The organism is Jannaschia sp. M317 (assembly GCF_025141175.1).
Classification (GTDB): domain Bacteria; phylum Pseudomonadota; class Alphaproteobacteria; order Rhodobacterales; family Rhodobacteraceae; genus Jannaschia.
In genome coordinates, this window is record NZ_CP081155.1 from 3,070,164 (window position 1) to 3,123,975 (window position 53,812).

The 53,812-nt window shown below is 64.1% G+C and carries 66 protein-coding genes (2 of these 66 only partly in view); 16 read left to right on the forward strand and 50 right to left on the reverse strand.

The window, feature by feature from the left end; all coding sequences use genetic code 11:
- A protein-coding gene (locus tag K3551_RS15620; RefSeq protein ID WP_259915393.1) for a sodium:alanine symporter family protein crosses the window boundary here: on the reverse strand, window positions 1-1,170 show its 5' portion. Its footprint begins 381 nt before the window's first position; only the first 1,170 of its 1,551 coding nucleotides appear in the window; it begins with the start codon at window positions 1,168-1,170; its stop codon lies beyond the left edge, outside the window.
- A gap of 11 nt (window positions 1,171-1,181) precedes the next feature.
- Window positions 1,182-1,619: a universal stress protein gene (locus K3551_RS15625; RefSeq protein ID WP_259915395.1), complete on the reverse strand. Its 438-nt coding sequence runs from the start codon at window positions 1,617-1,619 to the stop codon at window positions 1,182-1,184.
- Between the two features lie 182 nt (window positions 1,620-1,801).
- Here K3551_RS15625 and K3551_RS15630 point away from each other — a divergent pair, with 182 nt between their 5' ends.
- Window positions 1,802-2,272: an Lrp/AsnC family transcriptional regulator gene (locus tag K3551_RS15630; protein ID WP_259915396.1), complete on the forward strand. Its 471-nt coding sequence runs from the start codon at window positions 1,802-1,804 to the stop codon at window positions 2,270-2,272.
- Window positions 2,273-2,373: 101 nt separating this feature from the next.
- Here the strand turns inward: K3551_RS15630 and K3551_RS15635 are convergent, their stop codons facing one another.
- The 18 genes from K3551_RS15635 to rplO all read right to left on the reverse strand — a co-directional run bounded on the left by K3551_RS15635 (window position 2,374) and on the right by rplO (window position 17,993).
- Window positions 2,374-3,123 (reverse strand): amino acid ABC transporter ATP-binding protein, encoded by a 750-nt coding sequence (locus K3551_RS15635; RefSeq protein ID WP_409197433.1) that lies wholly within the window; start codon window positions 3,121-3,123, stop codon window positions 2,374-2,376.
- A gap of 41 nt (window positions 3,124-3,164) precedes the next feature.
- Window positions 3,165-4,466, reverse strand: a complete 1,302-nt coding sequence (locus K3551_RS15640) for an amino acid ABC transporter permease (protein WP_259915398.1) — start codon at window positions 4,464-4,466, stop codon at window positions 3,165-3,167.
- A 3-nt stretch (window positions 4,467-4,469) separates the two neighbouring features.
- On the reverse strand, window positions 4,470-5,699 hold the full coding sequence (locus K3551_RS15645; protein ID WP_259915399.1) for an amino acid ABC transporter permease: 1,230 nt from the start codon (window positions 5,697-5,699) through the stop codon (window positions 4,470-4,472).
- Window positions 5,700-5,850: 151 nt separating this feature from the next.
- Entirely contained in the window at window positions 5,851-6,870 is a 1,020-nt protein-coding gene (locus K3551_RS15650; protein WP_259915405.1) for an amino acid ABC transporter substrate-binding protein, read from the reverse strand.
- 223 nt (window positions 6,871-7,093) lie between these two features.
- Window positions 7,094-7,807, reverse strand: coding sequence for an ATP12 family chaperone protein (locus K3551_RS15655; protein ID WP_259915407.1), 714 nt, complete (start codon window positions 7,805-7,807; stop codon window positions 7,094-7,096).
- Window positions 7,804-8,466: an HAD-IA family hydrolase gene (locus K3551_RS15660; RefSeq protein ID WP_259915408.1), complete on the reverse strand. Its 663-nt coding sequence runs from the start codon at window positions 8,464-8,466 to the stop codon at window positions 7,804-7,806. The genes K3551_RS15655 and K3551_RS15660 overlap by 4 nt, the downstream gene beginning before the upstream one ends.
- Window positions 8,459-9,493: an RluA family pseudouridine synthase gene (locus K3551_RS15665; RefSeq protein ID WP_259915410.1), complete on the reverse strand. Its 1,035-nt coding sequence runs from the start codon at window positions 9,491-9,493 to the stop codon at window positions 8,459-8,461. Before K3551_RS15665 ends, K3551_RS15660 begins: the two co-directional genes overlap by 8 nt.
- Complete coding sequence (gene crcB / locus K3551_RS15670; RefSeq protein WP_259915411.1) at window positions 9,490-9,855, reverse strand: fluoride efflux transporter CrcB; 366 nt, start codon at window positions 9,853-9,855, stop codon at window positions 9,490-9,492. Before crcB ends, K3551_RS15665 begins: the two co-directional genes overlap by 4 nt.
- Window positions 9,856-9,886: 31 nt before the next feature.
- Window positions 9,887-11,206, reverse strand: a complete 1,320-nt coding sequence (locus tag K3551_RS15675; protein ID WP_259915412.1) for a replication-associated recombination protein A — start codon at window positions 11,204-11,206, stop codon at window positions 9,887-9,889.
- Window positions 11,207-11,277: 71 nt separating this feature from the next.
- On the reverse strand, window positions 11,278-11,865 hold the full coding sequence (locus tag K3551_RS15680) for an acyl-homoserine-lactone synthase (RefSeq protein ID WP_259915414.1): 588 nt from the start codon (window positions 11,863-11,865) through the stop codon (window positions 11,278-11,280).
- Window positions 11,866-11,936: 71 nt separating this feature from the next.
- Window positions 11,937-12,530 (reverse strand): autoinducer binding domain-containing protein, encoded by a 594-nt coding sequence (locus K3551_RS15685; RefSeq protein ID WP_259915415.1) that lies wholly within the window; start codon window positions 12,528-12,530, stop codon window positions 11,937-11,939.
- Between the two features lie 221 nt (window positions 12,531-12,751).
- Entirely contained in the window at window positions 12,752-13,171 is a 420-nt protein-coding gene (gene rplQ / locus K3551_RS15690; protein ID WP_259915416.1) for a 50S ribosomal protein L17, read from the reverse strand.
- A 114-nt stretch (window positions 13,172-13,285) separates the two neighbouring features.
- Entirely contained in the window at window positions 13,286-14,302 is a 1,017-nt protein-coding gene (locus K3551_RS15695) for a DNA-directed RNA polymerase subunit alpha (protein WP_259915417.1), read from the reverse strand.
- A 119-nt stretch (window positions 14,303-14,421) separates the two neighbouring features.
- On the reverse strand, window positions 14,422-14,814 hold the full coding sequence (gene rpsK / locus K3551_RS15700) for a 30S ribosomal protein S11 (RefSeq protein ID WP_246947965.1): 393 nt from the start codon (window positions 14,812-14,814) through the stop codon (window positions 14,422-14,424).
- Window positions 14,815-14,829: 15 nt separating this feature from the next.
- Window positions 14,830-15,198 (reverse strand): 30S ribosomal protein S13, encoded by a 369-nt coding sequence (gene rpsM / locus K3551_RS15705; RefSeq protein ID WP_259915418.1) that lies wholly within the window; start codon window positions 15,196-15,198, stop codon window positions 14,830-14,832.
- A gap of 211 nt (window positions 15,199-15,409) precedes the next feature.
- A complete protein-coding gene (locus K3551_RS15710) occupies window positions 15,410-16,051 on the reverse strand; it encodes an adenylate kinase (RefSeq protein WP_259915419.1) in 642 nt (213 codons plus the stop codon).
- On the reverse strand, window positions 16,048-17,406 hold the full coding sequence (gene secY, locus K3551_RS15715; protein WP_259915422.1) for a preprotein translocase subunit SecY: 1,359 nt from the start codon (window positions 17,404-17,406) through the stop codon (window positions 16,048-16,050). The genes K3551_RS15710 and secY overlap by 4 nt, the downstream gene beginning before the upstream one ends.
- Window positions 17,407-17,525: 119 nt before the next feature.
- Entirely contained in the window at window positions 17,526-17,993 is a 468-nt protein-coding gene (gene rplO / locus K3551_RS15720) for a 50S ribosomal protein L15 (protein ID WP_259915423.1), read from the reverse strand.
- Between the two features lie 212 nt (window positions 17,994-18,205).
- On the opposite strand from rplO, the gene K3551_RS15725 reads away from it, so the two are divergent.
- A complete protein-coding gene (locus tag K3551_RS15725; RefSeq protein ID WP_259915425.1) occupies window positions 18,206-18,814 on the forward strand; it encodes a sulfotransferase family protein in 609 nt (202 codons plus the stop codon).
- A gap of 27 nt (window positions 18,815-18,841) precedes the next feature.
- Here K3551_RS15725 and K3551_RS15730 read toward each other — a convergent pair whose 3' ends face one another.
- Window positions 18,842-19,492 carry a 2-hydroxychromene-2-carboxylate isomerase gene (locus tag K3551_RS15730; protein WP_259915426.1) on the reverse strand — a complete coding sequence of 217 codons (651 nt, stop codon included), beginning with the start codon at window positions 19,490-19,492 and terminating at the stop codon, window positions 18,842-18,844.
- A gap of 44 nt (window positions 19,493-19,536) precedes the next feature.
- On the opposite strand from K3551_RS15730, the gene K3551_RS15735 reads away from it, so the two are divergent.
- From K3551_RS15735 to K3551_RS15750, 4 genes are read left to right on the forward strand one after another with little or no spacing between them, the layout of a single operon-like run.
- The gene (locus tag K3551_RS15735; RefSeq protein ID WP_259915428.1) at window positions 19,537-20,220 is read left to right on the forward strand and encodes a VWA domain-containing protein; all 684 of its coding nucleotides are present in this window, start codon (window positions 19,537-19,539) and stop codon (window positions 20,218-20,220) included.
- Window positions 20,221-20,223: 3 nt separating this feature from the next.
- On the forward strand, window positions 20,224-20,928 hold the full coding sequence (locus tag K3551_RS15740; RefSeq protein WP_259915430.1) for a VWA domain-containing protein: 705 nt from the start codon (window positions 20,224-20,226) through the stop codon (window positions 20,926-20,928).
- A complete protein-coding gene (locus K3551_RS15745; RefSeq protein WP_259915431.1) occupies window positions 20,925-21,632 on the forward strand; it encodes a VWA domain-containing protein in 708 nt (235 codons plus the stop codon). Before K3551_RS15740 ends, K3551_RS15745 begins: the two co-directional genes overlap by 4 nt.
- Window positions 21,625-22,350 (forward strand): VWA domain-containing protein, encoded by a 726-nt coding sequence (locus tag K3551_RS15750; protein WP_259915434.1) that lies wholly within the window; start codon window positions 21,625-21,627, stop codon window positions 22,348-22,350. Before K3551_RS15745 ends, K3551_RS15750 begins: the two co-directional genes overlap by 8 nt.
- Window positions 22,351-22,429: 79 nt before the next feature.
- On the opposite strand, the gene rpmD is transcribed toward K3551_RS15750, so the two are convergent.
- The 11 genes from rpmD to rpmC form a co-directional block, all read right to left on the reverse strand.
- Window positions 22,430-22,618: a 50S ribosomal protein L30 gene (gene rpmD, locus K3551_RS15755; RefSeq protein WP_259915435.1), complete on the reverse strand. Its 189-nt coding sequence runs from the start codon at window positions 22,616-22,618 to the stop codon at window positions 22,430-22,432.
- A 3-nt stretch (window positions 22,619-22,621) separates the two neighbouring features.
- On the reverse strand, window positions 22,622-23,212 hold the full coding sequence (rpsE, locus tag K3551_RS15760) for a 30S ribosomal protein S5 (protein WP_259915437.1): 591 nt from the start codon (window positions 23,210-23,212) through the stop codon (window positions 22,622-22,624).
- Between the two features lie 129 nt (window positions 23,213-23,341).
- Window positions 23,342-23,701 carry a 50S ribosomal protein L18 gene (gene rplR, locus K3551_RS15765; protein ID WP_259915438.1) on the reverse strand — a complete coding sequence of 120 codons (360 nt, stop codon included), beginning with the start codon at window positions 23,699-23,701 and terminating at the stop codon, window positions 23,342-23,344.
- 11 nt (window positions 23,702-23,712) lie between these two features.
- Entirely contained in the window at window positions 23,713-24,246 is a 534-nt protein-coding gene (gene rplF, locus K3551_RS15770) for a 50S ribosomal protein L6 (RefSeq protein ID WP_259915441.1), read from the reverse strand.
- Window positions 24,247-24,256: 10 nt separating this feature from the next.
- On the reverse strand, window positions 24,257-24,649 hold the full coding sequence (rpsH, locus tag K3551_RS15775; RefSeq protein ID WP_259915443.1) for a 30S ribosomal protein S8: 393 nt from the start codon (window positions 24,647-24,649) through the stop codon (window positions 24,257-24,259).
- A gap of 12 nt (window positions 24,650-24,661) precedes the next feature.
- Window positions 24,662-24,967, reverse strand: coding sequence for a 30S ribosomal protein S14 (rpsN, locus tag K3551_RS15780; protein ID WP_259915445.1), 306 nt, complete (start codon window positions 24,965-24,967; stop codon window positions 24,662-24,664).
- Between the two features lie 10 nt (window positions 24,968-24,977).
- Window positions 24,978-25,541: a 50S ribosomal protein L5 gene (rplE, locus tag K3551_RS15785; protein ID WP_259915446.1), complete on the reverse strand. Its 564-nt coding sequence runs from the start codon at window positions 25,539-25,541 to the stop codon at window positions 24,978-24,980.
- Window positions 25,541-25,846 carry a 50S ribosomal protein L24 gene (gene rplX / locus K3551_RS15790; RefSeq protein WP_259915448.1) on the reverse strand — a complete coding sequence of 102 codons (306 nt, stop codon included), beginning with the start codon at window positions 25,844-25,846 and terminating at the stop codon, window positions 25,541-25,543. Before rplX ends, rplE begins: the two co-directional genes overlap by 1 nt.
- Window positions 25,846-26,214: a 50S ribosomal protein L14 gene (gene rplN, locus K3551_RS15795; protein ID WP_007118848.1), complete on the reverse strand. Its 369-nt coding sequence runs from the start codon at window positions 26,212-26,214 to the stop codon at window positions 25,846-25,848. The genes rplX and rplN overlap by 1 nt, the downstream gene beginning before the upstream one ends.
- Window positions 26,215-26,317: 103 nt before the next feature.
- Entirely contained in the window at window positions 26,318-26,548 is a 231-nt protein-coding gene (gene rpsQ, locus K3551_RS15800; protein WP_259915457.1) for a 30S ribosomal protein S17, read from the reverse strand.
- Between the two features lies 1 nt (window position 26,549).
- Entirely contained in the window at window positions 26,550-26,756 is a 207-nt protein-coding gene (rpmC, locus tag K3551_RS15805; protein ID WP_259915459.1) for a 50S ribosomal protein L29, read from the reverse strand.
- A 185-nt stretch (window positions 26,757-26,941) separates the two neighbouring features.
- Between rpmC and K3551_RS15810 the strand changes: the two genes are divergently transcribed.
- Window positions 26,942-27,358, forward strand: a complete 417-nt coding sequence (locus K3551_RS15810) for a hypothetical protein (RefSeq protein WP_259915461.1) — start codon at window positions 26,942-26,944, stop codon at window positions 27,356-27,358.
- 10 nt (window positions 27,359-27,368) lie between these two features.
- Here K3551_RS15810 and K3551_RS15815 read toward each other — a convergent pair whose 3' ends face one another.
- Window positions 27,369-27,989, reverse strand: a complete 621-nt coding sequence (locus K3551_RS15815; protein ID WP_259915463.1) for a TIGR02466 family protein — start codon at window positions 27,987-27,989, stop codon at window positions 27,369-27,371.
- A gap of 61 nt (window positions 27,990-28,050) precedes the next feature.
- On the opposite strand from K3551_RS15815, the gene K3551_RS15820 reads away from it, so the two are divergent.
- A complete protein-coding gene (locus K3551_RS15820) occupies window positions 28,051-29,247 on the forward strand; it encodes a bifunctional 2-polyprenyl-6-hydroxyphenol methylase/3-demethylubiquinol 3-O-methyltransferase UbiG (RefSeq protein ID WP_259915464.1) in 1,197 nt (398 codons plus the stop codon).
- Window positions 29,248-29,392: 145 nt separating this feature from the next.
- Here the strand turns inward: K3551_RS15820 and rplP are convergent, their stop codons facing one another.
- The 15 genes from rplP to rpsL all read right to left on the reverse strand — a co-directional run bounded on the left by rplP (window position 29,393) and on the right by rpsL (window position 42,415).
- A complete protein-coding gene (gene rplP / locus K3551_RS15825; RefSeq protein WP_259915465.1) occupies window positions 29,393-29,806 on the reverse strand; it encodes a 50S ribosomal protein L16 in 414 nt (137 codons plus the stop codon).
- 12 nt (window positions 29,807-29,818) lie between these two features.
- On the reverse strand, window positions 29,819-30,556 hold the full coding sequence (rpsC, locus tag K3551_RS15830; RefSeq protein WP_259915467.1) for a 30S ribosomal protein S3: 738 nt from the start codon (window positions 30,554-30,556) through the stop codon (window positions 29,819-29,821).
- On the reverse strand, window positions 30,556-30,948 hold the full coding sequence (gene rplV, locus K3551_RS15835; RefSeq protein ID WP_259915469.1) for a 50S ribosomal protein L22: 393 nt from the start codon (window positions 30,946-30,948) through the stop codon (window positions 30,556-30,558). The genes rpsC and rplV overlap by 1 nt, the downstream gene beginning before the upstream one ends.
- A gap of 3 nt (window positions 30,949-30,951) precedes the next feature.
- A complete protein-coding gene (rpsS, locus tag K3551_RS15840) occupies window positions 30,952-31,230 on the reverse strand; it encodes a 30S ribosomal protein S19 (protein ID WP_058260876.1) in 279 nt (92 codons plus the stop codon).
- 3 nt (window positions 31,231-31,233) lie between these two features.
- A complete protein-coding gene (gene rplB / locus K3551_RS15845) occupies window positions 31,234-32,076 on the reverse strand; it encodes a 50S ribosomal protein L2 (protein ID WP_259915473.1) in 843 nt (280 codons plus the stop codon).
- Between the two features lie 553 nt (window positions 32,077-32,629).
- Entirely contained in the window at window positions 32,630-33,175 is a 546-nt protein-coding gene (locus K3551_RS15850) for a hypothetical protein (RefSeq protein WP_259915475.1), read from the reverse strand.
- 141 nt (window positions 33,176-33,316) lie between these two features.
- The gene (locus K3551_RS15855) at window positions 33,317-33,601 is read right to left on the reverse strand and encodes a 50S ribosomal protein L23 (RefSeq protein WP_259915476.1); all 285 of its coding nucleotides are present in this window, start codon (window positions 33,599-33,601) and stop codon (window positions 33,317-33,319) included.
- Window positions 33,598-34,218 (reverse strand): 50S ribosomal protein L4, encoded by a 621-nt coding sequence (gene rplD, locus K3551_RS15860; protein WP_259915478.1) that lies wholly within the window; start codon window positions 34,216-34,218, stop codon window positions 33,598-33,600. Before rplD ends, K3551_RS15855 begins: the two co-directional genes overlap by 4 nt.
- Window positions 34,215-35,087, reverse strand: coding sequence for a 50S ribosomal protein L3 (gene rplC, locus K3551_RS15865; RefSeq protein ID WP_259915487.1), 873 nt, complete (start codon window positions 35,085-35,087; stop codon window positions 34,215-34,217). Before rplC ends, rplD begins: the two co-directional genes overlap by 4 nt.
- A 14-nt stretch (window positions 35,088-35,101) precedes the next feature.
- On the reverse strand, window positions 35,102-35,410 hold the full coding sequence (gene rpsJ, locus K3551_RS15870; RefSeq protein WP_259915489.1) for a 30S ribosomal protein S10: 309 nt from the start codon (window positions 35,408-35,410) through the stop codon (window positions 35,102-35,104).
- A gap of 333 nt (window positions 35,411-35,743) precedes the next feature.
- Entirely contained in the window at window positions 35,744-37,771 is a 2,028-nt protein-coding gene (locus tag K3551_RS15875; protein WP_259915490.1) for a methyl-accepting chemotaxis protein, read from the reverse strand.
- Between the two features lie 251 nt (window positions 37,772-38,022).
- Window positions 38,023-39,198: an elongation factor Tu gene (gene tuf, locus K3551_RS15880; RefSeq protein ID WP_259915491.1), complete on the reverse strand. Its 1,176-nt coding sequence runs from the start codon at window positions 39,196-39,198 to the stop codon at window positions 38,023-38,025.
- Between the two features lie 104 nt (window positions 39,199-39,302).
- On the reverse strand, window positions 39,303-41,423 hold the full coding sequence (fusA, locus tag K3551_RS15885; protein WP_259915497.1) for an elongation factor G: 2,121 nt from the start codon (window positions 41,421-41,423) through the stop codon (window positions 39,303-39,305).
- An 83-nt stretch (window positions 41,424-41,506) separates the two neighbouring features.
- A complete protein-coding gene (rpsG, locus tag K3551_RS15890; protein ID WP_259915498.1) occupies window positions 41,507-41,977 on the reverse strand; it encodes a 30S ribosomal protein S7 in 471 nt (156 codons plus the stop codon).
- 66 nt (window positions 41,978-42,043) lie between these two features.
- A complete protein-coding gene (rpsL, locus tag K3551_RS15895; RefSeq protein WP_085835153.1) occupies window positions 42,044-42,415 on the reverse strand; it encodes a 30S ribosomal protein S12 in 372 nt (123 codons plus the stop codon).
- Window positions 42,416-42,692: 277 nt separating this feature from the next.
- Between rpsL and K3551_RS15900 the strand changes: the two genes are divergently transcribed.
- A complete protein-coding gene (locus tag K3551_RS15900) occupies window positions 42,693-43,496 on the forward strand; it encodes a putative rhamnosyl transferase (protein ID WP_259915501.1) in 804 nt (267 codons plus the stop codon).
- Between the two features lie 92 nt (window positions 43,497-43,588).
- Here the strand turns inward: K3551_RS15900 and K3551_RS15905 are convergent, their stop codons facing one another.
- Together K3551_RS15905 and K3551_RS15910 are read right to left on the reverse strand one after the other, a co-directional pair.
- Window positions 43,589-44,452 carry a DMT family transporter gene (locus K3551_RS15905; protein ID WP_259915502.1) on the reverse strand — a complete coding sequence of 288 codons (864 nt, stop codon included), beginning with the start codon at window positions 44,450-44,452 and terminating at the stop codon, window positions 43,589-43,591.
- Window positions 44,449-45,327: a putative rhamnosyl transferase gene (locus tag K3551_RS15910; RefSeq protein WP_259915503.1), complete on the reverse strand. Its 879-nt coding sequence runs from the start codon at window positions 45,325-45,327 to the stop codon at window positions 44,449-44,451. Before K3551_RS15910 ends, K3551_RS15905 begins: the two co-directional genes overlap by 4 nt.
- A 524-nt stretch (window positions 45,328-45,851) precedes the next feature.
- On the opposite strand from K3551_RS15910, the gene acs reads away from it, so the two are divergent.
- From acs to K3551_RS15945, 7 genes are all read left to right on the forward strand, one after another.
- Window positions 45,852-47,795, forward strand: a complete 1,944-nt coding sequence (acs, locus tag K3551_RS15915; protein ID WP_259915505.1) for an acetate--CoA ligase — start codon at window positions 45,852-45,854, stop codon at window positions 47,793-47,795.
- Complete coding sequence (locus tag K3551_RS15920; RefSeq protein ID WP_259915507.1) at window positions 47,795-48,481, forward strand: adenylate kinase; 687 nt, start codon at window positions 47,795-47,797, stop codon at window positions 48,479-48,481. The genes acs and K3551_RS15920 overlap by 1 nt, the downstream gene beginning before the upstream one ends.
- A gap of 51 nt (window positions 48,482-48,532) precedes the next feature.
- A complete protein-coding gene (locus K3551_RS15925) occupies window positions 48,533-48,823 on the forward strand; it encodes a DUF4212 domain-containing protein (protein ID WP_259915513.1) in 291 nt (96 codons plus the stop codon).
- 2 nt (window positions 48,824-48,825) lie between these two features.
- The gene (locus K3551_RS15930) at window positions 48,826-50,625 is read left to right on the forward strand and encodes a sodium:solute symporter family protein (protein ID WP_259915515.1); all 1,800 of its coding nucleotides are present in this window, start codon (window positions 48,826-48,828) and stop codon (window positions 50,623-50,625) included.
- 103 nt (window positions 50,626-50,728) lie between these two features.
- On the forward strand, window positions 50,729-52,546 hold the full coding sequence (locus tag K3551_RS15935) for a DUF294 nucleotidyltransferase-like domain-containing protein (protein WP_259915516.1): 1,818 nt from the start codon (window positions 50,729-50,731) through the stop codon (window positions 52,544-52,546).
- A gap of 31 nt (window positions 52,547-52,577) precedes the next feature.
- On the forward strand, window positions 52,578-53,099 hold the full coding sequence (locus K3551_RS15940; protein ID WP_259915517.1) for a hypothetical protein: 522 nt from the start codon (window positions 52,578-52,580) through the stop codon (window positions 53,097-53,099).
- A gap of 1 nt (window position 53,100) precedes the next feature.
- Window positions 53,101-53,812, forward strand: the 5' portion of a protein-coding gene (locus tag K3551_RS15945) for a 3'-5' exonuclease (protein ID WP_259915526.1). It continues 659 nt past the right edge of the window; the window shows 712 of its 1,371 coding nt (coding positions 1-712); the start codon lies at window positions 53,101-53,103; its stop codon lies off the right edge, out of view.

The following is a 53,812-nucleotide window of genomic DNA, read 5'->3' on the forward strand; positions in this document are numbered from 1 at the left end:
GCCCACCGTACGGATCGCCGTGCCTGCATCGTTCAGCAGGTAGTTGCCCGTTTCCGCGTCGATGACCAACTGGCCAGAGATGACGATCACCAGCGCCGTCATCGTACAGATGACCACGGTGTCGATCAGCGGCTCCAACAGGGACACGAAGCCTTCGGTGATCGGCTCGTTCGTCTTGACCGCCGAGTGGGCGATGGCCGCGGACCCGACGCCCGCCTCGTTCGAGAACGCCGCCCGCTTGAAGCCCTGGATCAGCGCACCGACCATGCCGCCGGCCACGCCCAGCCCGGTAAAGGCCCCTTCAAAGATCTGACCAAAGGCCCAGCCGATCTTGTCGTAGTTCACGATCAGGATGATCAACGCCGCGCCGACATAAAGGATGCCCATGAACGGCACGACCTTTTCCGTCACCCGCGCGATCGACTTGATGCCGCCCACGATGACCGCAAAGACCACGACGGCAAAGATGATGCCCGTGATCCAGCCCGGATAGTCGCCGACAAGGCCAGAGATCTGCGCATGCGCCTGGTTGGCCTGGAACATGTTGCCGCCACCAAACGCCCCCAGGATACAGAACACCGCAAACAGGGCTGCCAGGAACTTGCCGCCTGGCAGGCCACGCTGCTCGAACCCCTTGGAGATGTAGTACATCGGACCGCCCGAGACGGAGCCGTCGGGATATTCGTTGCGGTATTTCACACCCAGCGTGCATTCGGTGAACTTGGACGCCATGCCCAGCAGACCCGCCAGGATCATCCAGAACGTGGCCCCCGGTCCGCCGATGCCGACGGCCACCGCGACGCCCGCGATATTGCCCAGGCCAACGGTCCCGGACAACGCCGTGGCCAGCGCCTGGAAATGGCTGACCTCACCGGCATTGTTCGGGTCCGAATACTCGCCCTTCACCAGTGAAATGGCGTGGCCGAAGAACCGGAACTGCACAAAGGCAAAGTAGACGGTAAAGACGGTCGCCGCGACGACCAGCCACATGACGATCCAGGGAAAACTGGTCCCTGGAAACGGCGAAAAGATAAAGCTGACAAAGGGGCCCGTGACGCTGGCGAAGATGGCGTTCACCTGCGCGTCAAGGCCCACGGCCTCCTGCGCGCGGGCCGCGCCCGCCAGGGCAAGCGATCCGGCGAAGGCCGGTAATGCAATGCGGAAATTCATGGTTTTTCCCTTCAGGCCACGACGGTCACGGGCACGCTGGCACCCATCACGAGGTTGGAGGTGGAGCTGCCGAAAAAGCGCTTGGCAAAGCCCCCTTCGGAGGAACGGGCGACGACGATTTGTTCGGCCCCGACTTCCTTGGAAATGGCGTTGAGCGTGTCGGCGACGTCGCCATGGCGCACGATGCCGCTGGCCGACAGGCCCGCAGCCTCAAGGGCCGCGACGGCCGGGGTGATCATCCGCTCGGTGGCGGTGCTGATCTCTTCCTCGCGACGCTTGTGACGCTGTTCGTTTTCTTCAGCGGTCTGAAACGAAAACGGCGACCATTCAACGACATAGGCCACCACAATTTCGCAATCCCCGATCAACTGAGCCAGACGCTGCGCATGAGCCAGGGCGCGTTCGCCCGACCCATGACCATCGAGGCCCACAACAAGTTTCGTAGTCATTTTTTTCTCCTGTTGTTTTCAGACAGGGCTGTCTGGGTCCGCAGGCCAGGCCGCCCCGTCGACGCGCATCCCTGACGCGCCGTATCGACACAATAGGCATATCGTCTGGACTTTGGGCCCGATCTCCGCGAAAATTCGGGTCATTGGACGGTTGTTCAGGAAAAAACAGGAAAAAAGACTGGATGAGCAGGACTTTTGACAGCATCGATCGAAAGATTCTCGACGAACTGCAGGCTGACGGACGCCTTTCAATCGTCGAGCTGGCGCAACGGGTGAACCTGACGAAAACGCCCTGTTCAGAGCGGGTGAGGCGTCTGGAACGGGCTGGCGTCATTCGCGGCTACGCGGCACAGGTCGATCCCGCCGCGGTCGGGCTCAACCACGTGACGATCGTTCAGGTCGAGATGGCGCAGACCACCCAGGATGCGATCCTGCGCTTCAACGACGCGGTGCGGCGTATCCCTGAAATCCAGACCTGCATGATGGTGGCGGGGTCCTTCGACTACGTCCTCAAGGTCCGCACCCGCGATATCGTTCATTTCCGCGAACTGATGGGCGACCAGATCGGGCGTTTGCCGAACGTCAGCAAGACGCATTCATTCGCGGTGATGGAAACGGTCTACGAATCCCTGCGGATTTCGATGACCGGGTAAAGGTGCCCCAAAACGGGAAACCCGCGGCCGCCCTATGCCCCAAAACGTGAAACGGCCCCCCACCCGTTCGGATGGAGGGCCGTCATTGACAGAGGCTTTGTTCAGTGACCCAGGATCTGGCTCAGGAACAGCTTCGTGCGCTCATTCTGTGGGTTCAGGAAGAAGCTCTCGGGCTCGTTCTGTTCCACGATCTGACCGGCATCCATGAAGATGACCCGGTTGGCAACCTGACGGGCAAAGCCCATCTCGTGCGTTACGCACAGCATGGTCATCCCCTCTTCGGCGAGCTGGATCATCGTATCCAGCACCTCCTTGATCATTTCGGGGTCAAGCGCCGAAGTCGGCTCATCGAACAGCATGATCCGGGGCCGCATGCACAGCGACCGCGCGATGGCGACACGCTGTTGCTGACCACCCGAAAGCTGGCCGGGATACTTGTTGGCCTGATCGGGGATCTTCACCTTTTCAAGGAAGTACATCGCCGTTTCTTCGGCTTCCTTCTTGGGCGTCTTGCGCACCCAGATCGGGGCCAGGGTGCAGTTCTCCAGAATCGTCAGATGCGGGAAAAGGTTGAAGTGCTGAAAGCACATGCCGACCTCGGACCGGATCTTGTCGATGTTCTTGAGGTCCGACGACAACGGCGTGCCGTCAACGTTGATGGACCCCTGCTGGTGTTCCTCCAGCGCGTTGATGCACCGGATCAGCGTCGATTTACCGGACCCGGAAGGCCCGCAGATCACGATGCGTTCGCCGCGTTGAACGGTCAGGTCGATGTCGCGCAGAACGTGGAACTGTCCGTACCACTTGTTCATACCTTCGATCTTGATGGCCACCTCGTCGGAGACGGTCATGCCCTGCGGATTGGTGTCAGCCATAGCCATGTCTGATCTCCTTAACGATGGTCGGTCCGCAGCTGGCGTTCGAGCCACTGCGAATATTGCGAGATGCCGTAGCAAACGACGAAGAACAGAACGCAGGCCGCGGCCCACAGCTCCCAATAGACGCCCGCCCAGTCGGTGGACGACAGGATCGGGCCCCGGATCATGCCGACCAGGTCGAACATGGAGATGACCGAGACCAGCGTGGTGTCCTTGAACAGACCCACGGCCACGTTCACGATCCCGGGGATCGAGATCTTGAGCGCCTGCGGCAGGATGATCAGGCGCATGGATTGCGCGTAATCCAGACCGAGCGAGTCACCCGCCTCGTATTGACCCTTGGGCAGGGCGGCCAGGCCACCCCGGATCACCTCGGCGATATAGGCCGCCGAGAACATCGTGATCATGATGATCACCCGGATGATCAGGTCAAAGTTGGCATTCGGCGGCAGGAAGTAGGCCAGAACCACGTTCGCCACGAACAGCAGCGTGATCAGCGGCACGCCGCGCACGAACTCGATGAAGACCACGCAGAAGCCCTTGACGATGGGCAGACGCGATTGACGGCCCAGGGCCAGCAAGATGCCCATCGGGATCGACAGCGACACGCAGACGACGCCCAGGATCATGTTGAGCATGAAGCCGCCCATGGACCGGCTTTCTACCGTCTCAAGGGCCAGGAAACCTGGCATCGCAGCGGTGATGAAACCGCCGATCCACCAGATGACGAAGGCCGTGACGATGCCCGCCCCCATGCCGGGAACGAAGCCGCGCAGCTTTTCGATCTTCTGGAAGACCAGGTAGCCTGCAGCCACACCCACGGCCACGAAGATCGGAGCCAGGATCGTCCCGCCCCAGATCAGCCAATAGGCGATGAACGGATAGACCGCCGTCGCGATCAGGGTCCAGCGCGGCAGGAACATCACGAACAGTGCCGGGGGAACCGCCAGGAACAACAGCACGAAGGCCATCGTCGGGCGCCACCGCAGATAGTCGGGATACTGGAACCCGAACAGCAGCTGCGGCCAGCGCTCGGCGATGACGGCGAAGCAGCCGCCGCCGTTGCCCTGCAATTGTTCGCGGCAATCGCGGATGTCCGCGCCTTCCCAGGTGCCGTTCAGGATCCAGGGGATCAGGCCCGACAGCAGGTAGTAGATCACCAGGATCCCGAGCAGGGTCATGATGGTGTTGAACGGCCCCGAAAACAGGTTCGCGCGAACCCACCGGACGGCCCCCGCCTCGGCCACCGGGGGCGGCGCGGGCGGGATTTCGCTTTCGCGGACGAAGGCGACGGAGTGTGCGTGTGCGTCAGACATGGCTCACCGCTCCTTCAGTTTTACGGAATTGTTGTAGACGTTCATGATGGCCGAAATCGCCAGCGAGAAGGTCAGATAGAACAGCATCAGCAACAGGATACATTCCAGCGCCCGCCCGGTCTGGTTCAGCGTGATGCCGCCCAGGGTGCCGGTCAGGTCCATGTACCCCACGGCGATGGCCAGCGACGTGTTCTTGGTGATGTTCAGATACTGCGAGATCAGCGGCGGAATGATGACCCGCAGCGCCTGTGGCAGAACCACCAGCGACATGATCCGACCCGGGCGCATGCCCAGCGCGGCGGCCGCCTCGGTCTGACCCTTGGAGATGGCCAGGATGCCGGCGCGCACGTTCTCGGCGATGAAGGCACCGGTATAGATGGACAACGCGAACCACAGCGCGATCAGCGACGGACGCAGCAGGAACCCACCTTCGAACCGGAAGCGGCCCATCTCCGGGTTTTCGACCGAAACCGGCATGCCCAGGATGAAATAGGCCACGATCGTCGGCAGCAGCAGGATCGCGATCGACGGCAACAGGACGGGGACGACCTTGCCTTCGTCGAACAGTTTCTTGCGGGCATGCGCGCGCCAGCCAAAGACCCCGGCAATGGACGCCAGGAACACCAGCGCAACCAGCCAGCCGAGGCCGGTGAACACCAGACGCGGAATGAAGACGCCCTGGTTGGTGGCCGCGAACATACCGAACAGCAACGTGCGGTCCGGGTCCGATCCGTCGCGCGGCAATCGGAATTCAGAGATCGGCGGGAAGATATTCGCCGCCACGGTAAAGATGATGATGATCCAGATCAGGACGGGGATGTTTCGGAACATCTCCACGTAGACGGCCATCAGCTTGGAAATGATCCAGTTGTTCGACAGGCGCAGAACACCCGCGATGACGCCGAACACCGTCGCAGTGATACAGGCAAGGACGGCAACGATGATCGTATTGATCGCCCCGATGACCGTGGCGCGCAGATGCGTGTCCTGAGAGGTATAGGGGATCGGCTGCTGGTTGATGTCATAGCCCGCAGGGGCGGACAGGAACTCGTAGCTGAAGCCGTTCGACTGAAGCTGTTCATTTTGGGAGGCATTGTAAGCCAACCAGCTGAAACCCAGGATCAGCAGGACCAGCGCTATGAACTGAAAAGTATAGGACCGATATCGGGTGTCGTGAATCAGCTGCCCGATACGGAAGCCTTCCGCCTGCGGCGGATCGGTCATCGTTGTCATATTAAATCCCCGTGTCCCTCAGGGTGTCCGGACCGCACGGTCTGATGCCGCAACTGTCGCCCCCGAGGCGGAAATCGCCCCGTCATCCCTGGGAAAGTTATGTCGCAATGGAAAAAGGGCGCGGAGTGATCCGCGCCCTTTTCCGTCGATCTTACCGGAACGGCGGCGAGTAGATCAGGCCACCGTCGGTGTATTGAGCGTTCAGGCCACGGGCCAGACCGATCGCGGTCGACTCGCCGATGTTCTTGTCGAACACTTCGCCGAAGTTGCCCGAGGCAGCGATGGCGTTCTTGGCCCAGGCAGCGTCGAGACCGATCATCGCGCCCAGTTCACCTTCGGTGCCCAGAAGACGGTTGATCTCCGGGTTGTCACCGGGAGCGGAGGCCATCTCTTCGATGTTCTCGGAGGTAACGCCCAGCTCTTCGGCCGAGATCAGCGCGTTCAGGGTCCAGCGAACGATGTCACCCCACTCGCTGTCGCCGTGACGAACCAGCGGGCCCAGCGGCTCCTTGGAGACGACTTCGGGCAGCAGCATGTAGCTGTCGGGGCTTTCGAAGCCTGCACGCTGTGCGGCAAGGGCCGAACGGTCGGTGGTGTAGACGTCGCAGGCACCAGCCAGGAACTGCTGGACGGCCTCGGCACCGGTTTCGATCGGCACCGGCTCATAGGACATGCCGTTGACGCGGAAGTAGTCGGCCAGGTTCAGCTCGGTCGTGGTGCCGGTCTGAATGCAGACGGTCGCGCCGTCGAGTTCGGTCGCGGACGCAACGCCCAGATCGGTCGGAACCATGAAGCCCTGACCGTCGTAGTAGTTCACACCGACGAAGTCGAACTTCAGGTCGGTGTCGCGCGAGAAGGTCCAGGTCGTGTTCCGGGCCAGCATGTCGATCTCACCCGAGGCGAGCGCGGTGAAACGCGTCTTGCCGGTGGTGGGAACGAACGTGACGGCCTCGGGGTCGCCCAGGACAGCAGCAGCAACGGCACGGCAGACGGCAACGTCAAAGCCCTGCCAGACACCATCGGCGTCAGGCTCGGCAAAGCCCGGAACGCCGGTGGTCACGCCGCAGTTCAGCGAGCCACGGGCCTTGACGTCGTCCAGCGTCGCGGCGGATGCGCCAGCGGCGGCCAGACCGGCGAAGGCCAGCGTGCCGAGAAGTACGGATTTATTCATGAGTTAACCTCTTCCTGATGATCCGAACGGCTTGAGCCGTTCGGTATCGCCCCGTGTTGACGGTGACGATTGGTTTTGCGTGAGGATGTTCATCCCCCTCACTGCTTGCAAAAAAGGCCAGACAGGACCGGGAAGGTCAAGGGGAGATGCCGGGATTTCGGGCAAACGCCCAGATGCACATCAATTCGGCCCTGCCCTGCCCGTTCGCGCGGCAGGGTCAGCGTCACGGTTGCCGTACCAGCGCCAGATAGGTCACCGCCTGCAAGAAGGATGCGCGCTTGGACGCGGCCAATTCCGCCGCTTCCTCGTCCGCGCCCCACTGCTCGATCTGCCAGGATTCGTCGATCCGCGACAGGTCCCAGGCAGCGGGGGCGGGCAGATGCCCATCCATTACGGCCAGCGCCAGAACCAGGCTGCCCGACAGGGTGACCAACTCCGACAGGGCGGTCAGGTCCCAGGCGGACATGTCCGCGACATGGGTTCGCAGGACCTGGCTCGCGTTGGCGGGCTGGGCCACGGGGATCACGCCCTGGGTGACGGCCAGCCGCGCGCCATAGGTCTGGTCAAGCCAGTCCAGCAAGGGGTCCCATCCAGCCAGTTGCCGTTCGACAAGTTCGCCGGGACCGGCCGCGCGATAGCACAGCAGGTCCGAACTCCCGTACTCTGCCAGGTGGCCCGCAACCTCGGCGTGCTGCGGAATCACCTTGTCCAGCGCGGCATTGACGGCACGGGTCAACGGCATCGACAGGGGATCGATCGTGCCCTCTTGGGCTTGCCATTCATCGGCGACGCCCTGGGCCAGGGCAAAGGTCGGCATGACCACATGGGTCCGCAGCGGGCTGCGCACCGGGCGCCCGTCAAGTTCGACCGCATAGCCGTCCTGGGCCTCGACCACCTGCGCCTCGGTCCAGAACCGCTTGGCCTTCCATTCGCTCATCTTGCCCTCGTCACTATGTCTTCGGTCAGGGTGGAGAAGTCGTCCACGATTCGTGTGGCCCCAGCCGCCAGCAGATCCGCCCCGCTGGTATAGCCCCAACTGACCCCGATTGCGGCCACGCCTGCGGCGCGGGCCATTTCCATATCGTAGACCGAATCGCCAATCATGACGGCGCGGTCCTCCTCTAACGCGCATTCCAGCAGGGCACGTCGGATCATCGAGGGGTGCGGTTTGGACGGGTGGTGATCGGCGCATTGCAGGGTCTTGAACAACCCGTCCCAACGCTCCGCCTTGATCAAACGGTTCAGACCCCTTTGCGACTTGCCAGTCGCCACGCCCAGCGTCACCCCTCGTTCCGCCAAACCGGCCAGCGCGGCCTCGGCGCCGGGATAAAGCTGTGTCGGCGTCCCCGACTCCATCGCGGCGGCGAAACCCAGGCGGTAGTCGGCCACGATCCGGTCGACAACCTTTGTGGGGACCCCGTCAGCCAGGCGCGCGATCATGCCCGGCAGCGACAGACCGATCAGCGGGCGGACCGCGTCGGCAGGCGGAGCCGGCAGGTCGGACCGCGCAAATGCACGGCTCATGGTGTCCACGATCACGCCTGCGCTGTCGACAAGGGTGCCGTCCACGTCGAAGAGAGCGAGAAAGTCAGTCATCGTCTTCCGCAAAGGGATCGACCGGAACATCGGCCGGGTTCCAGCCCATCATATCCCAGGTGTTTTGCATATGCTCCGGCAAGGGGGCCGTCAGATGCAGGCGGGCACCGGTCATCGGATGCTCCATCATCAGGGACCGGGCGTGCAGATGCAGCTTGCGGCTGATCTCTCCGCCTAGTTGCGCGCCCCAACCATCGCCCATGTTTTCCTGACTGGAACCGCCGTATTTGCCATCGCCCACAACGGGGTGCCCGATCTCTGCCATATGGGCGCGCAGCTGATGCGTGCGCCCCGTGATCGGGACCAGCGCGGCCCAGGCGGCGCGCACGCCCAGCACCTCCAAAACGGCATAATCGGAGGTGGCGTTCTTTGCCCCCTTCGCCTCGCCCACTTCGCGTGGGTGGACGCAGATCATCTTTTCGTTGCCGGCCCCGCCCGCCTTGACCAAACCGTAACGGATCGTCCCCTTGCGCGGGTGCGGCACGCCGGCGATGGCCGCCCAATAGATCTTGCGCGTCTCGCGGGCGTTGAAGGCCTCGGACATCCTGGTCGCAGTCAGGCGGTTGCGGGCCATGATCATGATGCCCGACGTGTCTTTATCCAACCGGTGCACCAGGCGCGGCTGCTCCTCCGCGTCGAAGCGCAGGGCGTCGCCCATCCCGTCGACATGCCGCGTCTGACCCGACCCGCCTTGCGACGCCAGGCCCGGCGGCTTGTTGAGCGCGATCAGATGCTCATCGCGATAGATCACGCAGGATCGGATCATCTCCGCATCGGCCTTGGACGTCTTTTCGGACCGGGGGGCCGCGGGCGCGCGGTCAGTGGGCAGCGGCGGGACGCGGACGACCTGCCCCGCCTCTACGCGGGAATTCGCCTTGACCCGCCCGCCATCGACGCGGATCTCACCCTTGCGGCACATCTTTTCGACGTTGCCCTGGTTGAGCTGCGGAAAGCGGCGCTTCATCCAGCGGTCAAGCCGCTGGTCGGTTTCATCCGCCGTGACGGTGATGGTCTGAACGCCGGTCATGCCAGGCTCCTCGCGATGAATAGCCCCAGCATCAGCGCCAGGAGAGACAGCCCAACGGATAGGGCCACATAGATGAACGCCTGTCCCCAGGCCCCCCGTTCCACGAGCGTCAGCGTTTCCAGCGAAAAGGCCGAAAACGTCGTGAACCCGCCCAGAACGCCGGTCAGCAGGAACGGCTGCCATTGCGGCAGACCGTGACGGCCCAGCAGGACGGCGGCGATCCCCATGGCGAAGCTGCCCAGCACGTTGCAGGTCAGGATCGCCACCGGAAAGCCGTCGCGCATCAGCGCACTGCCCAGCAGGAACCGCAGCGCCGCGCCGATCGCCCCGCCCAGAGCCACATGGAATACGGTGAAAGTCATCCGCGCCATGTCCCCCCGCCCCGGGCCGGAGTCAAGCTTTGCCGCGTTTGGCCCGCTGTTCCACGAACCAATCCAGGCGGCGCCCCAGTTCCCGCTCGAACCCGCGTTCGACGGGGACGTAGTAGACCGGGCGCTTCATCCCGTCCGGGAAATAGTTTTGCCCCGAAAACCCATCCTGTGCATCGTGATCGTAGGCATAGCCGGTGCCATAGCCCTGATCCTTCATCAACTTGGTCGGCGCGTTCAGGATGTGCTTGGGCGGCGGCTCCGACCCGGTTTCCCCCGCCTGCTTCATCGCCGCCTTGAAGGCGACGTAGCCCGCGTTCGATTTCGGGGCCAGCGCCAGGTAGACGACGGCATTGCCCAGGCTCTGCTCGCCCTCGGGGCTGCCCAGACGCTCATAGGTTTCCCAGGCCTGCAGGCAGAAGGCCTGCGCCTGCGGGTCGGCCAGGCCGATATCCTCGACCGCCATGCGGGTGATCCGCCGCATCAGGTAACGGGGATCTTCGCCGCCCTTCAGCATTCGACCCAGCCAGTACAGCGCCGCATCCGGGTCGGACCCACGCACCGATTTGTGCAGAGCAGAGATCAGGTTGTAATGGCTGTCGCCCGATTTGTCGTATTGCGCCGCACGTCGTTGCAGCCGTTTGACCAGCGTATCGGTGTCGACCTTTTGCGTCGCGCCCCAACCCGCCACCTGTTCGATCAGGTTGAGAAGCGCGCGGCCATCGCCGTCGGCCATTTCCTGCAACGCCTCGCGCGCGGGACCATCCAGTGGCAGTTTGGCCCCCAGATCCTTTTCGGCGCGTTGGGTCAACAGTTCCATGTCCCGCAGGGTCAGCCGTTGCAGCACCAGAACCTGCGCGCGCGACATGACCGCCGCGTTCAGCTCGAACGAGGGGTTCTCGGTCGTGGCCCCGACCAGGGTGATCGTCCCGTCCTCCATATGCGGCAGAAAGCTGTCCTGCTGCGCCTTGTTGAAACGGTGGATTTCATCGACGAAGAGCAGCGTGCCGGTGCCATTGGCGCGGCGGTTACGGGCCGTGTCGAACACCTTGCGCAGGTCCGCAACCCCGGTGAAAATCGCGCTGATCTGGACGAAGTGCAGGCCCACGTGATCGGCCAGCAGCCGCGCGATGGTGGTCTTGCCCACGCCCGGCGGCCCCCACAGGATCAGCGAGGGCAGCGCCCCCCGAAGCATCACGGTCAGCGCGCCGTCCGGGCCCAGAAGATGCCCCTGCCCCACCACCTCCTGCAGGGATGCCGGGCGCAGCCGGTCGGCCAGGGGGGCCGGACGGGCGGGCGGTTGGTCGGCGGGCGCGGCGGCACCGGTGTCAAAGAGATCGGCCATGGGACCTATCTAGAACGCTGCGCGTCCGGGCGGAAGGGAGGCGCGGCAGCAGGCCGCCGCGCCCGACCCCGTCAGTGCATCTTCGTCGCCATCGAAATGTTGACGCAGACCGATTCAGAGCCGCCGAAATCCATGACCGGCCCCGCTGCCACGCAGTCCAGGCCAACGCGCCGGGCCAGGCGCGGCGAATTGGCCGGGATCAGACCCAGAACCGAGGTCGCCCCCAGCTCTCGTGCGGTCGTGACCATCTGGCCGATCAACTGCATCTGCACCCGCATGCGCATGTTGGCGGGCACGTCATCACAGACGAAAACGCGGCTCGATTCCCAGATGTGTTCGGCAATCGGTGCCTCTTCGAACAAGAGGTCCGAAGGAATCGTGTCGAGCAGCCCAAGCTGCGCATCGCGGATCATGTAGCTGTAGATGCCGCAGCGATGGGTCGTGGGCGTCAGGCGCACGCCGGCCATGATCCGACCATGGTCATGCACGGCGACCCAACGGCTGGCCGGGGTGTCGTATTGATCGAATTCCATTCCATCGGCCTGCGGCAGGTCCCAATGGGCCTGTTCGATAAAGGTCCGGTGGCGCGCACGCAAAAGGTCGGTGAACAGCGGGCCGTGGTCGTGAAGGTTGGTGAAGGAAAGGGTGGTAACTTCCATGGGACAAATCTCTCTCTGCCGGGTTGTCGTTGACACCAGGGGACCGGGAATGCTCGCAATGTGGGGGTGGCTTATAAGAGCCTGTATTCTCTCGCCATTCTTAGTGCCTCGGCCGTGGTCTTTGCACCCAGGCGTTCCCGGGCGGACGAAAGGCGCGCTTTCAGCGCACTTTCCGAAATGCCAAGTTCCGCAGCAGCAGCCGTATGGCGGAATCCGTCCCCGACCAGGCGCAGCGCCTCGATCATTGCGGGGGTCAGATCCTCGGGGGGCTCAGCAACCTCGTGCAGACCGCGCGCGATCTCCTCGATGTCGTCGAGTTCGGTATCCGTGAATTCCCGGTCCGAACGAGCCGCGCCGACAATGGTGCGGGACGTGATCTTCCCGCAGGAAACGACGACACCATAGATCAGACCGTGTTGGGCGGCCTTGTCCATGACGCCGAAGGGATCGGGCAGCGAGATATCGCTCCAACGGGTCTTACCAGCCTTGCTGATTCCCCAGAAAACAAGGGGATCGCGCAGCGAGTAGTTGTTGGCGGCGTAGACGTCCTGCCAGTCCTGCGGATACGTGCTTTTGAGATACAGCGGCGAGGCGAACCGGATGTGGACGCCAACGGTATATCCCGCTGGGGCCAGTTCATCCAATCTCTGCAAGTAGCGGACCATGAGGCGTCGTCTCTCGGACATGTCTTTTTAGACAGGGCGGGCAGTTTCTCGTCAACTGTATCGTCCCTTAGTTACGCCACTGAATTGGTTAATAGACCGTGAACAAACCTCGTTATCCACGGGAACTTTCCATCTTGGCGAAACAACGCCCTGATCCGGCTTCACAAATGCAAAAGGCCCCGCCGTTCCCGGCGGGGCCTTGCTGATCGGATGTGCTCCGATCAATCTTCGAGGGCGTCCTCGGCTTCCAGACGCGCGCGGTCTGCGGCACCCTTGGCATCGACGTCGCGCTCGACGAACTCGATGATGGCCATGGGGGCCATGTCGCCATAGCGGAAGCCGGCCTTCATGATGCGCACGTAGCCACCCGAACGGTCCGCGTAACGCGGGGCCAGGATCTCGAACAGCTTGGCGACGGCAGCGTCGTCATGCAGGCGGGATGCCAGCAGCCGGCGCGAATGCAGGTCGCCACGCTTGGCCATGGTGACCATCTTTTCGACGATCGGGCGCAGTTCCTTGGCCTTGGGCAACGTCGTCTTGATCTGCTCGTGCTCGATCAGCGAAGCGGCCATGTTCTTGAACAGCGACTTGCGGTGTTCGTGGGTCCGGTTGAGGCGGCGGTATCCGCGGGCGTGACGCATGGGTCTATCTCCAGATTTATACTTTGTCCGGGGCCGGTGCGTGCCGGTCCCTCCTTATTGGGGCAGAAGCGCCCAGTCTGTCTGTGGGCCGGGGAAATCCCCGACCCGCAAGGATCAGAAGTTGTCTTCGAACTTCTTGGCCAGATCTTCGATGTTCTCAGGCGGCCAATCGACGATGTCCATACCCAGGTGCAGGCCCATGCCCGACAACACTTCCTTGATCTCGTTCAAGGACTTGCGGCCAAAGTTCGGCGTGCGCAGCATCTCGGCTTCGGTTTTCTGGATCAGATCACCGATGTAGACGATGTTGTCGTTCTTCAGGCAGTTGGCGGACCGGACCGAAAGCTCCAGCTCGTCGACCTTCTTCAGCAGAAGCGGGTTGAACTCCAGATCGTCGTCGGCACTGTCGGAGCGGGCCGCTTCCGGCTCGTCGAAGTTCACGAAGATCTGCAACTGGTCCTGCAGGATGCGGGCGGCGTAGGCCACGGCATCGTCGGGGGCCAGCGAGCCGTCGGTTTCCAGCTTCAGCGTCAGCTTGTCGTAGTCCAGAACCTGGCCTTCACGGGTCGGCTGCACCTCGTAGGAGACGCGCTTGACCGGCGAATAGATGGCGTCGATCGGGATCAGACCGATTGGGGCATCTTCGGGCTTGTTCTTGTCAGCCGAGACATAGCCCTTACCGGTGTTCACCGTCAGTTCCATATAGAGGTCGGCACCGTCGTCCAGGTGACAGATCACGTGGTCGCGGTTGAGGACCTCGATGCCGTTGGATTCCGAAATGTCGCCGGCGGTGACAACCATCGGGCCCTTGGCGGAAATCGAGACGCGCTTCGGCCCCTCGACATCCATCTTCAGCGAGACACCCTTGAGGTTCAGCACGATGTCGGTGACGTCTTCGCGGACGCCGGACACCGAAGAGAACTCGTGCAGGACATTGTCGATCTGGACGGAAGTGATGGCCGCGCCCTGCAGGGACGACATCAGCACACGGCGCAACGCGTTGCCGAGCGTCAGGCCAAAGCCCCGCTCCAGCGGTTCTGCCACGACGGTGGCCTGGCGGGCGGGGTTGTTCCCCGGGCGGACATCAAGCTGCGACGGCTTGATCAGCTCTTGCCAATTCTTGTGGATCATGTGGCCCATCCCTCCATTCATGTCTCCTGCCGGGGCGGATGGCGGAGACTCCCGAGGTGTCTAAAAACGGCGCGGAGGGGCCGCAGAAAACGGCCCCTTCCGGTAGTACTGGTTGCGGGTCAGACCCGGCGGCGCTTCGGCGGGCGGACGCCGTTGTGCGCGATGGGGGTCACGTCGCGGATTGCGGTGATCTGCAGGCCGACGGCGGCCAGGGCGCGCAGCGCGCTTTCGCGACCGCCACCGGGGCCCTGCACTTCGACCTCAAGGGTCTTCATGCCGTGCTCCTGCGCCTTTTTCCCGGCGTCTTCAGCGGCCATCTGGGCGGCATAGGGCGTCGACTTGCGCGAGCCCTTGAAGCCCATCGTACCGGCCGAGGACCAGCTGATGGCGTTGCCCTGGACGTCGGAGATCAGGATCTTGGTGTTGTTGAACGAAGAGTTCACATGAGCAACGCCTGCGGCGATGTTCTTGCGTTCCTTGCGCTTCGGAGCGCGGCGGGTATCACGTGCCATAACTGCAGCCCTCCCTTATTTCTTCTTGCCGGCAATGGCCTTTGCGGGGCCTTTGCGGGTGCGAGCGTTGGTGTGGGTGCGCTGACCGCGAACCGGCAGGTTCCGGCGGTGACGCAGACCGCGGTAGCAGCCCAGGTCCATCAGACGCTTGATGTTCATCTGGGTGTCGCGGCGCAGGTCGCCCTCGACGGTGACGTTCGCGTCGATGAACTCACGGATCGACAAAACCTCGGCGTCCGACAGCTCATTGACGCGACGCGTGGCGTCGATGCCAACAGCGTCGATGATCTCTTTCGCCTTCGAGGGGCCGATGCCCGTGATGTAGGTGAGCGCGATGGGTACGCGCTTCCCCGTGGGGATGTTGACGCCAGCAATACGAGCCAATGGAGCTTCCTTCTGCGTTGCGGTTCCGTAGTGCCAGAACCTTTTTTCACAACGGCCCAAGGCAGGATGCCAGGGGCCAGAAATAGATGACCGGGAATCGAACGATTCCCGGCGGAGATTGCGATTTAGGGGGTTGACCCGATGGGGTCAAGTGCGCGCGGGCCGTCTGTCAAGAAGTTTCTTTTCAGACAGCCCGCAGGCCGCAACCTTATCAGCCGAGCGCGGCCTTGATGTCACCCGCGACAGCCTCGATCTCGCCCAGGCCATCGACCGTCACCAAATCGCCCTTGGCGTAGTAATAGCCGATCAGTGGCGAGGTCTGTTTATAGTAGGCCAGAAGACGCGTCTTGAGGCTTTCCTCATTGTCGTCGGCGCGGCGCTTGAACTCCGTGCCACCACAATTGACGCATTTGCCATCGGCAGGCTGCGGTTTGGTGACGTCGTTATAAACCTCACCACAGCATCCACAGGTCGATCGGGCGATGATCCGGGCAACCAGCGCGCCGTCGTCCACCTGCATCTCGATCACGCGGTCCAGCGTGGCGCCATGCTTGGCCAGCAACGCGCCCAGGGCATCCGCCTGCGGCAGGGTCCGGGGGAAGCCGTCAAAGATGAAGCCGCCGCCGTTGTCGCCTTCCAGCTGTTCTTCGATCAGGCCGATGACGATCTCGTCGGTGACAAGTTCGCCCGCGTCCATGACGGCCGCGACCCGCTTGCCCATCGCCGTGCCGGACGACCGCGCCGCCCGGAGCATGTCGCCGGTGGACAGCTGGATCATGCCCCGCTCCTCCACCAGACGTCGTGCCTGCGTTCCTTTGCCCGCGCCCGGCGGTCCAAGCAGAATGATGTTCATCGTCTTGCCGCTCCCTTCTTGGACCCACGCTTCTTGCCGCGCAGCTGGCTCTTCTCGATCAGACCCTCGTACTGGTGCGCCAGCAGATGGCTTTGCACCTGTTGGATCGTATCCATCCCCACCGACACGATGATCAGGATCGAGGTGCCGCCGAAGTAGGCCGTGATAGCCAGCTGGCTGCGCACCATCTCAGGCACCAGACAGACCAGCGCCAGGTAAGCCGCACCCAGAACGAGGATCCGGTTGGTGACGTATTCCAGGTATTCAGCGGTGCGCTTGCCCGGCCGGATGCCCGGAATGAAGCCGTTCTGGTTCTTCAGATTGTCCGCCACGTCATCGACCTTGAAGGCGACGTTGTGGGTGTAGAAATAGGTGAAGAACACGATCATGGCCGCAAAGAACAGCAGATACAGCGGCTGTCCGGGTCCGAAATAAGCCAGGATCGTCGACATGATCGGGCCGGAATTCTGACCCGAGAAGGTGCTGATCGTCGTCGGCAGCAACAGCAGCGACGAAGCAAAGATCGCCGGGATCACGCCCGCCGGGTTAACCTTGATCGGCAGGTGGCTGGACCCGCCATCATAGACCTTCATCCCCACCTGACGACGCGGGTACTGGATGTGGATCTTGCGCAGGCTGCGTTCCATGAACACGACCAGAACAAGGGTGCCCAGCAACATCGCCACGACCCCCAGGATCGCAGGCGTCGACAACGCGCCTGTCCGGCCGCTCTCAAAGAACTGGGCCAGGGCGGCAGGCAGTTCGGCCACGATACCGACGAAGATGATCAGAGAGATGCCATTGCCGATGCCGCGCGCGGTGATCTGCTCACCCAGCCACATCAGGAACATGGTGCCGCCCACCAGCGTCACGACGCAGGCCGCGCGGAAGAACAGCCCCGGATCGGCCACCAGACCGCCCGCCTCCAGCGATACGGCAAGGCCATAGGCCTGCAACGTCGCCAGGGCCACGGTGCCGTAACGCGTGTACTGGTTGATCTTCTTGCGGCCTGGCTCGCCCTCTTTCTTCAGCTGCTCCAACTGGGGGACCATGGCGGTCATCAGTTGCACGATGATCGACGCCGAGATGTAGGGCATGATGCCGAGCGCAAAGACGCCCATGCGCCCGATCGCGCCACCCGTAAACATGTTGAGCACACCGCCCAACCCTGCTGCCGCCTGATCGACGAATTCGCGCAGCGCGCCTGCGTCGATGCCCGGCACGGGGATATAGGTTCCGATGCGGTAGATGATCAGCAGGCCGATCGTGAACAGGATGCGTTGGCGAAGCTCTTTGGCTTTACCGAATGCACCCCAGCTCATGTTGGCGGCCATCTGCTCTGCGGCTGAAGCCATGAGAGCCCCTCTTGCTAAACTGAAACGCCGCCCGAAGGGCTTCCCCGCGGGCGGCGTTCAAGGAAAATCCTCAGATCATGTAAGCGGACCCGCGCCCGCCTACAACCGATCCGAATGCGTCACTCGGCGGCGGGGGCCGCAACAGTGACGGAGCCGCCCGCCTTTTCGACCGCCTCGACCGCGCCCTTGGACGCGCCGGTGACGGTGATCGTGGCCTTGGCGGTGATCTCACCCTTGCCCAGCAGGCGGATGCCGTCGAGCTTGCGGCGCACCACACCCGCGGCAACCAGGTTGTCCTCGGTGATGGCAGCGGCGTCGAGGCGACCGTTGTCGATGAACTCCTGCACCTTGGACAGGTTGATCACCGCGAACGACTTGCGGTTCGGCTTGTTGAAGCCACGCTTGGGCAGACGCTGGTAGATCGGCATCTGGCCGCCCTCGTAGCCCTTGATGGCCACGCCCGAGCGGGATTTCTGACCCTTGATACCACGGCCACCCATCTTACCGGTGCCGGAGCCGGGACCACGGCCGACGCGCTTGGCGCGGTGGGTTGCGCCGGGATTGTCGCGCAGATCATTGAGTTTCATATCGCTTCTCCTCTTGCCGGAAGCGTCCCCGAAGCGATGTGGGACGAACGCGGCGTTTCGATTCCTTCGCACCCAATCGGGCACCGAGCGCGCATACACCGCGCCCCCGGCCACATCAAGCCCCGCGCAGCCCAATGAATCGGACCGATGGCGGCAAGCGTGCTATAAGCAAGGCACCTGCTCGCGCCCATAGTCACGAAAAGGATGCCCTGATGCCCCTCGAAATAATCGGTGCCGGTTTCGGCCGGACGGGGACCGACTCCCTGCGACAAGCCCTGAACATGCTGGGCTTCGGCCCCTGCCACCACATGTACGAGGTCCGCGACGACCCGGAAAAGGTCGATCTGTGGCACGACTACTTCTGCGGCGGCGCGCCGCTCGATCTTGATCGGCTGTTTTCGGGATACCGCTCACAGGTCGACTGGCCGGGGGCTCACCTCTGGCGGGAATCCGCTGCGCATTATCCGGATGCCAAGGTGATCCTTTCGGTGCGTGACCCCGAAAGCTGGTACGCGTCCTACGCCAAGACGATCAAGGCGTTCCGCGAGGCAGAGATGCCGCCAGACGTCCCGCATCTCCACAAGTTACAGGACTTCGTCGATGCGTTCCTCGCTGACCGCTTTGCCACAAAGGAAAAGGCCATCGCCGACTATCTGGACCACGTGGCAGAGGTGAAGGCCACGATTCCCGCCGACCGCCTGCTTGTCCTGGAACTGGGCGCGGGCTGGGAACCGCTTTGTGATTTCCTTGGCGTGGCAGTACCGGATACGCCCTATCTGCACACCAACGCGACAGAGGCCTTTCAGGAAAAGAACCTGTAGACCGGCGCCGCATGCCCGCCCGACTGCCTAGATGCCGTCGCCGTCCACCGGTGGATTGCGCCAGCGCGGGGCGGCAAAGGGCCGGGTAAGGGCGCGCTCGACCATCTCTAACCGGTCCTGACCGTAAAACATGTCGCCATCGACCACATAAGTCGGAGAGCCCATGACACCAAGGGCCAGGGCCTCCGCTCCGTTGGCGTCGAACTGCGCCTGCGCCTCCGGCCCGGCAGCCCGCGCCAACAGGGCGTCCGGGTCATGGCCCAACCCGACCGCCAGGGCCGCCAGGGTTGCGCGGTCCGACAGATCGGCATCGTCGCGCCAATGGGCCTGCAACAGGGCATGGGCCATGGCGTCCACCTGGGCCCCACGGTCCCCCAGGGCCAGGATCATGCCGCTTGCCAAGGAATAATCCGCGTCATGAAACGTCGGACGAAACGACACCACCGGCACGCCCCGCCACTCCGCCCAGCGTTCGATCTCGCGCCCGAAGAAATAGTCGACATGCGCCTGCGTCCGCGCCCGGAACGCCAGACTGCCCTGGGCCTCTACCACCGGCGACAACGGAACCGGGCGATGCAGCAGCACCGCGCCCTCGGCAGCGCAGATCTGGGCCAATCGGGCGGACCCGAGATAGGCAAAGGCGGAATGCGCCGAGTAATAATAGGTGATCACCTTCATGTGGGCACCCTTGATCGGTTCGCCGGGTCTTGCAAGGGTGGGGAATGCGCCCGCTGATCGCCGCCCTGCTTGCAACGATCCTGACCGCCCAGACGGCCCTGGCCGAATGTCGCGATGATGCGATGGTGGTTTTCGACGGCTCCGGGTCCATGGCGGGCCTGGGGTTCCGCCCCGTCGGCCCACCGCGCATAGACGAAGCACGCGGCGCCATGGCCCGCGTCCTGCCGGAGGTGGAGCATCTGCGCCGTATCGGTCTGGTAACCTACGGACCCGGTGACGCCTGCGACGCGATCAACACGCATTTCGGCCCGATCCCCGCCTCTGCCACCCCGATCCTCGACGCGCTGGCTCTGTTGCAGCCACAGGGGCTGACCCCGCTGGCCGCCGCCGTCGACCGCGCCGCCGAAGCCCTGGTCTACCGCACCCGGCCCGCGACCATCGTGCTGGTGACCGATGGAAACGACACCTGCGCCGGACGCCCCTGCGCGCTGGCCCCGCGCCTGGTCGCGGCGGGGGCGGATCTGACGATCCACGTCCTTGGCTACAAGGTCGTCGGCGACTACGCCCCCGGTACGCCCTTCGCGTCGGGCGAACTCCCACGCGGCGAGGTCACGGCGCGCTGCATGGCCGAGGCCACGGGCGGCCGCTACATCCTGACCGAAACCATCGACGAATTGACCCAGGCCCTGCGAGAGACGTTGGGCTGCTACGTCTTCGGGCGGCTCTGAGCGGTGCGCCCTGCGCTGACTGCCCTGCTCTGCCTCGGGATGGCGCAACCGGCACTGGCCGATTGCAGCGCCGATGCCATGCTGGTCTTCGACGGCTCCGCCTCCATGGCGGCACCGGGCCTCGTCCTCTCCGATCCGCCCCGCATCGACGAGGCGCGCCGCGCCATGGCCCGCGCCCTGCCCCTGGTGGAGCACACTCGCCGCATCGGCCTGATCACCTATGGTCCGGGGCCGGAAGGCAGCTGCGACGGCGTCACCTTTCGTCTCGCGCCGATCCCGCAGGCCGCGCAATCGATCCTCGATGTGTTGCAGACGGTCGATCCCAACGGGCAGACCCCCCTGACCAAAGCCGTCGCGCGCGCCGCCGAAACGCTGGATCATCGCAACCGACCCGCCGTCATCGTTCTGGTCACCGATGGGGACGACACCTGCGACGGCGCACCGTGCGCCCTGGCCGACCGGCTGGCGGGCGAGGCTGCGGATCTGACCATCCACGTGCTGGGCTTCAAGATCGCGGACGCCTTCGCCATCGGCGACTTGCAACGGCGCCCCATCCCGCGTGCGGCCATCGAAGCAGGCTGTCTGGCCGACCGGACCGGGGGCACCTATGTGCTGACGGACACGGTCGAGGATCTCGTGGCCGCCCTGGACCGGACGCTCGGCTGTCTGGTCATCGGGGCCCTGCCCCCGACCCGGCGTCCCGCATGACCCTGCGCGCCGGGTTTCTGTCGTTAGCCCTGTCCCTGCCCGCCGCCGCGGGGTCGCCCTGCGCCACCGATGCCATGCTGGTCTTCGATGGCTCCGCCTCCATGTCGGAGATCGGCTTTGACATTCAGGATGCCACCCGGATCGAGGACGCCCGCGTGGCCCTGGCCCGGTCCCTGCCGGACGTCGAGGTATTCCGCCGCATCGGGCTGATCACCTATGGCCCCGGTGGTGCGGACGCCTGTTCCGGCATCACCCTGCGGTTCCCACCCGAACCCCTGGCCGCGACGCGTATCATCGCCGAAGTCGAGGCGCTGCGGCCCAACGGCCTGACGCCGCTGTCAAAGGCGGTCGAACGCGCCGCCGAGGTTCTGAACTATCGCAATCAGCCCGCCATCGTGGTTCTGGTCACCGACGGAAACGAAACCTGCGGCGGCACGCCCTGCGCCCTGTCGAACAGGTTGGTGGCACAGGCGGCCGACCTGACCGTGCATGTGATCGGGTTCAAGGCGTCGGGTGACTTCTTTGCCTGGGACAGTCCCGAACAGACCTTTGGGGATGACACGGTGGCGCGCTGTCTTGCGGATCGGACGGGCGGGCTGTTTGTGTCGACGGACACAGTCGACGCATTGACCGAGGCCCTGCGCGCGACGCTGGGCTGCCTGATCATCGGGGTCGGGCCGTCCCACGGACGTGACCATGGCTGACCTCTGCCGAATCTTGACGCCCGTTCTCGCGCTGGCCCTGACGTGCCAGACTGCGTTGGCGAACTGCGCGGCCGACACGATGATCGTCTTCGATGCCTCCGCCTCGATGACCGCACAGGATTTCAACGCCACGCGGTCGCAGCGGATTCATCAGGCGCGCGCCGCACTGGCCGAAGTTCTGCCGGAGGTGGAGGACATCCGCCGCATCGGCCTGACTGTCTATGGTCCGGAGGCGCAGGACAGCTGCGGCGGCATCCGCCTGCGCCTGCCGCCCCGTGCGGGGGCCAGTGCCGACATCCTGTCCGAGATCGACACCACAGCCCCCGCCGGCCTGACCCCCCTGACCGAGGCGGTGGCCCGGGCAGCCGAAGCCCTGTCCTATCGGACCCGCCCCGCCGTCGTGGTTCTGGTCACGGATGGCAACGAAAGCTGCGGCGGGTCGCCCTGCGCCCTGGCGGACCGGTTGGCTGCGACGTCAGCGGATCTGACCGTGCACGTGCTGGGCTACAAGGTGGTCTGGGATGCCTTCGCAAGCCACGGCAAACGCGATGCACCGTACTTCGGGGCGGAGGTCGTGGCCCGCTGTCTCGCGGATCGGACCGGCGGCACCTATGCCTCGACCGAAAGCGTCGCGGAGTTGACCGAGGCACTCCGGGCGACGCTGGGCTGTCTGGTGTTCGGGGGGCTGCGGCGCGGATCCGACAGGTCAAGCCATTGAAAAGAAGACGCCCCGGCCATTTCTGACCGGGGCGCTCATTTCTTGCGAAGGCGGCGTGAACCCCGCCCTACGCTGACGCTCAGTCGCGCTCTTCGATGATCTGCACCATGTGCGGGATCTTGGCGACCATGCCGCGCACGGAGGGGGTATCCTCCAGCTCGCGGGTCTTGTGCATCTTGTTCAGACCCAGACCGATCAGCGTGGCACGCTGGTCGGCGGGGCGACGGATCGGAGAGCCGATCTGTTTTACGACGATCGTTTTAGCCATGGATCAAGCCTCCTCTACGGCAGGGGCCTGCGTGCCGTCGATCTTGGGCGCATCGCCCTTGTTCAGAATGTCGGCCACCTTCTTGCCGCGACGCTGCGCGACCGAGCGGGGGCTCGATTCCTTCTGAAGACCGTCGAGCGTGGCCCGGATCATGTTGTAGGGGTTCTGCGAACCGATCGACTTGGACACGACGTCCTTGACGCCCAGCATCTCGAACACGGCACGCATCGGACCACCGGCGATGATACCCGTACCTTCGGGCGCGGTGCGCATCACGACGCGACCGGCACCGTGGCGACCGGCGACATCGTGGTGCAGGGTCCGGCCGTCGCGGAGCGCGACGCGGATCATCTGGCGCTTGGCTTGCTCGGTGGCCTTGCGGATGGCCTCGGGGACCTCCTTGGCCTTGCCCTTGCCGAAGCCGACGCGGCCCTTCTGGTCGCCAACGACGACGAGCGCGGCGAAGCCGAAGCGCTTACCGCCCTTGACGGTCTTGGACACGCGGTTGATCGCCACAAGGCGGTCGGCGAATTCCGGGGTTTCGTCACGGTCGCGGCCACGGCCCCGCCCACGGTTGTTGTCACGTTCTGCCATGCGGCATCTCCTGCATGTCTTGGGGCGATTTGCCCCGTTTTGTACAATCCTGGTGACCGGGCTTCCCGTTTTGGGGGAAACCCGGTCCCGGATCATCGAGGGGGCCGCAAGCGGCCCCCTACCCGTCTCTTAGAACTTCAGGCCGCCTTCACGCGCAGCGTCGGCCAGAGCCTTCACCTTGCCGTGGAAGAGGAAACCACCGCGGTCGAAGTACACTTCTTCCACGCCGGCCTTCTTGGCCCGCTCGGCAATCGCCGCGCCGACCGATGCGGCCGCCTCGACGTTGTTCTTGCCGACCATGCCCAGATCTTTTTCGAGCGTGGAGGCAGACGCGAGCGTCACGCCTTTCACGTCGTCGATCAACTGGACGCTGATGTTCTTGTTCGAACGATGCACCGACAGGCGCGGACGCCCGGCTGCCATCTTGCGAAGCTTGTTCCGGACGCGCAGGCGGCGCTTGAGGAACAGATCCCGTTTGCTGTTTGCCATCTGACTGGTCCTTACTTCTTCTTACCTTCCTTGCGGAAGATATACTCGCCCTTGTAGCGGATGCCTTTGCCCTTATAGGGCTCCGGCGAGCGCCACTCGCGAATGTTTGCTGCAACCTGGCCGACCAACTGCTGGTCGATGCCTTCGACGGTGATCTCGGTCTGCTTGGGGGCCGTCACGGTGACGCCCTCCGGCACATCGAAGTTGACGTCATGCGAATAGCCGAGCGCCAGCTTGAGCGTGCTGCCCTGCATGGTCGCACGGTAACCAACACCCGTGATCTCCAGCTCTTTCTTGAAGCCGGTGGTCACGCCAGTCACCAGGTTTTCGACCATGGTGCGGGACATGCCCCACTGCTGCCGAGCACGCTTGGACTTGCCGCGCGGGGTCACCGACACGGCGTTGTCTTCGACCGTCAACGTGACGTCGTCGGCCGCAGTGAACGTGCGGGTGCCCTTGGGGCCCTTTACCGAGATCGTCTGACCGGAAATCGAGGCTTCGACGCCGGACGGCAGATCGACGGGACGTTTGCCAATACGAGACATAGTACCCTCCTCAGAATACGGTGCAGAGCACTTCGCCACCAACGTTGGCGGAGCGCGCTGCGGCGTCGGACATGACACCCTTGGACGTGGAGACGATCGAGACGCCCAGGCCCTGACGGACCGAGGGGACATCCTTGACGCCCAGATACACGCGACGGCCCGGCTTGGAGATCCGCTTGAGTTCGCGGATGACCGGCACGCCTTCGTAGTACTTGAGCGAGATTTCGATCGTCGGGTGGCCCTGACGGTCCGAGGATGCTTCGTAGCCGCGGATGTAGCCTTCGTCGGCCATCACATCCAGGACACGGGCACGCAGCTTGGACGCAGGCGTGATGACGGTGGACTTGCCACGCATCTGCGCGTTGCGGATGCGGGTCAGCATATCGCCGATGGGATCATTCATCTTGTGATCTCCTTACCAGCTGGACTTGACCATGCCGGGGATTTTCCCCTGGCTGGCAAGCTCGCGAAGCATGATGCGGGACAGCTTCAGCTTACGGTAGTACCCACGCGGGCGACCGGTCAGCTGGCAGCGGTTGTTGAGACGGACAGCAGAAGAGTTGCGGGGCAACTCGGCCAGTTTCAGAGTCGCCTTGAAGCGCTCCTCCATCGGCTTGCTTTCGTCGCGGACGATTTCTTTCAGAGCAGCGCGTTTGCCGGCGTATTGCTTCACCAGCCGCTCACGCTTCTTCTGACGTTCGATCATGGAGACTTTTGCCATGTCATATACCTCAGCTGTTGAACGGCATGTTGAAGTGCTTGAGCAGCGCCTTCGCCTCTGCATCCGTCTTAGCGGTCGTGCAGATGATGATGTCCATGCCCCAGTTCTCATCGACCTTGTCGAAGTTGATCTCGGGGAAGACGATGTGCTCTTTCAGGCCCATGGCGTAGTTGCCACGACCATCGAAGCTTTTGCCCGACACGCCGCGGAAGTCACGGATACGGGGCATTGCGACGGTGATCAGACGGTCCAAGAATTCGTACATCCGGGCACCGCGCAGGGTCACCTTGGTGCCCAGCGGCATGCCTTCACGGACCCGGAAGCCGGCGATCGACTTCTTGGCCTTGGTGATGACGGCCTTCTGACCGGCGATGGTGGTCAGGTCGTCCTGAGCCGATTTCGCCTTTTTGGAGTCGCGCACGGATTCGGCACCGGCCCCGATGTTCAGGACGATCTTGTCCAGACGCGGGATCTGCATGGCGTTCTTGTAGCCGAACTCTTCCATCATGGCGCCTTTGATGGTGCCATCGAAAAGGGTGCGGAGACGCGGGGTGTAGTTGTCTTGATCGAGCATCAGATCACGTCTCCCGTGGTCTTGGCGAAGCGGACCTTCTTGCCGTCTTCCTCACGGAAGCCGACGCGGGTTGCCTTGCCGTTGGCATCGACGATGGCCAGGTTCGACAGGTCGATCGGCAGCGCCTTGGGGATGCGGCCACCCTGGGAGGCCTGCGACTGGCGGGTGTGACGGACGGCCATGTTGACCCCCTCCACGATCGCCTTGCCGGCCTTGGGATCGACCGAGATGATCTCGCCGGTCTTGGACGCATCGCGGCCGGACAGGACGATGACCTTGTCACCTTTGCGGAGTTTGGCAGCCATTACAGCACCTCCGGAGCGAGCGAGATGATCTTCATGAAGTTCTTCGCGCGCAGCTCACGAACCACCGGCCCGAAGATACGGGTGCCGACCGGCTCGTTGTTGTTGTTGAGGATGACGGCGGCGTTCCGGTCAAAGCGGATCGCGGTGCCATCGTCACGGCGCACTTCCTTGGCGGTACGCACGACGACGGCCTTGCGGACGTCGCCCTTTTTGACGCGGCCCCGCGGAATGGCTTCCTTGACCGACACCACGATGATGTCGCCCACGGAGGCATACTTCCGCTTGGACCCGCCCAGGACCTTGATGCACTGAACACGGCGTGCGCCGCTGTTGTCAGCAACATCCAGGTTGGTTTGCATCTGGATCATTGGTTTCTCCCGACCTTTGGGGCGGCGATGCGTGCCGGTGCCCCCAGGGTTTCGAATATGACGCCGGGCCCGAATGGGCCCGGTACGGCATTACGTTTGCGGATTATTCCGCGATGACTTCCCAGCGCTTCGTCTTGGACTTGGGCGGGCATTCCTGAATGCGGACCTTGTCGCCGACGTTGAACTGGTTGTTCTCGTCGTGGGCCCGGTACTTCTTGGACTTCCGCACGGTCTTTTGCAGCAGCGGGTGCTTGAACCGGCGCTCGATCGAGACGGTGACGGTCTGGGCGTTCTGGTTGGACGTCACGACGCCCTGGAGGATACGCTTCGGCATCTCAGGCCTCCTGCACGGCCGCAGCCGCCTTCTCGTTGAGAATGGTGTTCACGCGAGCAATCGACCGCTTGACGGTCCGCACGCGGGCGGTGTTCTCAAGCTGGTTGGTCGCGGCCTGAAAGCGGAGGTTGAAGGCCTCTTTCTTCAGGTTGGTGAGTTCCGTGCGGAGCTCATCGGGGGACTTGCCCCGGAGTTCGTTGGCGTCCATCGCCTTGGTCCTTTCAACATCACCGGGCCGCTTCGCGATGAGCGCGAGTCACGGCTGATTCCGGTGGAGATCATCGGTAGAGAGCGCCGCATAGACGGGTTGGCCGGGGGTGGCAAGCGTTTATCGCGCTTGTGCGCAGGGACGCGGGATCGCATCAGCAGCGCAGATCAAACAAAGGCCCCCCCATGATCCGCCGCACCCTTGCCTGCGCCTTGCTGCTGGCCGTAGCGACGCCCGTCACCGCACAGACCACGGCGCTCCTGCTGTTTGGCGGCCCCAACGGCACACAATACGCCGGTTGCCTCAACTGCAACAGCTATGACCAGCAGTCCGTCTGCAATGCCTATGGGACATACGGGTCAAAGTATCAGCCGGACAGCATTTGGAACCGCTATGGAACCTTCGGATCGAAGTTCAATCCAGACAGTCCGTGGAACAGGTATGGCACGGGCCTGCGGATCGTCGATTCCCAAGGGGGCTACTACGGCAACTTCACCAGTTCGCGGAACAACCGGTCCCGCCTGTCGGTGGTCACCGCATTGGTAGAGGCGAACGAAGCCATGGACGACCTCGATGCGCTTCGGGATCTGTTCTGCAAGTAAACGTGGCGCGTCACGCCCACTTGTAGTTGAAACTCACCGAGACCCGCTCCTCCTCGGCCTGATTCATCGGCACCTCGTGGCGCAGCCAGCTTTCCCACAGCAGCACGTCGCCAACCCTGGGTGCCTCCGAATGGAAGGTCCGCAGCTTTTTCGGCGCGTCCTTGCGGCGCGGGGGCGCGGCCATCATCATCGGCAGGCGGGGGTCTTCGAGTTTCAGGGCGCTCGTCCCCTCGGGCATCGCGACATAGGTCGTGCCCGAGATCACCGAATGCGGGTGGATATGGCTGCCGTGGCTGCCGCCTTCGGGCAGGATGTTGATCCAGATGTCTTCCAACTCCAGCGGGCGGCCGCCAAGGTCAAAGGCCAGTTCATCGGCAAAGGCCGCGACGTGGCGATCAAGGCACTTCACCAGATCCGCAAACACCGGCATCCGCCACGGCAGGTCGGTCAACGACGCATAGGAGGTATAGCCGGGATAGCCGTTCGCCTCGCACCAATCGTGCCCGGCCTCGTCGTCTTCGGCCACGGAATAGCAGGTCGCCGCCAGTTCGTCGGCGTCGATGCGGGGTTTGTGCTCCGACAGGGGGGCACGGTAGAGGCGGGTCACGAAGAGCGAGGAGATATCGGGCATGGGGCTGCATAGACCCCGCCCGGCGGCTGGGCAATATTGCGCGCACCGGAACGGAGCATCCATGGTCACGATCACCGAACACTACGACGCCTACCCCTACCCTGCCCGCGACCCCGCCGAGGAAGACAGGCGGCTGATCACCGGGTCGCCATCGCGGCCGGTCGAGATGGATCACTACCTGTGGGGCGGAAGGCGCGACTGGTCGCAGCCCTTGCGGGTGCTGGTGGCGGGCGGCGGATCAGGGGACGGGACGGTGCAGTTGGCGCAGCTGCTGACCGATGCCGGGCGGCCCTATGACATCACCTATCTGGATATGGCACCGCGCGCGCGCGCCGTGGCCGAGGCGCGGGTGGCGCGCCGGGGATTGTCGGGGGTGACGTTCCGTACCGGGTCGTTGCTGGATGCCGCTGACATGGGGGTCTTCGATTACATCGACTGCTGCGGGGTGCTGCACCACCTGCCGGACCCGGCGGCAGGGTTCGCCGCGTTGCGGGCGGCCTGCGCCCCCGGTGGCGGCCTGGGGTTCATGGTCTATGCGCCCTATGGGCGGTCCGGCGTCTATCCCCTGCAGGACGCCTTTGGCACCCTGTTCGAGGGGCTGGCACCCGAAGCGCGGCTGGCGCGGGCCAAGGCCATCGTTGCCCGCCTGCCCGAGGGCCATCCCTTTCGCTGCAACCCCCATCTGGTCGATCATGAGGCCAGCGATGCCGGGTTCTACGACCTGCTGCTGCATTCCCAGGACCGCGCCTTTTCGGTCGCGGCGCTGGAACAGACACTGAACGCGACAGGCTGGCAGGTGGCGAGCTATTGCCAGCCAGGCCTGTATGACCCGTCAGAGGTGGCGGGCCCCGACCATGGGTTGACCGGGCGCGCCGCGCGCAGCGTGGCGGAGCAGCTGCGCGGCACGATGAAGGTGCATGTGGCCTACGCGGTGCCGCAGGGCGTGCAGCAGCAGGTGGCGCGCGGCACGGATCGGACGTTGGTTCCGCATCTGGTCGGGGTGCCCGCGGGCAAGCTGGCGCAGGCGGTGGCCGCGGGGCGGCGGGTGCCTGTGACAGCCGGGGGCACGCGGCGGGACGTGGCGCTGCCAAAGGCGGCGGCACGGTTGATCGCGGGCATCGACGGCCGGCGGACCTTGGCCGAGATCGCACGCGGCGCGGGGGCCGATCCGCTTGCCTTTGGCGCGCTCTGGTCGCGGGTGGAGGCCGGGCTCATGCCCTGGGGCCTGCTGCAATACTCGGGCCTGCTGCGCAGGTAGCCCTGGGGCGGCGATCCCACACGGAAAAAGGGACGAGGTTGCCCCCGTCCCTTTCAATTCCGTGCCGTTGACCGGGGCCGGACGGCTTGCTGCGCAAGCTGCCTCGACCCGGTTGCGGAGCGACGCCTTCGGCGTCACCCACGGCTTACCAGTCTTCGCGCACCACAGTGCGGGTCTTGACCGGCAGCTTCATCGCGGCGAGGCGCAGCGCTTCGCGAGCGACGGCATCGGTGACGCCGTCGATCTCGAACATCACGCGACCCGGCTTGACCTTGCAGGCCCAGTAATCGACCGAACCCTTACCTTTACCCATCCGGACTTCGACCGGCTTGGAGGTGACGGGCACGTCCGGGAAGATCCGGATCCAGACGCGGCCCTGACGCTTCATGTGACGCGTCATGGCACGACGTGCGGCTTCGATCTGACGGGCGGTGACCCGCTCCGGCTCGGTGGCCTTGAGGCCGTAGGTGCCGAAGTTCAGGTCGGACCCGCCCTTCGCCTGACCCTTGATCGAGCCTTTGAACTGCTTGCGGAACTTTGTCCGTTTCGGTTGCAACATAAGCTCTACTCCTTACCGGCGCGGGCCGCGGGGACCGCGGTCGTCACGGCGGCCACCTGCCCCACGAGGGGTCGGACCGTCCTGCAGTTCCTGCGCCTTGCGGTCACGGGCTGCGGGATCATGCTCCATGATTTCGCCTTTGAAGATCCAGACCTTGATCCCGATGATGCCATAGGGGGTCTCGGCTTCGCTGTGGGCGTAGTCGATGTCGGCGCGCAGCGTGTGCAGCGGCACCCGGCCTTCGCGGTACCATTCGGTCCGCGCAATCTCGGCACCGCCGAGACGACCGGCCATGTTGATCCGGATGCCCAGGGCACCCATCCGCATGGCGTTCTGCACCGACCGCTTCATGGCGCGGCGGAAAGAGACGCGACGCTCCAGCTGCTGGGCGATGCTTTCGCCGACCAGCTGTGCGTCCAACTCGGGCTTGCGGACCTCGACGATGTTGAGGTGCAATTCCGAGTCCGTCATCGCGGCCAGCTTCTTGCGAAGCACCTCGATGTCGGCGCCCTTCTTGCCGATGATCACACCCGGACGCGCCGTGTGGACCGTGACGCGGCACTTCTTGTGCGGACGCTCGATGATGACGCGGCTGACGCCGGCCTGCTTGCATTCCTCTTCGATGAACTCGCGCATCTTGAGGTCTTCGAGCAGCAGATCACCGTAGTCCTTGGTGTCGGCGTACCAGCGGCTGTCCCAGGTGCGGTTGACCTGGAGACGCATCCCGATGGGATTGACTTTGTTACCCATTACGCTTGCTCCCCTACGGTTGCTTCAACCTGGCGCACCAGGATCGTCAGTTCCGAGAACGGCTTGACGATCTTGCCAAAACGACCACGGGCCCGCGGGCGACCGCGCTTCATGGTCAGGTTCTTGCCGACATATGCCTCGGCCACGACCAGCTCGTCGACGTCGAGGTTATGGTTGTTCTCGGCGTTGGCGATGGCCGACTGAAGGCACTTCTTCACGTCGATCGCGATCCGCTTCTTGGAGAAGGTCAGGTCCTGCAGGGCCTTTTCCACCTTCTTGCCGCGGATCATGGCGGCAACGAGGTTCAGCTTCTGCGGAGACGTGCGCAGCGAGCGCACCTTTGCCATGGCTTCGTTGTCAGCCACGCGGCGGGGATTCTTTTCCTTGCCCATGACTTACTTCCTCTTGGCTTTTTTGTCCGCGGCGTGACCGTAGTAGGTGCGCGTCGGGGAATATTCGCCAAACTTCTGACCGATCATATCTTCGGACACGTTGACGGGAATGTGCTTGTGCCCGTTGTAGACGCCAAACGTCAGACCAACGAACTGCGGCAGGATGGTGGAGCGGCGCGACCAGATCTTGATGACCTCGTTGCGGCCCGACTCGCGGGAAGCTTCGGCCTTCTTCAGGACATAAGCGTCCACGAAAGGCCCTTTCCAGACGGAACGGCTCATGGCTTAGCGGCCTTTCTTCTTGGCGTGACGCGAGCGGATGATCAGCTTCTGCGACGCCTTGTTCTTGTTGCGGGTGCGGGCACCCTTGGTCGGCTTGCCCCAGGGCGTGACGGGGTGACGACCACCCGAGGTCCGACCCTCACCACCACCATGCGGGTGATCGATCGGGTTCATCACGACACCACGCACGGACGGGCGGATGCCCTTGTGGCGGTTGCGACCGGCCTTACCGATGTTCTGGTTCGAGTTGTCGGGGTTCGAAACCGCGCCAACCGTGGCCATGCATTCCTGACGCACCAGGCGCAGTTCGCCCGACGACAGGCGGATCTGGGCGTAGCCACCGTCACGACCGACGAACTGGGCATAGGTGCCCGCGGCGCGCGCGATCTGGCCGCCCTTGCCGGGCTTCAGCTCGATGTTGTGGACGATCGTACCGATCGGCATGCCCGAGAACGGCATCGCGTTGCCCGGCTTGATGTCCGCCTTGGCCGAGGCCACCACGCGGTCGCCGATGGCGAGACGCTGCGGGGCCAGGATATAGGCGGCTTCACCGTCGGTGTAGCGGATCAAGGCGATGAAGGCGGTCCGGTTCGGGTCATACTCGATCCGCTCCACGTTCGCCTGAACGTCCAGCTTGTTGCGTTTGAAATCGACGATCCGATAGAGACGCTTGGCGCCCCCGCCTTTGCGGCGCATCGTGATCCGTCCGGTGTTGTTGCGGCCACCATTCTTGGTGAGACCTTCGGTCAGCGCCTTGACAGGGCGACCTTTCCACAGCTCCGAACGGTCGATCAGAACCAGCCCACGCTGGCCCGGCGTCGTCGGCTTATACGACTTAAGTGCCATAGTTTACCTGTCTTCCGTTGTGTGTCGGACAGTTCCCGGTGACGGGTCCTGCCCTGGATGTAAGGGCCCCGAAGGTCCCCGGCTAGATGCACCCGCGAGAGGCGCGACGACAAAGCCCCGGACGAATCCGGGGCTGCCGATGGGGCCGTTTAGGGGGGGCATGGAGTGGGGTCAAGGGGTGAGGTCAAGGCGGCGGATTTCAGGGGGTGATGCGCGGGTGATCAAGGGGTGATCTGGGGGTGACGCGATTGTTGGAGAAATGTGTTTTGTGTTGCAGTGCTGGGGACACAGATCCGCGACGAAAGCCCTGGCAACGCTGCAGCTTTAGGCTCACTGCAATTTAGAACTCGCTCACAATGGTCTTTCAAGCACCCCTAAGCAAACTTTCTGTGTCGTCGAAAAATGCCGTTTTGAATCTTCGCAGATAAAATAACTTTAGCTCAATAGATTCTAATGCCGTGAGCTCCATAGAGATCGCGTATTGAAAACCTTGTGTCATAAAAGAACTACAAAGCGCTGCTGGCATAGAGAACTGCGGACGGTTCAACTTCCATTATGCGCCACCAACTCCAATTATCTCTTCAAATACTCCACTCTCATCCTCAAACTTTAGCGGGGACTTTCTAACAGCCACGACAATCGGCATACGGCGCTCGATACCCGCCATATATGCGGGTAGCCTCTTCGGAATAGGGAAGGTCTGATACCTAGCCGCACAACCAAGATGCTTGGCAAAATATTTTGCAACTTCTTGTGCACCAGATAGATCAATCGGTATCCAAGCCAGACTATCGTAGATTTTCTTGTCCTCCACAAATAATTGCATTAGCATTTCGGGGAGAACTGTTTGAAGGGCATCATAGGCCTTATCTGAAGCTTGGGTATCACTGTTGTTGCATTTTTGACAAATGCTGTTGGGAAACTTTAAATATTTCGAGTTTAACCCCTGAATTTTATATTTCCGCTTGCCATCCCCCCAGAGCCCATGACTAAAGCCACTTCTTTTTAAGTCTGATTTCTTTATTTTATGCTCACCGGATAGTGGTCCGCTAGAGCCACATATCCAGCATTTTGCACTATGTCGGCTATTCCAGATCATGCTTCCCTCACCCGATTCCCCGCTAGAGTTGCTACTGACTCAGACCGGGAACTTCCTGCCTCGGAAACGAATTAGCCCCCGCGTTTCCGCGAGGGCTAAACACTATTCGGCGGGGTGCCCCCCCGCCCTACGACCGAAACCTTACAGGCCGGTCGTCACGTCGATCGTGTTGCCCTCTTCGAGCGTCACATAGGCCTTCTTCACGTCCTTCCGCTTGCCCAACTGGCCGCGGAAACGCTTGACCTTGCCCTTGGTGATGGTCGTGTTCACGGCCTTCACCTTGACGCCGAACAGTTCTTCGACGGCGGCCTTGATCTGCGGCTTGTTGGCGTCGATCGAAACTTCGAAAACCACGCCATTCGCCTCGGAGGCCATGGTGGCCTTCTCGGTGATGATCGGCTTGCGGATCACGTCATAGGTGTTCATTTCAGCCGAGCCTCCAGCGCTTCGACACCCGCCTTCGTGAGCACGAGCGTGTCACGCTTGAGGATGTCGTAGACGTTCGCGCCCATCGAGGGCAGCACGTCCACGGTTTCCAGGTTCCGCGCAGCCTGCGCGAAGTCTTCGTTGATCGAAGCCCCGTCGATGATCAGCGCACGCTTCCAGCCCAGGTTCGCGACCTGCTTGGCCAGAGCGGAGGTCTTGCCCGCCTCGACGTTCAGATCTTCCAACACGACCAGCTTGCCGGCCTGTGCCTTGGACGAGAGCGCATGCATCAGACCCAGACGACGGACCTTCTTGGTCAGCTCGTGGGCGTGGCTGCGGGGCGTCGGGCCCTTGTAAACACCACCCTTGCGGAAGATCGGTGCCTTGCGGGACCCGTGGCGTGCGCCGCCGGAGCCTTTCTGACGAACGATCTTCTTGGTCGAGTAGCTGACTTCGGAGCGGGTCTTGACCTTGTGGGTCCCGGCCTGCGCCTTGTTACGCTGCCAACGGACGACGCGGAACAGGATGTCGCGGCGCGGCTCCAACCCGAACAAATCGTCGTTCAGCTCGACGGAGCCGGCGGCCGACCCGTCCATCTTGATGACGTCGAGTTTCATGCGTCACCTTCCTTCTTCTCCGCGTCGGAGTTGTCCGTGTTGGACCCCTCTTCGGCGATCTGCGCTTCGGCTTCCTTCAGCGCGGCTTCCTCGGCTGCGGCCTGCTCGGCGGCCAGGGCCTCCTCAGCGGCTTTGGCTTCGGCTTCTGCGGCGGCGGCGGCCTCTTCGGCGGCCTTGATCGCTTCGCGCTTTGCGGACATCAGGGCCGCGGGAACGATGGCGTTCTCGGGGAACGGCTTCTTGACCGCATCCTTGACGGTGACCCAGCCACCCTTCGATCCGGGGACCGCACCCTTGACCATGATCAGGCCACGGTCGGTGTCGGTGCGGACGACCTGCAGGTTCTGCGTGGTCACGCGGGCAGCACCCATGTGACCGGCCATCTTCTTGCCCTTGAACACCTTGCCGGGGTCCTGACACTGACCGGTGGAGCCGTGCGAACGGTGGGAGATCGAGACACCGTGCGTCGCGCGCAGGCCCCCGAAGTTCCAACGCTTCATCGCACCGGCAAAACCCTTACCGATCGAGGTGCCGGAGACGTCGACATACTGACCTTCGAAGTAGTGGTCGGCGATGATTTCCTCGCCCACTTCGATCAGATTGTCCTCGTCCACGCGGAACTCGACGATCTTGCGCTTGGGCTCGACGCCCGCGGCCTTGAAGACACCGCGCATCGCTTGCGACGTGCGCTTGACCTTGGCGGCACCCGTGCCCAGCTGGACGGCCGTGTAGCCATGCTTTTCAGCCGTGCGGTTGCCGATGACCTGAAGCTCGTCGAGCTGCAGGACGGTGACGGGGATCTGTTTCCCGTCTTCCATGAACAGGCGGGTCATACCCACCTTCTTGGCGATCACTCCGGAACGCAGCATATCAGGTGCCCTCCTCAGACCGAAATCTGGACGTCGACGCCGGCGGCCAGGTCGAGCTTCATGAGCGCGTCCACGGTCTGCGGGGTCGGGTCAACGATATCGAGCATCCGCTTGTGCGTGCGGATTTCCCACTGGTCGCGCGACTTCTTGTCGATGTGCGGGCCACGCAGGACGGTGAATTTCTCGATCTTGTTCGGCAGCGGGATAGGCCCGCGAACCTGGGCACCGGTACGCTTGGCGGTGTTGACGATTTCCTGGGTGCTGGCGTCCAGCACGCGGTAATCGAACGCCTTGAGCCGGATGCGGATGTTCTGGCTTTTCATGTCGGTCTTTCGACAGGGCGACCTCCCCTCCCTCGGGGTGCGGTCGCGTTCAAGTTGAGAGGAGGAGACAGGACCACCCGGCCCCCTCGTCGAACCCGAACGAAAAGGGCCGCCCAGAGATTCTCTGAGGGGCGACCCCGTTCGTAGATGGCGGCGTGTAACGCGGGTCTGTGCAGGTCGCAACCCCCTAGTGGCAATCGTGTCACCGCCTGAGCGATGCCAATCGGTTCGGACCCGGAACCGGGCGCGCCCGTCCCTGGTCACCCCTGCTGATCCGTCCTGTGATCATACCAGCCGGGCGCACCCCTCGGCCAGCCGCAGGGCCCGTTTCAGTCAGGCGGCTTCCTGTCCTGGCGTGGGGCCGACCTTGCGATCCGACACCTCGAAGGCGGCCATCAGAGACAGCATTTGCGAGGCCGCGCTATTGAGCGACTGGTTGGCGTTGCTTACCTCTTCGAACATTGCGCTGTTCTCTTTTGTGGCTGCATCGATCTCGCCCAGGGCGCGGTTGATTTCCCGCGCGGCATCCGACTGTGCATCGGCAGAGGCTGCGATTTCGGACACCTGTCGCCCGATCTCGACGATGCGCGCGCTCAGCGTTGAAAGCGATGCGCCCGTGCGTTCAACCTGGCTTTCACCCTTGTCGATCTCGCTGGAGCTGCTCTCGATCAGGCCACCGATCTGCCGCGCCGCACTGGACGCCCGCAAGGCCAGCGCCCGCACTTCGGAGGCGACCACGGCAAAACCACGCCCCGCCTCACCGGCGCGGGCGGCCTCGACCCCTGCGTTCAGCGCAAGGAGGTTCGTCTGGAATGCGATATCGTCGATCACGCCCAACGTGCGCGAAATCTGCGCCGAGGCCGATTTGATCGCCTGCATCGCCAGGATGGCGTCCTTCACCACGGTCCCCGTACGCTCCGCCTCCTGCTCGGAGGCATCGGCAAAGGCCCGCATACGCCCCGTCATTTCGGCAGTGGAGGCGATGGTCCCGGCGATCTGATCAAGGGCATGTGTCGTTTCGGTGAGACTGTCGGCTGTCCGTTCCGTCCGCGCCGCCAGAAGATGTGCCGAAGCTGCAAGCCCACTGCTTTCTTCGAGAATCCCCTCTGCCTGCTGCGACAGCTTGCGCATCGCGCCCTCCAGATGACTGCCAAGCGCATTGGCGGAGCCCTGCAATTGCGCGAACGCGCCCCTGTGTTCCCCTTGCATCCGGGCCGACAGGTCGCCACGTTCCAGGCGCATCAAAACGTCGGTTACCTCGCCGATACCGCTGTCGACACGTTCCAGCAGGGTATTGATCATCACGCGCAGGACCCGCTGGTCGTCGGGCGCGCCGTCGACGTCCAGATCGCGGTCGAACAGACCTTCAGAGGCGGCGGCCAGAATCTCGCCCAGATCGTCCTGCAACTGGCGCTGCAACAACAGCTTTTCCTTGGCCGCCGTGACCTCGTCGCGCGCGCGGGCCGCCTCTGCGGCGCGCTCCTCCGCTTCAGCGGCAAGACGGTCCTCCTGTAGGGCGCGCGCTTCGGCCTCGGCCTCGCGACCGCGCGCGGCAAGATCCTGACGGGTCCGGACATTGGCCCGAAAGACATTCAGCATACCTTTTATCCGGCGCACTTCGGTCGCGCCGCCAGGGGGCAGAAAGACATCGGTCCGATCCTCGGAAATCGCCTTCATCACGGTCAGGATCCGGTCAATCGGGCGCGACACCTGAACCCAGAGCAGCGCCATGATGGCCAGGCCCAGAACACTGGCCAGGACCGCGACAAGGACCACACCGGTGCGCCTTTCAAGCGCGAGGATCGCGTCGATTCGGTCCGTTTCAAAGACGACTTCCAGCAGGCCCGCGCGTGGGCCGGACCGGCCCACGGCAGATTGGATCGGCACCAGCGAGACGAGAAATCCACCCTGCATCCTGGTCCCATAGGGCGCATCCAATGACGGATCGGGCAATTGGTCAAACAGACCGACAACACCCGCAGTCTCGACCGAATAGACGGGTGAGCCTGTGTCATCAAAGGCGCGGGCCGCGACGATGGCGACGTTTCTCAGACCAATGACCTCGCGCGTCGTCTCCTCCGCGCGCTGCGCGTCCCAGGCGCGGACGAGCGCACCGATACGGTCCGACAGAAGATAGGCCTGCAACTCGGAAGAGGAGCGAAATTCCAGCTGCATCTCCCGCTCCAGGCGGGAGAACCCGAAGACGGAACTGATCGTGAGACCCACGACCAGGATCATCACGGCCATGGCCGTGACGCGAAAGACGAGCGTGTCGACGACGGTCCGCGACGCGCGGGCGATCCGGGTCAGACGTGCCATGGGCGCGCGGACCAGCCCGGTCCGGACCATTTTCACCCACATTTTGCGCCTCCTCCCGAATGGGACAGGCTTATCAGCAGCGCCCTAATATTCCCTTACCGGCACGATCACACGGCACGGAACGACTGCCACGCATCCGGTTGCCTTTGCCGTGTTTAAGGTGGGCCATCGACAGGTCAACGTCGACATCATCGGTTTTTTGGCACGCCCCCCCCGTCACCGACGAAAAAGGGCCGCCCGGTCTGGGCGGCCCTTTCGAGAAGCGGTTGGGGGCTTTCCCTTGGGAAAGGACCTTACTCGGTGATCTTCGACACCACGCCGGCACCGACGGTGCGGCCACCTTCGCGGATCGCGAAGCGCAGGCCGTTTTCCATCGCGATCGGCGCGATCAGCTCGACGTCGAACTTCAGGTTGTCGCCCGGCATCACCATCTCCGTGCCCTCGGGCAGGTTCACCGTGCCGGTCACATCCGTCGTGCGGAAGTAGAACTGCGGGCGGTAGTTCGCGAAGAACGGCGTGTGACGGCCACCCTCTTCCTTGGTCAGGATGTAGGCCTCGGCCTCGAACTTCGTGTGCGGCTGAACCGAACCCGGCTTGCACAGAACCTGACCGCGCTCAACGCCGTCACGATCCACACCACGCAGCAGCGCGCCGATGTTGTCGCCCGCCTCACCACGGTCCAGCAGCTTGCGGAACATCTCGACGCCCGTGCAGGTCGTCTTCTTGGTGTCGCGGATGCCGACGATCTCGATCTCGTCGCCCACGTTGATCACGCCACGCTCGACACGACCGGTCACAACCGTACCACGACCCGAGATCGAGAAAACGTCCTCGACCGGCATCAGGAAGGGCTGGTCAACCGCACGCTCGGGCGTCGGGATCCAGGTGTCGACGGCTTCCATCAGCTTGCGGATGGAGTTCTCGCCGATCTCTTCGTCGCGGCCTTCCATCGCAGCCAGAGCCGAGCCGGGGATCACGGGAATGTCGTCGCCCGGATACTCGTAGGACGACAGCAGCTCGCGGATCTCCATCTCGACGAGCTCCAAGAGCTCCTCGTCGTCGACCTGGTCGACCTTGTTCATGTAGACGACCATGGTCGGGATGCCGACCTGGCGACCCAGCAGGATGTGCTCGCGCGTCTGGGGCATCGGGCCGTCGGCCGCGTTCACAACCAGGATCGCGCCGTCCATCTGGGCGGCACCGGTGATCATGTTCTTGACGTAGTCGGCGTGGCCGGGGCAGTCGACGTGGGCGTAGTGACGCGCCTCGGTCTCGTACTCGACGTGCGCCGTCGAGATCGTGATGCCGCGGGCCTTCTCTTCGGGGGCGCCGTCGATCTGGTCGTAGGCCTTGAAGTCGCCGAAGTACTTCGTGATCGCCGCCGTCAGCGTCGTCTTGCCGTGGTCAACGTGACCGATCGTGCCGATGTTCACGTGCGGTTTGTTACGTTCGAACTTTGCCTTCGCCATGGGAAGGTCTCCTCTGTCAGTGAGGCGGACATGCCGCCGGAATATCGTAGGCGGGCGGGATTATCCCCGCCCGGAGCGGGAGGGCGCCGGAGCGCCCCCCGTCATCAGGCGAACTTCTTCTGGATCTCGTCCGAGATGTTCTGCGGGACCGGATCGTAATGGTCGAACTGCATCGTGAACTGCGCGCGGCCCGAAGACATGGAACGCAGGGTGTTGATGTAGCCGAACATGTTGGCCAGCGGAACAAAGGCGTCGATCGCGATGGCGTTGCCGCGCGGCTCTTGCCCGGACACCTGACCACGACGGGACGTCAGGTCACCGATGATACCGCCGGTGTAATCCTCGGGCGTGATCACCTCGACCTTCATGATCGGCTCCAGCAGCTTGGCACCTGCCTTGCGCATGCCTTCGCGCATGCCCATCCGGCCGGCGATCTCGAAGGCCAGAACCGAGGAGTCGACGTCGTGGAACTTGCCGTCGAGCAGCTGGACCTTGAAGTCGATGACCGGGAAGCCCGCGAGCGGACCCGAATCCATGACCGACTTGATGCCCTTTTCGACGCCCGGGATGTATTCCTTGGGCACCGCGCCACCAACGATCTTGGATTCGAACGAGAACCCCTCGCCCGCTTCGGTCGGAGAGATCAGCAGCTTCACTTCGGCGAACTGACCGGACCCACCCGACTGCTTCTTGTGGGTGTAGGTATGCTCGACCTCGTGGCCGATGGTCTCACGATAGGCAACCTGCGGGGCACCGATGTTGGCCTCGACCTTGAACTCGCGCTTGAGGCGGTCAACCAGGATGTCCAGGTGAAGTTCGCCCATGCCCTTCATGATGGTCTGACCCGATTCCAGGTCGGTTTCCACGCGGAAGGACGGGTCCTCGGCGGCAAGCCGCTGCAGGCCCTGGGACATCTTTTCCTGGTCGGCCTTGGTCTTGGGCTCGACGGCGATCTCGATGACCGGATCGGGGAAGGTCATGGTTTCGAGAACGACCTGATCGTTCACGTCCGACAGGGTGTCACCCGTCGTCGTGTCCTTCAGGCCGGCCAGCGCGATGATGTCGCCTGCGAAGGCTTCCGTGATTTCCTCACGGTTGTTCGAGTGCATCATCATCATCCGACCGACGCGCTCTTTCTTGCCCTTGGTGGTGTTCTGGAGCGTGTCGCCCTTGTTCAGAACGCCCGAGTAGATGCGCGTGAAGGTCAGCGAGCCGACAAACGGGTCGTTCATGATTTTGAACGCCAGGCCGGAGAAGGCCATGTTGTCGTCGGCGCGGCGCGGGATGTTCCGCGTCTCGGTCTCGTCACCGGGTTTGAAGCCCATGTAGTCGACCACGTCCATCGGCGACGGCAGATAGTCGATGACCGCGTTGAGCAGAGGCTGAACGCCCTTGTTCTTGAACGCGGACCCACCCAGGACCGGCACGAAGCTGAGCGACAGGCAGCCCTTGCGGATCAGCGCGCGCAGGGTCGCAACGTCCGGCTCGGCGGCGTCCATCAGGTACGCTTCCATCGCGTCGTCGTCCATTTCGACGGCGGCTTCGATCATCTTGCCACGCCACTCGTCGGCCATGGCCTTGAGGCTGTCGCGGATCGGAGCCTTGATCCAGGACGCGCCCAGATCTTCGCCCTGCCACAGCCACTCTTCCATGGTGACCAGGTCGATCAGGCCTTCCAGCTCGGTCTCGGCCCCGATCGGAATACCGACGGGGACGGCGCGCGCACCGGTGCGGTCCTCGATCATGCGGACGCAGTTGAAGAAGTCGGCGCCGATCTTGTCCATCTTGTTGACGAAGACCATCCGCGGAACCTTGTAGCGGTCGGCCTGACGCCAGACGGTCTCGGTCTGCGGCTCGACACCGGCGTTGGCGTCCAGAACACAGACGGCCCCGTCGAGAACGGCGAGCGAACGCTCGACCTCGATGGTGAAGTCAACGTGACCGGGGGTGTCGATGATGTTCAGGCGGTGCTTCGCGCTGTCCGGCTCGACGCCGTTCTCGGTCCGCTCCCAGAAGGTGGTGGTGGCAGCCGAGGTAATGGTGATGCCCCGCTCCTGCTCCTGCTCCATCCAGTCCATGGTGGCGGCGCCGTCGTGGACTTCGCCGATGTTGTGGGATTTGCCGGTGTAGAACAGGATCCGCTCCGAGCAGGTGGTCTTGCCTGCGTCGATGTGGGCCATGATCCCGAAGTTCCGGTATCGGTCGAGGGGATAGTCGCGTGCCATGTGGCGTACCTCAAATGGAGGAGAAACGGGGACGGGGGCCCCTGACGAGCCCCCGTGATATGCGGTCTATATAGGCGCCGAACTTACCAGCGGTAGTGGCTGAATGCCTTGTTGGCATCGGCCATCTTGTGGGTGTCTTCGCGCTTTTTCACGGCCGAGCCACGGGACTGGACGGCGTCGATCAGCTCACCGGCCAGACGCTCTTCCATGGTGTTCTCGTTGCGGGCACGTGCGGCCTTGATCAGCCAGCGGATGGCCAGGGCTTCGCGACGCTCGGGGCGCACTTCGACGGGCACCTGGTAGGTGGCACCACCGACGCGGCGCGACCGCACTTCGACAGAGGGTTTGATGTTCTCGAGGCTCTCGACGAACACTTCGATGGGCGAGCGCTTCAGCTTGCCTTCAACCCGGTCGAGCGCGTTGTAGACGATACGCTCGGCGACGGCTTTCTTGCCGTCGATCATCAGGTTGTTCATGAACTTGGTCAGAACCTTGTCGCCATACTTGGCGTCGGGCAGAACTTCGCGCTTTTCAGCGGCGTGGCGGCGGGACATGACGGTCTCCTCCTAAAACGGTGGGTCAAACCCACCTTTCGTTTCGATACGGGCGAGGACCGCCGATTATTTCGGACGCTTGGCGCCGTACTTGGAACGACGCTGACGGCGATCCTTGACACCCTGGGTATCCAGCACACCGCGCAGGATGTGGTAACGGACACCCGGAAGGTCTTTGACACGACCGCCGCGGATCAGGACCACGGAGTGTTCCTGCAGGTTGTGGCTCTCACCGGGGATGTAGGAGATGACCTCGAAGCCGTTGGTCAGACGCACCTTGGCGACTTTCCGCATGGCCGAGTTCGGCTTCTTCGGCGTGGTCGTATAGACGCGCGTGCAGACGCCGCGCTTCTGCGGGCAGGATTCCAGGTGCTGCGACTTGGAACGCTTGACCTTGGGCTGACGCGGCTTGCGGATCAGCTGCTGGATGGTGGGCATGTGGGTGTCCCCGTTTGTTCAACTTCAATCTCGTCCGGCACCGACGCCCCAAAAGACCGAAGGCCGCAGCCGCTCGGAATTCCGACCTGAGCGATGCGGTTGGGTGACAGAGGACGCGGGAAACAGTATCCCGGATCGTGTGCGACGGTTCTGGCTTGCCGGACCCGAGCGAAATCTTCGCCCGGACCGAATTGGGGGTCACATAGGGGAATCGCCGGGGGGTGTCAACGCGTGGCCGGGGCTTGCCGCCTGCCGTCTTTGCGGCCACCAATCAGACATGTCCGATCCCCAGATCCTTGCCCTTGTCCGTTTCGCCTATCCGGGCCTCGGCGGTTTTCAGACCGAGCACGATACCGTCGCCGCGCGGCAGGCGCATCTATGGCATCCCGACCGGCTGGAGGCGCGGTTTCGCACGCTCGAACACCTCAGCCTGCGCACCTTGGCCGCGCAGACCGACCGTGATTTCCGCACCCTGATCGTCACCGGTGATACCCTGCCGGAGCCTTGGCGGACACGTCTTCTGACGCTTGCCCGTCGCGTGCCGGGCGCAGAGGTCGTGTTCCACCCCCCCATGAACCAGCGCCACGCGATGGAAGAGATCGTCAACGCCCGGATCGACCCGGATGGCGGCCCGGTCATCCAGTTCCGCCACGACGACGACGACGGCGTCGGGTGCCGCTTTGTCGCCCGTTGTCGTGAAACGTTGGATCAGGTGCGGCCGCTGTGGCAGGCGCACGGCCGCCTGGCGCTCGACTTCAACAAGGGGTTCATGCTGCGCCTGACACCGGATGGCCCCTTGGTGGAGGAGGCGGCGCGCACCCATCTGGGCGTGGCCCAGGCGTTGATTCTGCGCCCGACGATCCGCCGCACGGCGGTGCATTTCCCGCATCACCGGCTGGGCCTGCTGATGCCATCGGTCACCCTGCCGGACGCGCGGATGTGGCTGCGCGGAGTGGACGGCACCAACGACAGCCGGATGGACGGCCAGTTGGACCGCCTGCGCCCGGCTTCGCCGGACCAGCGGGCAGAGCTGGAGGAGCGGTTCGGCCTGGACCTCGCCGCCGCCACCGCCAGTTTCTGAGGTCGGAGGGGGCTCTGCCCCCGCCTTCGGCCCCCCGCGGTATTTATGGCCAGAGGAAGACGGGGGCCCGGCGCGTTAACCTTAACGAAGAGTTACGGGGCCACGCGGGTTTCCCGCCACAGGGTGTAAAGCCCCGTCCCCACGATCAGGCCCGCGCCCAGCAGGGTAATGCCGTCCGGCCAGTCCCCAAACACCAGGAACCCGAGCAGCAGCCCCCAGATCATCGCGGTGTAGCGGAACGGCGTGACCACCGCGACCTCGCCCACCCGCATCGCCATGACCGAAAACAGGTAGCCCCCCAGGATAAACACGCTGGCCAGCAGGACCAGGCCGCCCTGCCCCGTGCCTGGCATCTGCCAGTCCTCGCGCAGCGACAGCACCAGGCCCAGCGTCATGACGGCAGCGGCGGTATAGAGCGCGACCTTCAGGCTGGGCACCTCGCGCGACAAACGTCGGGTGATCAGATCGCGGGCCGTGATCAGGATCACCGCAAGAACGGCCAGCAGCGCCCAATAGTCGAACCCGTCCGGACCCGGACGCACGATCAGCAAAACCCCGACAAAGCCCACGCCGATCGCCGTCCAGCGCCGCCAGCCCACCTGCTCGCCCAGGATCAGCGCACCCGCCGCCGTGATCGTCAGCGGCAGCGCCTGAAGGATCGCGGTGATATTGGCCAGGGGCATGTGGGTCAGCGCGATGATGAACGGCAGAAAGGCGCAGACCTCGGCCAGGCAACGGCCCGCCACCGCCAGACGGTCGCCGCGCGGAATCGGTTGCCGCAGGGCTCCGGTGACATGGGCCAGGATCGCCAGCAAGACGCAGACCCCTATGCCCCGCAGGAACACCGCCTGAAAGGTCGGTAAACCCTGGGCCAGCAGCTTGATGCAGGCATCGTTGAGCGTGAAGGTCGCCATGGACCCCATCATCAAGAAGGCCCCGCGCAGGTTGTCGGTCACGTGAGCGGGCCCTTGGGTCCGCTGTCGCGGCCTTCTTCCGGGGGTTCAGGCATCAGGGCCATGACGCGGTCGGCGTCCAGACCGAACCGGTCGTGCAGCAATTTCCGTCCTTTGCGGGTCGCCATTTCGACAGCGTGGGGCGGGATGGACCGGCCGCTGTCGTTGTGGCCGTGCAGGGTGCGCAGGAACATATGCGCGGGCCCCGGCTCCATGTAGGTCGGAACATAACAGCCCAAGCGTCTGTGATTGTAGCGATAAATGCAGGTGGGCATGTCTGCCGTGGTGATCATCGCGCAGGCCAGACCCAGGGGCTGCGGTTCCCGGAACTCGTGGAAGGGCTGCGCGGGGTCGTAGAGGTTCCAGTAGACGCCGCGCGAAAAGGCGATGGTGTAGGGATCGCGCGCAAGTCCCGCCCCGATCACCCGGTCGGCGATGTCGCGCGTGCGGGCGATGTAATCGGTCGAGACGGCATCATCATCGTCGATGCGGAACCCGGTGACATGGGTATTTTCCGTCTCGCCACCATAGTGTTCCAACCCCCTGCGAAAGCTGCGCTTGGCGGCGGCCAGGGCACCCATTCTTTCCATGAAACAACACTTTAGGAAGGGGTATGCCTCCTCCAACGCGCGCAGACGCTTGCGGTGGCGCATCGGCAAAGTGGTGCCTGCAAGGATCACGCAGCGAAAGTCCGCATCGGTCTGCGCGGCGAGAGACGGCAGGGTAATCGCCTCCAGGTAGTCGAAACGCTGTTCGAGGCGCGCGTCGTCATAAAGATGCGCCTCCAACGCGGCCTCGGACAGCTGGCTGACGGCGAACCCTTCCTTGGCGGGGTAGGAGAAGCGCAGGACGCCGATGATGCGATTTCGGAAGGTCATGCGGGTTGGTGACACGGGCGCGGCAGCCGGGCAAGCGTCCAGACGGTTTGCCCCGTTTTGGGGCACCTCTGGCGGTCGGTTTTCACGGTTTGGGGGAAACCATCAGGGCTGCGGTCAGGGTCGAATCGTAGCCCGATGCACGGCCATGGCTGCGGATCGGTCTGCCGGGTCAGATGGCGCGCCTGGCGGTCGCCGGGGGTGTGACGGCCCCGGCCGGAAACGGACCGCTTTCACAAGGTTCGCGACCTGCTTGCCGACCTTGGGCGCTAACATTGCGGCGGTGCAGCATCGCGTTGACAGCGCAAGCCTATGGAAACCTGCGGGTTCTGGGTATTGAACCGGCGTTCGTTTACAACGAAACGCCCTACCTGTGAATTTCTTTTCAAAAATTTGTTGCCTAAACAGTAGCCTGCTGACGCCTTTACTGACGCCACGGTAAGCCTCTTTACAGCGGCGGACCCCTTGGCAATCGGTGCCAAGGCCGGCCCGCCAGCGCAAAGCGCAGTTGGGAGGCTGACCAGGACATGATCGACACACCCCGTAAGACCGAACCCCCCACCCCCCACGTGACGGCGGCGCAATACGCCGACCGCTATGCCGCCTCGATCGCCGATCCGGAGGCATTCTGGGGCGCGGCGGGCCAGCGGCTGGACTGGATGACGCCCTACACCAAGGTCAAGGATGTCAGCTTTGCGCCGGGCAACGTGTCGATCAAATGGTTCGAGGATGGGGTTCTGAACGTCTCGGCCAATTGCATCGACCGGCACCTGGACACGCGGGGCGATCAGACGGCGATCATCTGGGAACCGGATGAGCCGACGGACGAAGCGCTGCACATCACCTACCGGGAGCTGCACGCGAACACCTGCCGGATGGCGAACGTCCTGAAGGGGTTGGGCGTGGGCAAAGGCGACCGGGTGGTTCTGTATCTGCCGATGATCCCGGAGGCCGCCTATGCGATGTTGGCCTGCGCGCGGATCGGGGCGATCCATTCCATCGTTTTCGCCGGGTTTTCACCCGATGCACTGGCGGCGCGGATCAACGGGTCCGAGGCCAAGGTCGTCATCACCGCCGACGAGGCCCCGCGCGGCGGGCGCAAGACCGCGTTGAAGTCTAACGCCGATGCGGCCCTGCTGCATTGCGACGAGGACGTGGTGTGCCTGGTCGTCAAGCGCACCGGCGGGCAGACGACCTGGACCGGGCGCGACCGCGACTATACCGCCCTGGCCGCCGAGGCCGCGCCCGTTTGCGACCCCGAACCGATGGGGGCCGAAGATCCGCTGTTCATCCTGTATACCTCCGGGTCGACCGGTCAGCCCAAGGGCGTTGTGCATACCTCGGGCGGGTATCTGACCTACGCGGCGATGACCCATGAGCTGGTCTTCGACTACCACGAGGGCGAGGTGTTCTGGTGCACCGCAGACGTCGGCTGGGTCACGGGGCACAGCTATATCGTCTATGGGCCGCTGGCCAACGGCGCGACCACGGTGATGTTCGAGGGTGTGCCGACCTACCCGGACGCGGGCCGGTTCTGGCAGGTCTGCGAGAAATACGGCGTGGCGCAGTTCTATACCGCCCCCACCGCGATCCGCGCCTTGATGGCCAAGGGCGACGGGCCGGTGAAGGCCCATGACCTGTCGTCCCTGCGGGTGCTGGGCACGGTGGGCGAGCCGATCAACCCCGAAGCCTGGAACTGGTACAACGACGTTGTGGGCGGCGGGCGTTGTCCGATCGTCGACACCTGGTGGCAGACTGAGACCGGCGGCCACCTGCTGACCCCCCTGCCCTTTGCCACGGAGCTGAAGCCCGGCTCGGCGCAGCAGCCGTTCTTTGGCGTCGTGCCCAAGGTGCTGGACGCAACAACAGGCGCGGAAATCACCACGACCGAGGCGGAGGGCGTTCTGGTCCTGGCCGACAGCTGGCCCGGCCAGATGCGCACGATATGGGGCGATCACGAGCGGTTCGAGAAGACGTATTTCAGCGACTACAAGGGATATTACTTCACCGGTGACGGCTGCCGCCGGGATGCGGATGGCGACTATTGGATCACCGGGCGGGTCGACGATGTCATCAACGTCTCGGGCCACCGCATGGGCACCGCCGAGGTTGAAAGCGCGCTGGTCGCCCATGCCAAGGTCGCCGAGGCGGCGGTCGTCGGCTATCCGCACGCGGTCAAGGGTCAGGGCATCTATGCCTATGTCACCCTGATGGGGGGCGAGGAACCGTCGGAGGACCTGCGCAAGGAGCTGTCGGACTGGGTCCGCAAGGAGATCGGCCCCATCGCCAAGCCGGACCTGATCCAATGGGCCCCGGGCCTGCCCAAGACGCGGTCGGGCAAGATCATGCGCCGCATCCTGCGCAAGATCGCCGAGGACGATTTCGGGGCCTTGGGCGACACCTCGACCCTGGCCGATCCGTCCGTGGTCGATGACCTGATCGAGAACCGCATGAACCGGGAGGTGGCGTGATGGACGGCTTCGTCAGCGCCGCCAAGGCCCCCGTCATCATCCTGCTTGGCCCGCCGGGGGCCGGCAAGGGCACCCAGGCCCGGATGTTGGAGACGCGGTTCGGGTTGATCCAGCTGTCGACCGGCGACCTGCTGCGCAAGGCCGTGGCCGACGGCACCGAGGCGGGACAGCTGGCCAAACCGATCATGGACTCCGGCGGGCTGGTCACGGACCGCATCGTCCTGGCGATTCTGCTGGAGCGGCTGGAGCAGCCCGATTGCGCCGGTGGCGTGGTGCTGGACGGATTCCCACGCACCACGGCCCAGGCCGAGGCGCTGGACGCCATGCTGGCGGCGCGCGGTCAGGAAATCGACGCTGCGATATCGCTGGATGTCGACGACGCGCGGATGGTGCAGCGCATCGCCGGGCGGTTCACCTGCGCGGGTTGTGGCGAAGGCTATCACGAGGCGTTCAAGGCCCCGAAGGTCGCCGAGACCTGCGACCATTGCGGCGGGACCGAGATGCTGCGCCGTGCCGATGACAACGCCGCGACCGTGATGTCGCGGCTAGAGGCCTACCACGCCCAGACCGCCCCCCTGATCGAACACTACGCCGCGACCGGGGCCCTGCGCCGGGTCGATGCGATGGGCGAGATCGACGCCATCGCCGAGGCGCTGGCCGAAATCGTGGCGGCACAGACGGCCTGACGCCCGCAAGGGCACCGCGAACGACCACATAACAACGGAGGAACGTCAAAAATGGCGGAACAAGGGACAACAACCAAACCGGCGGGTGCCGCGGGGGACGGGGCCGGATACTGGGCCGCGAACATCCGCGTCATCACCTGGTCACTGGTCATCTGGGCGCTTTGCTCATTCGGATTCGGCATCCTGCTGCGCCCGTTGCTCAAGGGCATTTCGGTCGGGGGCACGGACCTGGGATTCTGGTTCGCGCAACAAGGCTCGATCCTGGTCTTTCTGGGTCTGATCTTTTTCTACGCCTGGCGGATGAACAAGCTGGACCGTGAATACGGCGTCGAGGAGGACTGATCATGGACCAGTTTACCCTGAACCTTTTGTTCGTGGGCGCGTCCTTCGCGCTCTATATCGGGATCGCCATCTGGGCGCGCGCGGGCTCCACCTCCGAGTTCTATGCGGCCGGGCGCGGCGTTCATCCCGTCACCAATGGCATGGCCACGGCGGCGGACTGGATGTCGGCTGCGTCCTTCATTTCGATGGCGGGTCTGATCGCCTTTACCGGCTACGATAACTCCAGCTTCCTGATGGGCTGGACCGGCGGCTACGTCCTGCTGGCGCTTTTGCTGGCCCCCTACCTGCGCAAGTTCGGCAAGTTCACGGTGTCGGAATTCATCGGCGACCGGTTCTATTCCCCGACCGCGCGTCTGGTGGCGGTGATCTGCCTGATCGTCGCATCGACCACCTATGTCATCGGTCAGATGACCGGCGTCGGTGTCGCTTTTGGCCGGTTCCTGGAAATCTCCAACACCTCCGGGTTGCTGATCGGCGCCTGCGTGGTGTTCGCCTATGCGGTGTTCGGCGGCATGAAGGGCGTGACCTATACGCAGGTGGCGCAATATGTCGTGCTGATCATGGCCTACACGATCCCGGCGGTCTTCATCTCGCTGCAACTGACGGGCACGCCGATCCCGGCGCTGGGCCTGTTCGGGTCGGTCGAGGCATCGGGCGGCGAAGGGTCGGTCTATCTGCTGACTAAGCTTGACCAGATCGTCACCGACCTGGGCTTTGCCAGCTACACCGAGGCGCACAAGGACAACCTGAACATGGTTCTGTTCACGCTGTCTCTGATGATCGGCACGGCGGGTCTGCCCCATGTCATCATGCGCTTCTTCACCGTGCCGAAGGTGTCGGACGCCCGCTGGTCGGCTGGCTGGGCGCTGGTGTTCATCGCGCTGCTCTACCTGACGGCCCCGGCTGTCGGCGCCATGGCGCGGCTGAACATCACCGATCTGATGTGGCCGGGTGGGACAGATGGTCAGGCCGTTTCGGTCGAAACCATCGAAACCGCGCCCGAATACAACTGGATGCTGACCTGGCAGAAGACCGGTCTGCTGGACTGGGAAGACAAGAACGGCGACGGCCGCATCCAGTACTACAACGATGCGTCCGACGCGATGGCCGAGAAGGCCGCGGCGAACGGTTGGACCGGCAATGAGCTGACCAACTTCAACCGCGACATCCTGGTGCTGGCCAACCCCGAGATCGCCAACCTGCCGGGTTGGGTCATCGGTCTGGTGGCGGCGGGTGGCCTGGCGGCGGCCCTGTCCACGGCGGCGGGCCTGTTGCTGGCAATCTCGTCGGCGGTGTCCCACGACCTGCTCAAGGGTCAGTTGACGCCCAACATGTCCGAGAAGTCAGAGTTGATGTCGGCCCGGATTGCCATGGCGGTCGCCATCGCGGTGGCGACGTTCCTGGGCCTCAACCCCCCTGGGTTCGCGGCGCAGACCGTGGCGCTGGCCTTTGGTCTGGCGGCGGCGTCGATCTTCCCGGCGCTGATGATGGGGATCTTCTCCAAGCGGGTGAACAACGTGGGCGCGGTGTCCGGCATGCTGTCGGGTCTGCTGTTCACGCTGATCTACATCTTCCTGCACAAGGGATGGTTCTTCGTCGCTGGCACCAACTCCTTCCCTGACACGGTCGACGGCAGCCTGTTCGGCATCCAGTCGACGGCCATCGGTGCGGTGGGTGCCTTGATCAACTTCGCCGTGGCCTACGCGGTGTCGTTGTCGACGGCGGACACCCCGCAGGAGATCAAGGACCTTGTCGAAAGCGTCCGCGTCCCCGCCGGGGCCGGTGCCGCGGTCGACCACTGATCCCTCGGGCGGACCGGGGGTCTCTCCCCTCTCGGTCCGCTTCACCTGGCCCTGCCCTTTCCCTGGGGGTGGGGCCATCTTTTTCCCCGAAGGAGGGTCCGCCATGACCGTCGATGCGCTTGCCTTCCTGTCGCGCCTGCATCCCTACGACGCCCTGTCCGACGCGGTGCGCCGCGACATTGTCGCCCGTGCCCGCGTGGTACGTGTGGCCGCCGGGGGCCCGGTCTATGAGCACGGCGCCATCCTGGACGGTCTGTATGTGATCGCCACCGGCCAGGTGCGGGTACGCGATGCTAGGGGCGCGGTGCTGTCGCTGCTGTCGCCGGGGAATTCCCTGGGCGAGCGGGGGCTGCTGGCCGAAGGGCGGGCCGTGACCTCTGCCGAGGCGGTGGGGGACAGCACCCTGCTGATCCTGCCCACCGATCTGTTTCATTCGCTGCGCCAGGCGCAGCCCGCCTTCCGCCGTTTTTTCGACCGCAGTCGCGGCGCGGCGCAGACCCGGCCCAGCAGCCTGTCGGAGGTGCGGGCCACCAGCCTGATGGCTGCAAACCCCGTGACCTGCACGCCCGAGACGTCGGTTTGCGACGCGGCCCGCCGGATGCGGGACCACCACATTTCCTGCCTGTGCGTTCTGGAGGGGGGGCGTTTGGCCGGCCTCGTGACCCTGCGCGACCTTGTGGGCAAGGCCCTGGCCGAGCGTCTGCCGGGGGACACGCCGATCGCGCGGATCATGACGCCCGATCCGCGCACCCTGCCGCCCGAGGCGACCGGGTCCGACGTGCTGCACCTGATGGCGGAGCATCGGCTGGGTCATCTGCCCGTCGTATCGGGTGGCGCGCTGCTGGGCATCGTCACGCAGACCGACCTGACCGCGTTTCAATCCGCGACCTCTGCGGGGTTGGTGGGCGAAGCGGCGCGGGCGGCGGACGTGCCCGCGCTGGCCGCCGCCTGCGCGCGCATTCCGCAGATGCTGGCGCAACTGGTCGGGGCGGGACATCGCCACGACAGCGTCACCCGCGCCGTGACCGATGTGGCCGACGTGGTGACCCGCCGCCTGCTGAGCCTGGCGCAGGAGACGCTGGGCCCGCCGCCCGCGCGCTATCTCTGGGCGGCCTGCGGCAGCCAGGGGCGGCAGGAACAGACCGGCGTGTCGGACCAGGACAACGTGCTGATTCTGGAGGATGGGCTGGATGAACGCGCGCTGCGCTATTTCGCGCAACTGGCGACCTTTGTCTGCGACGGGCTGAACGCCTGTGGCTACGTCTATTGCCCCGGCGACATGATGGCCACGAACCCGCGTTGGTGTCAGCCGGTGTCGGTCTGGCGCGACTATTTCGCCCATTGGATCGCCAACCCCTCGAAAGAGGCGCAGATGCTGGCCTCGGTCATGTTCGACCTGCGCCCCATCGGCGGGGATGCGACCCTGTGGGACGGGTTGCAGAAGGACACCTTGGCGCAGGCGGCGGGCAATTCGATCTTTACCGCGCATATGGCGTCCAACGCGTTGACGCATGGCACGCCCTTGGGCCTGCTGCGCGGCTTTGCCACCATCCGGTCGGGCGACCACCGCGACACCATCGACATGAAGCATTCCGGTGTTGTCCCCGTCGTGGACCTGGGCCGGATGTATGCCCTGCAGGGCAAGCTGGAGGCGGTGAACACCCGCGCCCGGTTGGACGGCGCGCTGACGGCAGGGATCGTCAGTCCGGGGGGCGGGCGCGACCTGCTGGATGCCTACGACCTGGTGGCGGACACCCGCCTGCGGCATCAGGCGGACCAGATCCGTGACGGGCAGGCACCCGACAACTTTCTGCCCCCTGCCCGGCTGTCGGATTTTGAGCGCAGCCACCTGCGCAACGCCTTTGTCGTGATCAAGACCATGCAAGCGGCGCTGATGCAGGGGCGTGGTATACTTGGGTAAGCCATGACGAACCAATGGGAGGAGGAACCCGATGTTCTTTGAATTGATCGGCGTGATCGTCGCCGGGGCCGCCGTGGCCCTGATCGTCTGGGCCATCACCCGGACCCTGAAGGGACGCTTGCCGAAATGGCTGATCCCCGCCTCGGCGGGGGGCGCGATGCTGATTGCGACGGTATCGATGGAATACGGCTGGTTCGCGCGCACCTCGGCCACGATGCCTGCGGGCCTGGTGGTGGCCGAAACCATCGAGGCACCGTCGCCCCTGCGTCCCTGGACCCTGGTCTGGCCCTACGTCAGCCGATTTGTCGCGGTCGACCGTGCCAGCCTGCGGACCCATGACGGACAGCCCGATCAACGGATCATGGACCTGGTGTTCTACGGCCGGTGGGCGCGGACAGCCAAGGTGCCGATGCTGTTCGACTGCGCCGGGCTGCGGTGGGCGGATATCGCCGACGGGGTGGATTTTGCCGCCGACGGGGCGGTCACCGGGGCGGCCTGGTTATCGGTTGCGGCGGACGACCCGGTTCTGACCACTGCCTGCGCCGAGGCGTGACATGGGCCGCCTGAACCTGCGGTTGCGGGTATTCCTGTTCTTCGCGCTGATGGCGTTTGGCGGCTGGGCCGTGGTGCTGGGCGCGCTCTGGCTGGGGTATCGGCAATCGGGGGGGATCGTGTCGGGCTATGTCACGGCAGGGATCGTGGCGGGGTTCGGGTTGCTCGCGCTGAGCGTTTTTGTCTGGCGGCTGTTCGATGAACACGTGTCCAAGGCGGTGGACCGTCTGGCCGCCGTCTTTCGGCTGGGGGCCGCGGGCGGGCCTGCGCTGGACGACGGCGCGGCGCGCTATCTGGGCGATCTGGGCCCGGCGGCGCGCGCGCTGCGCGACAGGCTCGACGCGGCCGATACCGCAACCGGGGCCGTGGTTGCCGCCCGGACCGAGGGGTTGGAGCGGCAGCGCGCGCAACTGTTGCGCATCCTGTCGGACATCCCGGTGGCGGTGATCGTCGCGACGCAGGACCACCAGATCGCGCTTTATGACGGGCAAGCAGCAGCCCTGATGGCGCAGGAGGGGCCGGTGCGTCTGGATGGGTCGGTCTTCGACTATCTGGACGAAGCCGACCTGCGCGCGGCGCTGACGTCGGTCGGAACATCTGCCCGGGTGCCGGTAACGATCCGGGGGCGGTCCGGGGGGACCTATGCGGGACACCTGCGGGTGTTCGACGGCGACGGCTATGTCGTCATGTTGGAGCCGTTGGACGCGGGCGCGG

Coding starts and splice junctions, on each gene's coding strand:
- K3551_RS15625 (WP_259915395.1), bottom strand. CDS start 1,619: ATGACTACGAAACTTGTTGTGGGCCTCGATGGTCATGGGTCGGGCGAA.
- K3551_RS15630 (WP_259915396.1), top strand. CDS start 1,802: ATGAGCAGGACTTTTGACAGCATCGATCGAAAGATTCTCGACGAACTG.
- K3551_RS15635 (WP_409197433.1), bottom strand. CDS start 3,123: ATGACCGTCTCCGACGAGGTGGCCATCAAGATCGAAGGTATGAACAAG.
- K3551_RS15640 (WP_259915398.1), bottom strand. CDS start 4,466: ATGTCTGACGCACACGCACACTCCGTCGCCTTCGTCCGCGAAAGCGAA.
- K3551_RS15645 (WP_259915399.1), bottom strand. CDS start 5,699: ATGACAACGATGACCGATCCGCCGCAGGCGGAAGGCTTCCGTATCGGG.
- K3551_RS15650 (WP_259915405.1), bottom strand. CDS start 6,870: ATGAATAAATCCGTACTTCTCGGCACGCTGGCCTTCGCCGGTCTGGCC.
- K3551_RS15655 (WP_259915407.1), bottom strand. CDS start 7,807: ATGAGCGAATGGAAGGCCAAGCGGTTCTGGACCGAGGCGCAGGTGGTC.
- K3551_RS15660 (WP_259915408.1), bottom strand. CDS start 8,466: ATGACTGACTTTCTCGCTCTCTTCGACGTGGACGGCACCCTTGTCGAC.
- K3551_RS15665 (WP_259915410.1), bottom strand. CDS start 9,493: ATGACCGGCGTTCAGACCATCACCGTCACGGCGGATGAAACCGACCAG.
- crcB (WP_259915411.1), bottom strand. CDS start 9,855: ATGACTTTCACCGTATTCCATGTGGCTCTGGGCGGGGCGATCGGCGCG.
- K3551_RS15675 (WP_259915412.1), bottom strand. CDS start 11,206: ATGGCCGATCTCTTTGACACCGGTGCCGCCGCGCCCGCCGACCAACCG.
- K3551_RS15680 (WP_259915414.1), bottom strand. CDS start 11,865: ATGGAAGTTACCACCCTTTCCTTCACCAACCTTCACGACCACGGCCCG.
- K3551_RS15685 (WP_259915415.1), bottom strand. CDS start 12,530: ATGGTCCGCTACTTGCAGAGATTGGATGAACTGGCCCCAGCGGGATAT.
- rplQ (WP_259915416.1), bottom strand. CDS start 13,171: ATGCGTCACGCCCGCGGATACCGCCGCCTCAACCGGACCCACGAACAC.
- K3551_RS15695 (WP_259915417.1), bottom strand. CDS start 14,302: ATGATCCACAAGAATTGGCAAGAGCTGATCAAGCCGTCGCAGCTTGAT.
- rpsK (WP_246947965.1), bottom strand. CDS start 14,814: ATGGCACGTGATACCCGCCGCGCTCCGAAGCGCAAGGAACGCAAGAAC.
- K3551_RS15710 (WP_259915419.1), bottom strand. CDS start 16,051: ATGAACATCATTCTGCTTGGACCGCCGGGCGCGGGCAAAGGAACGCAG.
- secY (WP_259915422.1), bottom strand. CDS start 17,406: ATGGCTTCAGCCGCAGAGCAGATGGCCGCCAACATGAGCTGGGGTGCA.
- rplO (WP_259915423.1), bottom strand. CDS start 17,993: ATGAAACTCAATGATCTGCGCGACAATCCCGGCGCAACCCACCGCGCC.
- K3551_RS15725 (WP_259915425.1), top strand. CDS start 18,206: ATGCCCCTCGAAATAATCGGTGCCGGTTTCGGCCGGACGGGGACCGAC.
- K3551_RS15730 (WP_259915426.1), bottom strand. CDS start 19,492: ATGAAGGTGATCACCTATTATTACTCGGCGCATTCCGCCTTTGCCTAT.
- K3551_RS15735 (WP_259915428.1), top strand. CDS start 19,537: ATGCGCCCGCTGATCGCCGCCCTGCTTGCAACGATCCTGACCGCCCAG.
- K3551_RS15745 (WP_259915431.1), top strand. CDS start 20,925: ATGACCCTGCGCGCCGGGTTTCTGTCGTTAGCCCTGTCCCTGCCCGCC.
- K3551_RS15750 (WP_259915434.1), top strand. CDS start 21,625: ATGGCTGACCTCTGCCGAATCTTGACGCCCGTTCTCGCGCTGGCCCTG.
- rpmD (WP_259915435.1), bottom strand. CDS start 22,618: ATGGCTAAAACGATCGTCGTAAAACAGATCGGCTCTCCGATCCGTCGC.
- rpsE (WP_259915437.1), bottom strand. CDS start 23,212: ATGGCAGAACGTGACAACAACCGTGGGCGGGGCCGTGGCCGCGACCGT.
- rplR (WP_259915438.1), bottom strand. CDS start 23,701: ATGGCAAACAGCAAACGGGATCTGTTCCTCAAGCGCCGCCTGCGCGTC.
- rplF (WP_259915441.1), bottom strand. CDS start 24,246: ATGTCTCGTATTGGCAAACGTCCCGTCGATCTGCCGTCCGGCGTCGAA.
- rpsH (WP_259915443.1), bottom strand. CDS start 24,649: ATGAATGATCCCATCGGCGATATGCTGACCCGCATCCGCAACGCGCAG.
- rpsN (WP_259915445.1), bottom strand. CDS start 24,967: ATGGCAAAAGTCTCCATGATCGAACGTCAGAAGAAGCGTGAGCGGCTG.
- rplE (WP_259915446.1), bottom strand. CDS start 25,541: ATGCTCGATCAAGACAACTACACCCCGCGTCTCCGCACCCTTTTCGAT.
- rplX (WP_259915448.1), bottom strand. CDS start 25,846: ATGGCTGCCAAACTCCGCAAAGGTGACAAGGTCATCGTCCTGTCCGGC.
- rplN (WP_007118848.1), bottom strand. CDS start 26,214: ATGATCCAGATGCAAACCAACCTGGATGTTGCTGACAACAGCGGCGCA.
- rpsQ (WP_259915457.1), bottom strand. CDS start 26,548: ATGCCGAAGCGTATCCTCCAGGGCGTCGTGACGTCCAACCAGAACGCC.
- rpmC (WP_259915459.1), bottom strand. CDS start 26,756: ATGGACGCCAACGAACTCCGGGGCAAGTCCCCCGATGAGCTCCGCACG.
- K3551_RS15810 (WP_259915461.1), top strand. CDS start 26,942: ATGATCCGCCGCACCCTTGCCTGCGCCTTGCTGCTGGCCGTAGCGACG.
- K3551_RS15815 (WP_259915463.1), bottom strand. CDS start 27,989: ATGCCCGATATCTCCTCGCTCTTCGTGACCCGCCTCTACCGTGCCCCC.
- K3551_RS15820 (WP_259915464.1), top strand. CDS start 28,051: ATGGTCACGATCACCGAACACTACGACGCCTACCCCTACCCTGCCCGC.
- rplP (WP_259915465.1), bottom strand. CDS start 29,806: ATGTTGCAACCGAAACGGACAAAGTTCCGCAAGCAGTTCAAAGGCTCG.
- rpsC (WP_259915467.1), bottom strand. CDS start 30,556: ATGGGTAACAAAGTCAATCCCATCGGGATGCGTCTCCAGGTCAACCGC.
- rplV (WP_259915469.1), bottom strand. CDS start 30,948: ATGGGCAAGGAAAAGAATCCCCGCCGCGTGGCTGACAACGAAGCCATG.
- rpsS (WP_058260876.1), bottom strand. CDS start 31,230: ATGAGCCGTTCCGTCTGGAAAGGGCCTTTCGTGGACGCTTATGTCCTG.
- rplB (WP_259915473.1), bottom strand. CDS start 32,076: ATGGCACTTAAGTCGTATAAGCCGACGACGCCGGGCCAGCGTGGGCTG.
- K3551_RS15850 (WP_259915475.1), bottom strand. CDS start 33,175: ATGATCTGGAATAGCCGACATAGTGCAAAATGCTGGATATGTGGCTCT.
- K3551_RS15855 (WP_259915476.1), bottom strand. CDS start 33,601: ATGAACACCTATGACGTGATCCGCAAGCCGATCATCACCGAGAAGGCC.
- rplD (WP_259915478.1), bottom strand. CDS start 34,218: ATGAAACTCGACGTCATCAAGATGGACGGGTCGGCCGCCGGCTCCGTC.
- rplC (WP_259915487.1), bottom strand. CDS start 35,087: ATGCTGCGTTCCGGAGTGATCGCCAAGAAGGTGGGTATGACCCGCCTG.
- rpsJ (WP_259915489.1), bottom strand. CDS start 35,410: ATGAAAAGCCAGAACATCCGCATCCGGCTCAAGGCGTTCGATTACCGC.
- K3551_RS15875 (WP_259915490.1), bottom strand. CDS start 37,771: ATGTGGGTGAAAATGGTCCGGACCGGGCTGGTCCGCGCGCCCATGGCA.
- tuf (WP_259915491.1), bottom strand. CDS start 39,198: ATGGCGAAGGCAAAGTTCGAACGTAACAAACCGCACGTGAACATCGGC.
- fusA (WP_259915497.1), bottom strand. CDS start 41,423: ATGGCACGCGACTATCCCCTCGACCGATACCGGAACTTCGGGATCATG.
- rpsG (WP_259915498.1), bottom strand. CDS start 41,977: ATGTCCCGCCGCCACGCCGCTGAAAAGCGCGAAGTTCTGCCCGACGCC.
- rpsL (WP_085835153.1), bottom strand. CDS start 42,415: ATGCCCACCATCCAGCAGCTGATCCGCAAGCCGCGTCAGCCCAAGGTC.
- K3551_RS15900 (WP_259915501.1), top strand. CDS start 42,693: ATGTCCGATCCCCAGATCCTTGCCCTTGTCCGTTTCGCCTATCCGGGC.
- K3551_RS15910 (WP_259915503.1), bottom strand. CDS start 45,327: ATGACCTTCCGAAATCGCATCATCGGCGTCCTGCGCTTCTCCTACCCC.
- acs (WP_259915505.1), top strand. CDS start 45,852: ATGATCGACACACCCCGTAAGACCGAACCCCCCACCCCCCACGTGACG.
- K3551_RS15920 (WP_259915507.1), top strand. CDS start 47,795: ATGGACGGCTTCGTCAGCGCCGCCAAGGCCCCCGTCATCATCCTGCTT.
- K3551_RS15925 (WP_259915513.1), top strand. CDS start 48,533: ATGGCGGAACAAGGGACAACAACCAAACCGGCGGGTGCCGCGGGGGAC.
- K3551_RS15930 (WP_259915515.1), top strand. CDS start 48,826: ATGGACCAGTTTACCCTGAACCTTTTGTTCGTGGGCGCGTCCTTCGCG.
- K3551_RS15935 (WP_259915516.1), top strand. CDS start 50,729: ATGACCGTCGATGCGCTTGCCTTCCTGTCGCGCCTGCATCCCTACGAC.
- K3551_RS15940 (WP_259915517.1), top strand. CDS start 52,578: ATGTTCTTTGAATTGATCGGCGTGATCGTCGCCGGGGCCGCCGTGGCC.